The sequence below is a fragment of the Streptomyces boetiae genome (genome assembly GCF_031845405.1).
GTDB classification, from domain to species: Bacteria; Actinomycetota; Actinomycetes; order Streptomycetales; family Streptomycetaceae; genus Streptomyces; species Streptomyces boetiae.
This window is the reverse complement of sequence record NZ_JAVREN010000037.1, coordinates 1-49,252: the sequence shown is the minus strand read 5'-3', so window position 1 is coordinate 49,252 and position 49,252 is coordinate 1. Positions and strand designations below refer to the sequence as shown.

Annotated in this window: 43 protein-coding genes and 1 riboswitch; of the genes, 30 read left to right on the top strand and 13 right to left on the bottom strand. The window is 77.1% G+C overall.

Annotated features, from left to right (window positions below; all coding sequences use genetic code 11):
- Nucleotides 1-1,625 (top strand): primosome assembly protein PriA (locus RM780_RS21175; RefSeq protein WP_311632409.1); only part of this gene is annotated, 1,625 nt, incomplete at its 5' end.
- A 63-nt stretch (nucleotides 1,626-1,688) separates the two neighbouring features.
- Here the strand turns inward: RM780_RS21175 and RM780_RS21170 are convergent.
- A complete protein-coding gene (locus RM780_RS21170) occupies nucleotides 1,689-2,192 on the bottom strand; it encodes a hypothetical protein (protein WP_311632408.1) in 504 nt (167 codons plus the stop codon).
- Between the two features lie 298 nt (nucleotides 2,193-2,490).
- Between RM780_RS21170 and fmt the strand changes: the two genes are divergently transcribed.
- From fmt to RM780_RS21150, 4 genes are all read left to right on the top strand, one after another.
- Nucleotides 2,491-3,423: a methionyl-tRNA formyltransferase gene (fmt, locus tag RM780_RS21165; protein ID WP_311632407.1), complete on the top strand. Its 933-nt coding sequence runs from the start codon at nucleotides 2,491-2,493 to the stop codon at nucleotides 3,421-3,423.
- Nucleotides 3,416-4,828 carry an RsmB/NOP family class I SAM-dependent RNA methyltransferase gene (locus RM780_RS21160; RefSeq protein WP_311632406.1) on the top strand — a complete coding sequence of 471 codons (1,413 nt, stop codon included), beginning with the start codon at nucleotides 3,416-3,418 and terminating at the stop codon, nucleotides 4,826-4,828. Before fmt ends, RM780_RS21160 begins: the two co-directional genes overlap by 8 nt.
- A gap of 38 nt (nucleotides 4,829-4,866) precedes the next feature.
- A complete protein-coding gene (gene rpe / locus RM780_RS21155; protein ID WP_311632405.1) occupies nucleotides 4,867-5,565 on the top strand; it encodes a ribulose-phosphate 3-epimerase in 699 nt (232 codons plus the stop codon).
- 189 nt (nucleotides 5,566-5,754) lie between these two features.
- Complete coding sequence (locus RM780_RS21150) at nucleotides 5,755-6,738, top strand: sugar-binding transcriptional regulator (RefSeq protein WP_311632414.1); 984 nt, start codon at nucleotides 5,755-5,757, stop codon at nucleotides 6,736-6,738.
- Nucleotides 6,739-7,174: 436 nt separating this feature from the next.
- Here RM780_RS21150 and RM780_RS21145 read toward each other — a convergent pair whose 3' ends face one another.
- Nucleotides 7,175-8,155 (bottom strand): helix-turn-helix transcriptional regulator, encoded by a 981-nt coding sequence (locus RM780_RS21145; RefSeq protein WP_311632404.1) that lies wholly within the window; start codon nucleotides 8,153-8,155, stop codon nucleotides 7,175-7,177.
- 99 nt (nucleotides 8,156-8,254) lie between these two features.
- On the opposite strand from RM780_RS21145, the gene RM780_RS21140 reads away from it, so the two are divergent.
- The 3 genes from RM780_RS21140 to RM780_RS21130 all read left to right on the top strand — a co-directional run bounded on the left by RM780_RS21140 (nucleotide 8,255) and on the right by RM780_RS21130 (nucleotide 10,900).
- Nucleotides 8,255-8,656, top strand: coding sequence for a RidA family protein (locus RM780_RS21140; RefSeq protein WP_311632403.1), 402 nt, complete (start codon nucleotides 8,255-8,257; stop codon nucleotides 8,654-8,656).
- Nucleotides 8,657-8,780: 124 nt separating this feature from the next.
- Nucleotides 8,781-10,220 (top strand): GuaB1 family IMP dehydrogenase-related protein, encoded by a 1,440-nt coding sequence (locus RM780_RS21135; RefSeq protein ID WP_311632402.1) that lies wholly within the window; start codon nucleotides 8,781-8,783, stop codon nucleotides 10,218-10,220.
- 227 nt (nucleotides 10,221-10,447) lie between these two features.
- Nucleotides 10,448-10,900 carry a phospholipase gene (locus RM780_RS21130; protein ID WP_311632413.1) on the top strand — a complete coding sequence of 151 codons (453 nt, stop codon included), beginning with the start codon at nucleotides 10,448-10,450 and terminating at the stop codon, nucleotides 10,898-10,900.
- Nucleotides 10,901-10,917: 17 nt separating this feature from the next.
- On the opposite strand, the gene RM780_RS21125 is transcribed toward RM780_RS21130, so the two are convergent.
- Nucleotides 10,918-12,153 carry an MFS transporter gene (locus tag RM780_RS21125; RefSeq protein WP_311632401.1) on the bottom strand — a complete coding sequence of 412 codons (1,236 nt, stop codon included), beginning with the start codon at nucleotides 12,151-12,153 and terminating at the stop codon, nucleotides 10,918-10,920.
- A gap of 62 nt (nucleotides 12,154-12,215) precedes the next feature.
- Between RM780_RS21125 and RM780_RS21120 the strand changes: the two genes are divergently transcribed.
- From RM780_RS21120 to RM780_RS21080, 9 genes are all read left to right on the top strand, one after another.
- Nucleotides 12,216-13,526, top strand: a complete 1,311-nt coding sequence (locus RM780_RS21120; RefSeq protein WP_311632400.1) for an ROK family transcriptional regulator — start codon at nucleotides 12,216-12,218, stop codon at nucleotides 13,524-13,526.
- A gap of 17 nt (nucleotides 13,527-13,543) precedes the next feature.
- Nucleotides 13,544-13,674, top strand: a riboswitch (FMN riboswitch).
- Between the two features lie 201 nt (nucleotides 13,675-13,875).
- Entirely contained in the window at nucleotides 13,876-14,982 is a 1,107-nt protein-coding gene (gene ribD, locus RM780_RS21115; RefSeq protein WP_311632412.1) for a bifunctional diaminohydroxyphosphoribosylaminopyrimidine deaminase/5-amino-6-(5-phosphoribosylamino)uracil reductase RibD, read from the top strand.
- A complete protein-coding gene (locus RM780_RS21110; protein WP_311632399.1) occupies nucleotides 14,983-15,597 on the top strand; it encodes a riboflavin synthase in 615 nt (204 codons plus the stop codon).
- On the top strand, nucleotides 15,594-16,253 hold the full coding sequence (locus RM780_RS21105) for a nicotinamide mononucleotide transporter family protein (RefSeq protein ID WP_311632398.1): 660 nt from the start codon (nucleotides 15,594-15,596) through the stop codon (nucleotides 16,251-16,253). The genes RM780_RS21110 and RM780_RS21105 overlap by 4 nt, the downstream gene beginning before the upstream one ends.
- Nucleotides 16,250-17,569: a bifunctional 3,4-dihydroxy-2-butanone-4-phosphate synthase/GTP cyclohydrolase II gene (locus RM780_RS21100; protein ID WP_311632397.1), complete on the top strand. Its 1,320-nt coding sequence runs from the start codon at nucleotides 16,250-16,252 to the stop codon at nucleotides 17,567-17,569. Before RM780_RS21105 ends, RM780_RS21100 begins: the two co-directional genes overlap by 4 nt.
- Nucleotides 17,570-17,721: 152 nt before the next feature.
- The gene (ribH, locus tag RM780_RS21095; RefSeq protein WP_311632396.1) at nucleotides 17,722-18,195 is read left to right on the top strand and encodes a 6,7-dimethyl-8-ribityllumazine synthase; all 474 of its coding nucleotides are present in this window, start codon (nucleotides 17,722-17,724) and stop codon (nucleotides 18,193-18,195) included.
- A 91-nt stretch (nucleotides 18,196-18,286) separates the two neighbouring features.
- Entirely contained in the window at nucleotides 18,287-18,559 is a 273-nt protein-coding gene (locus RM780_RS21090; protein WP_311632395.1) for a phosphoribosyl-ATP diphosphatase, read from the top strand.
- Between the two features lie 81 nt (nucleotides 18,560-18,640).
- Nucleotides 18,641-19,489: an ATP phosphoribosyltransferase gene (hisG, locus tag RM780_RS21085; RefSeq protein WP_311632394.1), complete on the top strand. Its 849-nt coding sequence runs from the start codon at nucleotides 18,641-18,643 to the stop codon at nucleotides 19,487-19,489.
- Nucleotides 19,486-19,977: a PH domain-containing protein gene (locus tag RM780_RS21080; protein WP_311632393.1), complete on the top strand. Its 492-nt coding sequence runs from the start codon at nucleotides 19,486-19,488 to the stop codon at nucleotides 19,975-19,977. The genes hisG and RM780_RS21080 overlap by 4 nt, the downstream gene beginning before the upstream one ends.
- A gap of 58 nt (nucleotides 19,978-20,035) precedes the next feature.
- Here RM780_RS21080 and RM780_RS21075 read toward each other — a convergent pair whose 3' ends face one another.
- Together RM780_RS21075 and RM780_RS21070 are read right to left on the bottom strand one after the other, a co-directional pair.
- Nucleotides 20,036-21,970, bottom strand: coding sequence for an AAA family ATPase (locus RM780_RS21075; protein ID WP_311632392.1), 1,935 nt, complete (start codon nucleotides 21,968-21,970; stop codon nucleotides 20,036-20,038).
- Between the two features lie 53 nt (nucleotides 21,971-22,023).
- Nucleotides 22,024-22,623 carry a uridine kinase family protein gene (locus RM780_RS21070; RefSeq protein WP_311632391.1) on the bottom strand — a complete coding sequence of 200 codons (600 nt, stop codon included), beginning with the start codon at nucleotides 22,621-22,623 and terminating at the stop codon, nucleotides 22,024-22,026.
- A gap of 353 nt (nucleotides 22,624-22,976) precedes the next feature.
- Between RM780_RS21070 and RM780_RS21065 the strand changes: the two genes are divergently transcribed.
- Together RM780_RS21065 and RM780_RS21060 are read left to right on the top strand one after the other, a co-directional pair.
- The gene (locus tag RM780_RS21065) at nucleotides 22,977-24,338 is read left to right on the top strand and encodes a peptidase C39 family protein (RefSeq protein WP_311632390.1); all 1,362 of its coding nucleotides are present in this window, start codon (nucleotides 22,977-22,979) and stop codon (nucleotides 24,336-24,338) included.
- 148 nt (nucleotides 24,339-24,486) lie between these two features.
- Nucleotides 24,487-25,698, top strand: coding sequence for an acyl-CoA dehydrogenase family protein (locus RM780_RS21060; protein WP_311632389.1), 1,212 nt, complete (start codon nucleotides 24,487-24,489; stop codon nucleotides 25,696-25,698).
- A 66-nt stretch (nucleotides 25,699-25,764) separates the two neighbouring features.
- Here RM780_RS21060 and RM780_RS21055 read toward each other — a convergent pair whose 3' ends face one another.
- On the bottom strand, nucleotides 25,765-26,127 hold the full coding sequence (locus tag RM780_RS21055) for a hypothetical protein (protein WP_311632388.1): 363 nt from the start codon (nucleotides 26,125-26,127) through the stop codon (nucleotides 25,765-25,767).
- A gap of 204 nt (nucleotides 26,128-26,331) precedes the next feature.
- On the opposite strand from RM780_RS21055, the gene RM780_RS21050 reads away from it, so the two are divergent.
- From RM780_RS21050 to fxsA, 5 genes are all read left to right on the top strand, one after another.
- Nucleotides 26,332-26,772, top strand: coding sequence for an Lrp/AsnC family transcriptional regulator (locus RM780_RS21050; protein ID WP_311632387.1), 441 nt, complete (start codon nucleotides 26,332-26,334; stop codon nucleotides 26,770-26,772).
- A gap of 31 nt (nucleotides 26,773-26,803) precedes the next feature.
- Entirely contained in the window at nucleotides 26,804-28,432 is a 1,629-nt protein-coding gene (locus tag RM780_RS21045; RefSeq protein ID WP_311632386.1) for an amidohydrolase, read from the top strand.
- Nucleotides 28,433-28,921: 489 nt separating this feature from the next.
- Nucleotides 28,922-30,649, top strand: coding sequence for an apolipoprotein N-acyltransferase (gene lnt, locus RM780_RS21040; protein WP_311632385.1), 1,728 nt, complete (start codon nucleotides 28,922-28,924; stop codon nucleotides 30,647-30,649).
- Complete coding sequence (locus RM780_RS21035; RefSeq protein WP_311632383.1) at nucleotides 30,646-31,413, top strand: polyprenol monophosphomannose synthase; 768 nt, start codon at nucleotides 30,646-30,648, stop codon at nucleotides 31,411-31,413. The genes lnt and RM780_RS21035 overlap by 4 nt, the downstream gene beginning before the upstream one ends.
- 3 nt (nucleotides 31,414-31,416) lie before the next feature.
- The gene (gene fxsA, locus RM780_RS21030; protein WP_311632382.1) at nucleotides 31,417-31,956 is read left to right on the top strand and encodes an FxsA family membrane protein; all 540 of its coding nucleotides are present in this window, start codon (nucleotides 31,417-31,419) and stop codon (nucleotides 31,954-31,956) included.
- A 142-nt stretch (nucleotides 31,957-32,098) separates the two neighbouring features.
- Here the strand turns inward: fxsA and RM780_RS21025 are convergent, their stop codons facing one another.
- Nucleotides 32,099-32,473, bottom strand: coding sequence for an RNA polymerase-binding protein RbpA (locus RM780_RS21025; RefSeq protein ID WP_311632381.1), 375 nt, complete (start codon nucleotides 32,471-32,473; stop codon nucleotides 32,099-32,101).
- A gap of 168 nt (nucleotides 32,474-32,641) precedes the next feature.
- On the bottom strand, nucleotides 32,642-33,334 hold the full coding sequence (yczE, locus tag RM780_RS21020) for a membrane protein YczE (protein ID WP_394813040.1): 693 nt from the start codon (nucleotides 33,332-33,334) through the stop codon (nucleotides 32,642-32,644).
- A gap of 136 nt (nucleotides 33,335-33,470) precedes the next feature.
- Between yczE and yczR the strand changes: the two genes are divergently transcribed.
- The gene (gene yczR / locus RM780_RS21015; protein ID WP_311632379.1) at nucleotides 33,471-34,973 is read left to right on the top strand and encodes a MocR-like transcription factor YczR; all 1,503 of its coding nucleotides are present in this window, start codon (nucleotides 33,471-33,473) and stop codon (nucleotides 34,971-34,973) included.
- A 259-nt stretch (nucleotides 34,974-35,232) separates the two neighbouring features.
- Here yczR and RM780_RS21010 read toward each other — a convergent pair whose 3' ends face one another.
- Nucleotides 35,233-36,885 carry a bifunctional 3'-5' exonuclease/DNA polymerase gene (locus tag RM780_RS21010; protein ID WP_311632378.1) on the bottom strand — a complete coding sequence of 551 codons (1,653 nt, stop codon included), beginning with the start codon at nucleotides 36,883-36,885 and terminating at the stop codon, nucleotides 35,233-35,235.
- Nucleotides 36,886-37,035: 150 nt separating this feature from the next.
- Here RM780_RS21010 and RM780_RS21005 point away from each other — a divergent pair, with 150 nt between their 5' ends.
- Complete coding sequence (locus RM780_RS21005; RefSeq protein WP_311632377.1) at nucleotides 37,036-37,299, top strand: SHOCT domain-containing protein; 264 nt, start codon at nucleotides 37,036-37,038, stop codon at nucleotides 37,297-37,299.
- Nucleotides 37,300-37,503: 204 nt separating this feature from the next.
- On the opposite strand, the gene RM780_RS21000 is transcribed toward RM780_RS21005, so the two are convergent.
- Nucleotides 37,504-37,941 (bottom strand): ATP-binding protein, encoded by a 438-nt coding sequence (locus RM780_RS21000; RefSeq protein ID WP_311632376.1) that lies wholly within the window; start codon nucleotides 37,939-37,941, stop codon nucleotides 37,504-37,506.
- A gap of 87 nt (nucleotides 37,942-38,028) precedes the next feature.
- The gene (locus tag RM780_RS20995) at nucleotides 38,029-38,901 is read right to left on the bottom strand and encodes a DeoR/GlpR family DNA-binding transcription regulator (RefSeq protein ID WP_311632375.1); all 873 of its coding nucleotides are present in this window, start codon (nucleotides 38,899-38,901) and stop codon (nucleotides 38,029-38,031) included.
- A gap of 146 nt (nucleotides 38,902-39,047) precedes the next feature.
- Between RM780_RS20995 and RM780_RS20990 the strand changes: the two genes are divergently transcribed.
- Nucleotides 39,048-41,561, top strand: coding sequence for a hypothetical protein (locus RM780_RS20990; RefSeq protein WP_394813039.1), 2,514 nt, complete (start codon nucleotides 39,048-39,050; stop codon nucleotides 41,559-41,561).
- A 348-nt stretch (nucleotides 41,562-41,909) separates the two neighbouring features.
- On the opposite strand, the gene RM780_RS20985 is transcribed toward RM780_RS20990, so the two are convergent.
- Entirely contained in the window at nucleotides 41,910-44,285 is a 2,376-nt protein-coding gene (locus tag RM780_RS20985; RefSeq protein ID WP_311632374.1) for a right-handed parallel beta-helix repeat-containing protein, read from the bottom strand.
- Between the two features lie 396 nt (nucleotides 44,286-44,681).
- On the opposite strand from RM780_RS20985, the gene RM780_RS20980 reads away from it, so the two are divergent.
- Nucleotides 44,682-46,094, top strand: coding sequence for a family 2B encapsulin nanocompartment shell protein (locus tag RM780_RS20980; protein WP_311632373.1), 1,413 nt, complete (start codon nucleotides 44,682-44,684; stop codon nucleotides 46,092-46,094).
- 412 nt (nucleotides 46,095-46,506) lie between these two features.
- Nucleotides 46,507-47,919 (top strand): family 2B encapsulin nanocompartment shell protein, encoded by a 1,413-nt coding sequence (locus RM780_RS20975; RefSeq protein WP_311632372.1) that lies wholly within the window; start codon nucleotides 46,507-46,509, stop codon nucleotides 47,917-47,919.
- Between the two features lie 85 nt (nucleotides 47,920-48,004).
- On the opposite strand, the gene RM780_RS20970 is transcribed toward RM780_RS20975, so the two are convergent.
- Nucleotides 48,005-48,589, bottom strand: a complete 585-nt coding sequence (locus RM780_RS20970; protein ID WP_311632371.1) for a DUF6643 family protein — start codon at nucleotides 48,587-48,589, stop codon at nucleotides 48,005-48,007.
- Between the two features lie 283 nt (nucleotides 48,590-48,872).
- On the opposite strand from RM780_RS20970, the gene RM780_RS20965 reads away from it, so the two are divergent.
- On the top strand, nucleotides 48,873-49,252 hold a 380-nt coding region (locus RM780_RS20965), incomplete at its 3' end, for a TerD family protein (protein ID WP_311632410.1).

Below are 49,252 nucleotides of genomic sequence, written 5' to 3'. Positions count from 1 at the left end.
CGCCCGCCCCGCCCGCGCCCCCGGCCCCCCCGCCCCGCGGGTGGGCGCGTTACCCCCACGGCCCCGGCTTCCTCGCCGCGCTCGCCCGCGGCGACGCGCCCCGCGCGGTGTGGACCGCGCTGCCAGGACCCGGCTGGCCCGACGAACTGGCCCGCGCCCTGGCCGCCGCCCTCGCCGCCGGGCGCGGCGCGCTGGCCGTCCTCCCCGACGGGCGGGCCGCCGCCCGCGCCGACGCCGCGCTCACCGCCCTGGTGGGCCCCGGGCACCACGTGCTGCTGACCGCCGACTCCGGCCCGGAGGAACGCTACGCCCGCTGGCTCGCGGTCAGCCGCGGCGCCGTCCGCTGCGTGGTCGGCACCCGGGCGGCGGCCTTCGCGCCCGTGCGCGACCTGGGCCTGGCGGCCGTCTGGGACGACGGGGACGACGCCCACCGCGACGATCGCGCGCCCCAGCCCCACGCCCGCGAGGTGCTGCTGCTGCGCGCCGCCCAGGAGCGGGCCGCGCTGCTGCTGGGCGCCCACGCCCGCACCGCCGAGGCCGCGCAGCTGGTGGAGACGGGCTGGGCCCGCCCGCTCGCGCCGGACCGCGAGACGGTCCGCGTCCTCGCGCCCCGCATCCGCACGGTGGGGGAGGACGACGAGGCCCGGGACGGGGCCGCCCGTTCGGCCCGCCTGCCCACCCTCGCCTGGCAGGCGCTGCGCGACGGCCTCGCCCGCGGGCCCGTGCTCGTGCAGGTGCCCCGACGGGGGTACGCGCCCCGGCTGGCCTGCGACCGCTGCCGCGCCCCCGCCCGCTGCGGGCGCTGCCACGGGCCCCTCGCCGCCGTCGCCGCGGGCGAGGAGCTGTCCTGCGGCTGGTGCGGCACCCGGACGGGCGGCTGGCACTGCCCGGAGTGCGGGGGCGCCCGGCTGCGGGCGGTCGTCGTGGGCGCCCGCCGCACCGCCGAGGAGCTGGGGCGCGCCTTCCCCGCCGTCCCCGTGCGCACCTCGGGCCGCGACCACGTGCTGGAGGGCGTCCCCGACCGGCCCGCCCTGGTGGTGAGCACGCCGGGCGCCGAGCCGGTCGCCGAGGGGCCGGGGTACGCGGCGGCGCTGCTGCTCGACGGCTGGGCCCTGCTGGGCCGCGCCGACCTGCGATCCGGGGAGGAGGCGCTGCGCCGCTGGCTGCACGCCGCCGCGCTGGTCCGCCCGCAGACCGAGGGGGGAACGGTGGTGGTGCTGGCCGAGGCGACCCTGCGGCCCGTGCAGTCCCTCGTGCGCTGGGACCCCGACGGGCACGCCGCGCGGGAGCTGGCCGACCGGGCGGCCCTGGGCTTCCCGCCCGTCTCCCGGATGGCCGCCGTCGCCGGCCCGCCGGAGGCCGTCGAGGGACTGCTGGGGGCGGCGGCGCTTCCCGAGGCCGCGCAGGTGCTCGGGCCGGTGCCGCTGCCGCGCGCCGAGCCGGGGCGGCCACGCCGCCCCGGCGACCCGCCCCCCGGCGAGGACTGGGTCCGGGCGCTGGTCCGGGTGCCGCCGGGCAGCGGCGGGGCGCTGGCCGCCGCGCTGAAGTCGGCCCAGGCCGCCCGCCTCGCCCGCCGCGAGGGACCCCGCGCCCGCGTCACCGTCGACCCCCCGGACATCGGCTAACGGCACCCCGCGGCCGGCCCGTGCCTCCACGCGCCCCGGGTGCGCCCCCCAGGGCGCGGCGGCTCAGCCGCTGCGCTGGCCCGGGAACGCGCCGGGGCGCGGGGCGTCGGCCGGGCGTTCGGCGGCGGCCGGCGGGCGCGGCGGGAGGGCGCGCGCGGGGGGGACCGCCGGCGGCGCCGGCGCCGGGGGTCGCTCGGCGCCGCCGGGGGGCTGGGCCGTGGGGCGGCGCGCGCCGTAACGCCGGTGCACCGCCTGCTTGGTGACGCCCAGGGCCGAGCCCACCGCGTCCCAGGAGAACCCCAGCGAGCGGTCGAAGTCGACGGCGGCCGTCACGAGCGCCTCCACGCTGTCCCGCAACTCCTGGGCCAGCCGGACGGTCGGGGCGGGGGCACGCCCGTACACCACGAACCCCGCCGAGGGGCCGGGGCGGCGCGGGCGGTAGACGTTGCCCAGCTGTGCGGTCAGGGTGCGCAGCGCGTCCACCTGGCGGCGGACCCGCTCGATGTCCCGCACCAGCAAATGCAGGCTGGCCCGTGCCTGCGTGTCAGGGGTGGCGTGGTCGGCCATGAAGCAAGCCTCTCGAACCGGCGTCAGGGAAGGGCCCGGCAAGCGGCCCGTGGGGGCCTCCCGGACCCGGAGGGGCCGGGAGGGTCAATCTGTCTTGACCAACGCGCCAGCGGCGCCCGGGGTCACGGTGCCGGAGCGCATCGTCAACTCGACGGGGCGCACGGGGGGCTGCACGCCCCTGAGGGCGCCGCGCGGCCGGTGACCGTAGACTGGCCAGCCGCTCCCGCGGCGCGGACCCGCCTCCGCCCCGGGCCAGGACCACGCGCAAGCCCGACACGGATCAGGTGACACACGCACGATGAGGCTCGTCTTCGCCGGCACTCCCGAGGTCGCCCTGCCCGCCCTGGACGCCCTGCTGGCCTCGGACCGGCACGAGGTCGTCGCCGTCGTCACCCGGCCCGACGCGCCCGCCGGGCGCGGGCGGCGCACGCACCCCAGCCCCGTGGCCGAGCGCGCCGCCGAGGCGGGCCTGGAGATCCTGCGCCCGGCCCGGCCCCGCGAGCCCGCCTTCCTGGACCGGCTGCGCGAGATCGCCCCCGACTGCTGCCCCGTCGTCGCCTACGGCGCGCTGCTGCCCAAGTCCGCGCTGGAGATCCCCCGGCACGGCTGGGTCAACCTGCACTTCTCGCTGCTCCCCGCCTGGCGCGGCGCCGCCCCCGTGCAGCACGCGGTGCTCGCGGGCGACGAGATCACCGGCGCGAGCACGTTCCTCATCGAGGAGGGCCTGGACTCCGGGCCCGTCTACGGCATGCTCACCGAGCGGATCCGTCCCCAGGACACCAGCGGCGACCTCCTCACCCGCCTCGCCCTGGCCGGTTCCGGCCTGCTGGCCGCCACCATGGACGGCATCGAGGACGGCACCCTGCGCGCCACGCCCCAGCCGGCCGACGGCGTCAGCACCGCCCCGAAGATGACGGCCGAGGACGCCGCCGTCGTCTGGCAGGCCCCGGCGCTGCGCGTGGACCGCCAGGTGCGGGCCTGCACCCCCGCGCCCGGCGCGTGGACCGTCTTCCGCGGCGAGCGCCTGAAGCTGCGTCAGGTCGTGCCCGTGCCCGGCCGGGAGGGCCTGGCCCCGGGCGAACTCGCCGCGGAGAAGCACACGGTGCACGTGGGCACCGGCTCGCACGCCGTGGAGCTGGCCTGGGTCCAGCCCCAGGGCAGGAAGCCGATGCGCGCCGCCGACTGGGCCCGCGGCGTCCGCGTCGCCCCGGGGGAGCGGCTCGGTGAGTGACCAACGGCAGCGGCCCGCCCGCCCCGCGCGCCGGCCCCGGCGGGACCCGGTGCGGCTCCTGGCGTTCGACGCGCTGCGCGCCGTGGACGAGCGCGGCGCCTACGCCAACCTCGTGCTCCCCCCGATGCTCGGCAAGGCCCGGGCCGCCGGCACCCTGGACGCCCGGGACGCCGCGCTGGCCACCGAGCTGGTCTACGGCACCCTCCGCCGCCAGGGCACTTACGACGCCGTCCTGGCCGCCTGCGTGGACCGCCCGCTGCGCGAGGTGGACCCGCCCGTGCTGGACGTGCTCTCGCTGGGCGCCCACCAGCTCCTGGGCACCCGCATCCCCAGCCACGCCGCCGTCAGCTCCGCCGTGGACCTGGCCCGCTGCGTGCTGGGGGACGGCCGGGCGAAGTTCGTCAACGCCGTGCTGCGGCGCGTCGCCGCCCGGGACCTCGACGCCTGGCTGGCCGAACTCGCCCCTCCTTACGAGGAGGACCCCGAGGAGTACCTGGCCCTGCGCCACGCGCACCCGCGCTGGGTGGTCGCCGCGCTGCGCCAGGCCCTGGGCGGCGACCGCGAGGAGACCGAGCGCCTGCTGGCGGCGGACAACGAACGCCCGCGGGTGACCCTCGTCGCCCGCCCCGGCCGTTCCGCCCGCGAGGAGCTGCTGGCCGGCGGGCGGGCCGAGCCCGGCCGCTGGTCCCCCTACGCCGCGCACCTGGCCGAGGGCGGGGAGCCCGGCGCCGTGCCCGCCGTCCGCGAGGGCCGGGCGGGCGTGCAGGACGAGGGCAGCCAGCTGGTCGCCCTGGCCCTGGCCGCCGCCCCGCTGAGCGGCCCGGACGACCGGTGGCTGGACGGCTGCGCGGGCCCCGGCGGCAAGGCCGCGCTGCTGGCCGCCCTTGCCGCCGAGCGCGGCGCCGCCCTGGTCGCCGCCGAGAAGCAGCCCCACCGGGCCCGCCTCGTGGCGCGCGCCCTGGCGGGCACCCCCGGCCCCTACCAGGTGGTGACCGCCGACGGCACGCGCCCCGCCTGGCGCCCCGGCGCGTTCGACCGGGTGCTGGTGGACGTTCCCTGCACGGGCCTGGGCGCGCTCCGCCGCCGCCCCGAGGCCCGCTGGCGCCGCCGCCCCGAGGACCTGGCCGGACTGGCCGGGCTCCAGCGCGCCCTGCTGCGCGGGGCCCTCGACGCCGCCCGCCCCGGCGGCGTGGTCGGCTACGCCACGTGTTCGCCCCACCCCGCCGAGACCCGCCGCGTCGTGGAGGACGTGCTCGCGGGCCCGGAGGGCGCCCGCGCCGAGTGGATCGACGCCCGCCCGCTGCTGCCCGGCGTTCCGCAGCTCGGCGAGGGTCCGGACGTTCAGCTGTGGCCGCACCGCCACGGCACCGACGCGATGTACCTCGCGCTGCTGCGCCGCACCTGAGCGACACGCCGCGTTAACACATGCTGAATACTTGGGTCATGGCTCAGATCAACCCCAGCATGCTGTCCGCCGACTTCTCCCGGCTCGCCGAAGAGGCCAAGGCCGTCGAGGGCGCCGACTGGCTGCACATCGACGTCATGGACAACCACTTCGTCCCGAACCTCACCCTCGGCCTGCCCGTGGTGGAATCGCTCAGGAAGGCCACGGACACCCCGCTGGACTGCCACCTGATGATCGAGAACCCCGACCGCTGGGCCCCCGCCTACGCGGAGGCCGGCGCCGGCTCGGTCACCTTCCACGCCGAGGCCGCCGCCGCGCCGGTCCGGCTGGCGCGCGAGATCCGCGCCCAGGGCGCCCGCGCCTCGCTCGCCCTGCGGCCCGCGACCCCGATCGAGCCCTACGAGGACCTGCTGCCCGAGCTCGACATGATCCTGGTCATGACGGTGGAGCCCGGCTTCGGCGGGCAGGCGTTCCTCGACGTCATGCTGCCCAAGATCCGCCGCACCCGGCGGCTGATCGACCGCCACGGCCTGCCGCTGTGGCTCCAGGTCGACGGCGGCGTCTCGGCCGCCACCATCGAGCGCTGCGCCGAGGCCGGGGCCGACGTCTTCGTGGCCGGCTCCGCGGTCTACGGCGCCGACGACCCGGCCGCGGCCGTCCGGGGGCTGCGGGAGCAGGCGGAGCGCGCCGGGCGGGCGGCGAGGCCCGCGACGGAGAGCGGCGGCTCCGGCGCGTGAGCGGGCGGCCCCGCGCGCCACGCCACGGTGAACACCGGCTGTCGATACGGTTCCGCGGGGCCCGCACCGCGCATGACAACAGTCAAGGGCCCCTCGGATCTGCGAGGATGAACACCCAGACGTGAGCGGGGACACGAGCCGGAGGACAGTGAGGTGAGCGCGGTGCAGACCGGCAGGTCGGCTCCAAGGATGGGGCCCGCCGAGCTGATGCAGGCGGCGGCGATGGCGCGCCGCTTCTACTTGGAGGGCAAGTCCAAGATCCAGATCGCGGACGAGTTCGGGGTGAGCCGCTTCAAGGTCGCTCGGGTGCTGGAGTCCGCCGTGGAGCACGATCTGGTCCGCATCGAGATCCGCGTCCCCGCCGAGCTGGACGCCGAGCGCTCCGACGCGCTGCGCGCCCGCTTCGGCCTGCGGCACGTGGTGGTGGCCGAGTCGCCCTCCGAGGCCGCCGAGGACACGCCCGACCCGGAGCACCTGGGGGAGGTCGGCGCCGAGCTGCTGGGCGAGCTGGTCGCCGAGGGCGACGTGCTGGGCCTGGCCTGGGGGCGTTCCACGATCCACATGGCGGCGGCCCTGCGGGAGCTGCCGCCGTGCACGGTGGTCCAGCTCACGGGCGTATACGACGCGGGCGGCGCGGAGCGGGGGTCCGTGGAGGCCGTCCGGCGGGCCGCCGCGGTCTCCGGCGGCGCCGCGCACCCGATCTACGCGCCGATGCTGCTGCCCGACACGGGCACGGCCGCGGCCCTGCGCAGACAGCCGGGCATCGCCGCCGCCTTCGAGTACTTCGACAAGGTCACGATCGCCGCCGTCTCCATCGGTTCCTGGGAGGCGGGCATCTCCACCGTCCACGACATGCTCAACAAGGACGAGCTGGAGCACTACGACTCGCTCGGGGTGGCCGCCGAGATGTCGGCGCACCTCTTCGACGCGGAGGGACGCCGCGTCGGGCGCGACCTGGGGGAGCGGTGCATCACCGTCGAGGCGGAGCGGCTGCGCCGCGTGCCCGAGGTGGTCGCCATCGCGGGGGGACGGCGCAAGGCGGACGCGATCGGCGCCGTTCTGCGCTCGGGCCTGGTCACCAGCCTGGTCACCGACACGGCGGCGGCCGACCTGCTGCTGACCCAGCCCGCGGGCCGCCGCCCGGCCCTGGACCGTGCCGACCCCGACGCGTAGGCGGCCCTCCCGCCGGTCGGGCCGCCCCCTGCCACGCCCGCCCCGCACGGCGCGGCCAACGCTTCCGCGCGGCGCCGCTTCCCGTCTCCGCACGCCTGCGGCGTGGCGTTGAGGCGTTACGGAGCCTGCGGAGGAGTACGTCTCGGGCCGGGCCGGGCCCGGACCGCGGCGAGTCGGGTCGGCGTTCACCGGGTCCGGCGCGGCCGATGCTTCCGCGAGGCCCGCTGCGCAGCTCGCGGGGGAGCACGCATCGGGCCGGGATCGGGCTGCGGCGAGACCGGCTGACGGGCACCCGCTTCGGCGGCGGCCCGCGCTCGGCGCGGCCGACGCTCCCGGGCGGTCCGCTCCGCAGCCTGCGGGGGAGTACGTCCCCGGGCCGGCACCGGATCGCGTCGAGTCCGCGCGCTTCCGCGCGGCCCATTCCGAGCCCTCGCGCTCAGGGCGGAGACTCGTAGCGGGTGGCGATCGCCGCTGCGCGGGTGTGCAGGGAGGCGCGCAGCCACTGGGGGGAGAGCGCCTCGGCGTGGGGGGCGAGTTGCCATAGGGCCCATTCGGCGTGGCGTGGGTCCTGGAAGGTCGCCTCCAGGCGCAGGCGGCCGTCCGGCTCCGTCTCCTCGGGGCCGAGGACCAGCGCCGTGCGGGCCAGTTCCTCGCGGCGGTCCGGGGTCAGCCGCAGCAGAACGGCCACCTGCTCGCCGCCCGTCCGGAAGCGAGTACTGCGCTCCCGCCAGGTCCGGTCCAGGTCGACGCGGTCGGGCCGCCGCGCCGGTTCGGGCAGCTCCTCGGCGGCCAGGATCCGGGAGAGCCGGTAGGTGCGGTCCTCGCCGTCCCGGGTGGCCAGCAGGTAGCCCTGCTCCCGCACGGTCACCAGCCCGAGCGGGTCCACCGTGCGCCACTGCGGGGAACGGCCCACCGCCTCGTAGTGGATGCGCAGCCGGTGCCCGGCGAACACCGCGCGCCGCACCTGGGCCACCACGGCCTCGGGCACCTCCTCGTCCTCGGCCGCGACCCGGCGCGCCAGGAGGTCGGTCTCCGGGTCGATCAGCAGGCGCTGTGCCGCCCCGGCCGCGGTGGCCCGCTGGCTCTCGGGCAGCGCGTCGAGCACCTTCAGCAGCGCCGAGGCCAGCGCCGAGCCGAGCCCGAAGGACCGCGCCCCGCGCCGCGCCCCGGCGATCAGCAGGGCCAGGGCCTCGTCGTGGTTGAGCCCGGTCAGCTCGGTCCGGAAGCCGGGCAGCAGCGCGAAGCCCCCGTGCCGCCCGCGCTCGGCGTACACCGGGACGCCGGCCGCGGACAGCGCCTCGACGTCGCGCAGCACCGTGCGCCGGGACACCTCCAGGCGGTCGGCCAGCGCCGACGCTGACAGCCGGCCGTGCTGCCGCAGCAGCAGCACCAGCGAAACCAGGCGGTCGGCGCGCACGCGCCCAACCCTACGGGAATAGGTGACAGGCGATGTCACCCAATCAACGGCAGGCTGACCGGCGTGACCCCGACCCCTACCGCACGAGAGGTGAGCCGCATGGCACACGCCCTGGTCAACCCGGACGGCCTGCACGACCCCGTCCCCTTCGGCTACAGCCACACCGCCGCCGTCCCCGCGGGGACCGAGCTGGTGCTGATCGCCGGACAGTACGGCTCGGGCCCGGACGGCGCGGTCGTCTCCGGGGACTTCGCCGGGCAGGTGCGGCAGGCGTTCCGCAACCTCGGCCTCGCCCTGGCCGCCCACGGCCTCGGCCTCGGCCACGTCGTCCAGCTCAGGACGTACGTGGTGGACCACGACGTGAGCAGGCTCGGGCCCATCGCCGAGGCCGTGCGGGAGGGCTGGGGCACGCAGCCGCCCGTGAACACCCTGCTCGGCGTCACGAGCCTGGCCGTTCCCGGGGTGCTGTTCGAGGTGGAGGCCCTGGCCGCCCGGACCTGACGCCTCCCCGCGGGCCGGCCCCCGGCGGGAGGGGCGCCGGCCCGCGCGGCGGGGGATAATGACACAGGAGCCACAGCTCCCCACCGGCCGGATACGCAGCAGCAGGTGAGAGAGCGAGCACCGCATGAGGTTCCTGAACGACGCGACGCCGTCGTACGACCTGACCTACGACGACGTCTTCATGGTCCCCAACCGCTCGGCGGTCGGCTCCCGCCAGGGCGTCGACCTCGCCACCCCCGACGGCACGGGAACGACCATCCCGCTGGTGGTCTCCAACATGACGGCCGTCTCCGGCCGCCGGATGGCCGAGACGGTGGCCCGGCGGGGCGCGCTGGCCGTCATCCCGCAGGACATCCCGCTGGACGTGGTCACCGAGGTCATCGCTTGGGTCAAGCGCCGCCATCTGGTGCTGGACACCCCCATCGTGCTGGCCCCCACCCAGACCGTGGCCGACGCGCTGGCGCTGCTGCCCAAGCGCGCGCACGGCGCGGGCGTGGTGGTCTCCGCCGAGCGGCCGGTCGGCATCGTCACCGAGGCGGACCTGACGGGCGTGGACCGCTTCACGCAGGTCGGCGAGGTGATGTCCAAGGATCTGGTGCTGCTGCGCGCGGAGATGGACCCGCAGGAGGCGTTCGCCGCGCTGGACGCCGCGCACCGCAAGATCGCGCCCGCGGTCGGCGCGGACGGGCGGCTGGCGGGCATCCTCAGCCGCAAGGGCGCCCTGCGCGCCACTCTCTACACCCCGGCGACGGACGCGGCAGGACGCCTGCGCGTCGCCGCCGCCGTCGGCATCAACGGCGACGTGGCGGGCCGGGCCAAGGCGCTGCTGGAGGCGGGCGTGGACGCCCTGGTCGTGGACACCGCCCACGGCCACCAGGAGTCGATGATCGCCACGCTGGCCGCCGTGCGCGGCCTGGATCCGGGCGTTCCGGTGGTGGCGGGCAACGTCGTCTCCGCGGCCGGGACGCGCGACCTGATCGCGGCGGGCGCCGACATCGTCAAGGTGGGCGTCGGCCCAGGCGCGATGTGCACCACGCGGATGATGACCGGCGTCGGCCGGCCGCAGTTCTCGGCGGTGCTGGAATGCGCGCGGGAGGCCGCCCGGCACGGCAAGCACGTGTGGGCGGACGGCGGCGTGCGCCACCCCCGGGACGTGGCCATGGCGCTGGCGGCCGGGGCGTCGAACGTCATGATCGGATCGTGGTTCGCCGGGACGCACGAGTCGCCGGGCGACCTCCAGCAGGCGGCGGACGGCCGGCTGTACAAGGAGAGCTTCGGCATGGCCTCGGCCCGCGCGGTGCGCAGCCGCACCAGCGAGGAATCGCCCTACGAGCGCGCCCGCAAGGGCCTGTTCGAGGAGGGGATCTCCACCTCGCGGATGTACCTGGACCCCGAGCGGCCCGGCGTGGAGGACCTGATCGACTCGATCGTGGCGGGGGTGCGCTCGGCCTGCACCTACGCGGGCGCGGGCACGCTGGAGGAGTTCGCGCGCAACGCCGTGGTCGGCGTCCAGAGCGCGGCCGGCTACGCCGAGGGGAAGCCGCTGCACGCCAGCTGGTCCTGAGAACGGGCGCGGAGGGCGCCGCCGGCACGCGCCGGCGGCGCCCTCCGCGCGTGCCGTGGCGCCGCGCTCCCGCCAGGTCCGGACCAATCGTTCGTTGGCTTGTCAACTCGCGTAAACGCCCGCAGGGTTGAGGCGTCGGGTGCCCGTCCGTAGCGTCGGCACCCGGTTCCCCCCACGCGGCCGGGCCGGCTCCCGGCCGCCCGATTCCCCGAAGGACGCGCATGCGTATTCGCCAGCGGCTCGCCACGGTCCTGACCGCCACCCTGCTCGCTTTCGGCGGCGTCGCCGTCGCGGCGGCCCCGGCCCAGGCCGTTCCCGCCAATAAGCCCCAGGTGCTCTCCAGCTGGACCCAGACCAGCGCCAGCAGCTACAACGCCTGGCTCAGCGCGCGGAACAACCAGGGCGCCTGGTCCGCCTACCGGTTCGACTGGAGCACCGACTACTGCTCCAGCTCCCCGGACAACCCCTTCGGCTTCCCTTTTAGCCTGTCATGCGCACGTCATGACTTCGGGTACCGGAACTACCGCGCCGCCGGCACCTTCAGCGCCAACAAGGCCCGCCTGGACAGCGCCTTCTACGCCGACCTGCAGCGGGTGTGCGACCGCTACTCGGGGGCCACCGGCTCCGCCTGCGACGCCACCGCCTGGACCTACTACCAGGCCGTGCGCGCCTTCGGCTGAACGCGCGGGCGGGCCGTTCACGCGGGCGGCCCGCCCGTTCCCCTGGCCCGCCGTCCGGCGGCCGGCCGCCCCGCGGCCACGGGGGTGTCGCGGGGCGGCGGGGCCAGCACCCGCGCGCCCAGCACCAGCACCGTGGCGGCGGCCGTGACCACCGCGAAGGACGCTTCGAGCGAGGCCACCTCGCCGATGGTCCCGATCAGCGTCGGCGCGATCAGCCCGGTCGTGTACGTGACGGTGGCGACGCCCGCGATGGCCTGGGCCGGGTTCGGCCCCCGGTGCCCGGCGGCGGCGAACGTCAGCGGCACCACGACCGCGATCCCCGTGCCCAGCAGCGCGAACCCCGCGATGGCCTGGGCCGGGACCCGCGCCGTGACCACCAGCAGCCCGCCGCAGACGGCCAGCACCCCGCTCAGCCGCACCGTCCGCACCGGCCCCGCCCGGCGCACCACCGCGTCCCCCGCCAGCCGCGCCAGGGCCATCGTGCACGCGAAGGCCGTGTAGCTGGCCGCGGCCACCGTCTGCGAGGCGCCCGTGACGTCCTCCAGGTAGACCCCCGACCAGTCCGCACTGCCGCCCTCCGCGAGCACCGCGCACATCCCCACCGCGCCGATCAGCAGCGCCGAGCGCGGCGGCAGCGCGAACCGCGGCGGCGGCTCGGCCATCGGGTCCGCCGGCACCTGGAGCAGCCCGCGGCAGGCCGGGACCGCGACCGCGGCCAGCGCCGCCGCCGCGATCCCCAGGTGCGCCCGCGCGTCAAGGCCGGCGTGCACCGCGCCCACGCCCGCCGCGGCGCCCGCCAGCGTCCCCAGGCTCCACAGCCCGTGCAGCCCGGACATGATCGAACGGCCGAACTCCCGCTCCACGTCCACGCCCTGGGCGTTCATCGCCACGTCCGCCATGCCCGCGGTCGCGCCGAAGACGAACAGGGCCACGCACAGCGCGGGCAGCGAGGGCGCCGGCGCCGGCAGGGCGAGCGCCGCGCACCACAGCATCAGCAGGCCGCGCACCGCCGCCCGCGCGCCGTACCGGTGCATGATGCGGCCGGCCAGCGGCATCGCCACCGAGGCGCCGATCGCGGGGAACGCCAGCGCCAGGCCCAGCACCGCGGTGCTCAGGCCCAGGTGGTCCTGGATCCAGGGGATGCGGGTGGCGAAGCTGCCCTGGCTGGCGCCGTGCACGGCGAAGACGGCGCCGACCGCGATCCGGGCGCGGCGGACCGCCGCCGTTCCGGCGGGGGAGGGGGACTGCGGCATGCCGAGAAATTATCAGGAAGCCTTCCTGATAAAAAGGCCGCACGGTCTGCGAGGATGCCGCCATGACCACCGCGCGTATCGCCTCGCCCCGCACGGCCCGCGCCATCAACGACCGGATCGCCCTGGAGCTGCTGGCCGAACGCGGGCCCCTGACGGCCGCGGCGCTCAAGGACCTCACCGGCCTCTCCCGCCCCAGCGTCGCCGACCTGCTGGAGCGGCTGGCGCGCGACGGCCTGGTCGCGGTCGTCGGCGAGGACCGCGGGGAGCGGCGCGGCCCCCGGGCCCGGGTCTACGGCCTGGTCGCGGGCCGGGCGCACGTCGCGGCGCTCGACGTCCGCGCCGAGGGCGTTACCTTCGCGGTGGCGAACCTCGCGGGCGAGACGGTGGGTCGCGCCGCCCTGCCCGTGCCGGGCGGCGGGCCGGGCGACGAACGCCCGGAGGCCGTCGTCGCCCGCGTGGCGGACGCCCTGGGCGACACGCTGCGCGCCGCCGGCGTGAGCACCCTGCACACCACGGTGATGGGCGCCCCCGGCCTGGCCGACCCCGCCACCGGCGCCCTGCGCGCCTCCGGCTCGCTGCCCCGCTGGCACCGCCTCCTCCCGGGCGCCCTGCGGACACGGCAGGCCGGCCGCGTCCTGGTGGAGAACGAGGTGAACCTCGCCGGCATCGCCGAGCACCGGCTCGGGGCCGTTCGCGACCGCGACACCTTTGTCCTCCTGTGGCTCGGGGCTGGCGTCGGCGCCGCCGTCGTGCTGGACGGCGCCCTGCGCCGCGGCGCCTCCGGGGGTGCCGGCGAGATCGGCTTCCTGCCCGTGCCCGGCACCGGCGGCCTGCCCGGCGCCGCCGACTGCGAGGGCGGCTTCCACGCCCTGGCCGGCGGAGCGGCCGTCCTCGCCCTCGCCCGCCGCCACGGGCTCGACGCGACCGACGCCGAGGCGGCCGTGGCCCGGGCCGCCGCCGCGGACTCCGGCCCGGGAGCGGCGTTCCTGGACGAGCTGGCCGGCCGGGTCGCCCTGGGCCTGGCCGGGGTGGCGGCCGTCCTCGACCCGGGCTGCGCGGTGCTCGGCGGCGAGACCGGGCGCGCGGGCGGCGAGGCCCTGGCCGGGCGCGTGGAGCGCAGGCTGCGCGAGCTGTCACCGCTGGAGACCCAGGTCAGGGCGGCCGTTGTCGGCGGGAGCCCCGTGCTGGGCGGCGGCCTGCTCACCGCGCTGGACACCGCCCGCCGCGACCTCTTCGGCGGCCCGGGGCCGGAGACGGCCTCCGCCTCACCGGCCGGGGCAACGTCCGCGGGCGGGGCGCCCGCGACCCCGCCCCGCCGCCTTGTGATGCCGCCCACAGCCCGGCGCCGGGGCGCGGCGGCCGTGGCAGACTGAGAGGCGTACCAGTGACGTAGCGCACTCCGGGGTCGGTGAAACTCCGAACCGGCGGTTATAGTCCGCGACCCGTCCGCTGCCAGCGGCCGGTTGACCAGGTGGAATTCCTGGACCGACGGTTAAAGTCCGGATGGGAGGCAGTGCGCGGCGGAGCGGGACCGGCCAGGCCGGCGACCCTCCGCCCCCGGCGACGGGGGTGGTCCGGGGTTCCGGCGGGGCCCGGATCCGGCCTTCCGTCCTGTCCCTCGAAGCCCCGGAGCCGTGCCTGTTCAGGCAGGAGGACCCGGTGGCAGCACCGGCGCCGGAGGCCCGCGACGAGGGGCCCGCACCCGCGGCCGAGCGCGCGGCGATGCGCCGCGCCATCGAGCTGGCCGCCCGCGGCCTCGGCGCCACCAGCCCCAACCCCGTCGTCGGCTGCGTCGTCCTCGATGCCGCCGGACGCCCCGTGGGCGAGGGCTGGCACCGGCGGGCCGGCGGCCCCCACGCCGAGGTCCACGCGCTGGCCGAGGCCGGCGAGGCCGCGCGCGGCGGCACCGCCGTCGTCACCCTGGAGCCCTGCAACCACACCGGCCGCACCGGGCCCTGCGCCGACGCCCTGATCGCGGCCGGCCTCGCCCGAGTCGTCTACGCCGTCGCCGACCCCACCCCGCGGGCCGCCGGGGGCGCCGCCGCCCTGGCCGCCGCCGGGCTCGACGTCGCCGGCGGCCTGCTCGCCGCCGAGGCCGAGGCCGTCAACGCCCCCTGGCTGACCGCCGTCCGCCTCGGCCGCCCGCACGTGCGCTGGAAGTACGCCGCCACCCTCGACGGCCGGGTGGCCGCCGCCGACGGCACCAGCCGCTGGATCACCTCGGCGGAGTCCCGCGCCGACGTGCACCGGCTGCGCGCCGGCTCCGACGCCGTCCTCGTCGGCTCCGGCACCGCCCGCGCCGACGACCCGCACCTCGCCGTCCGCGGCGTCCCCGGCGCCGAGGACCGCCGCCCGCTGCGCGTGGTCGCCGACACCGAGGCCGCCGCCGTCCGCCCCGGCGCCCGGGTGCTCGACGGCGCCGCCCCCACTCTCCTGGCCGTCGCCCACGACGCCCCCGCCGAGCGGGTCGAGCGCCTGGCCGCGCACGCCGAGGTGATCCGGCTGCCCCGCGCCCCCGGCGGCGCCCCCGGCCTGGACGTGGCGGCCCTGCTGGCCGCCCTCCACGAGCGGGGCGTGCGCTCGGTGCTGCTGGAGGGCGGCCCCACCCTGGCCGGCTCCTTCGCCGCCGCCGGGGCGATCGACGAGGTCACCGGCTACCTCGCCCCCGCCCTGCTCGGCGCCGGCCCGCAGGCCCTGGCCGGCGGCGGAATCACCACCGTCGCGCGGGCGTTGCGCCTTCGCGTCACCGACGTGGCCCGGATCGGACCGGACCTGCGGATCACCGCCGTGATCCCCGCCCTGATCCCCACAGCCCCCGAGGAGAGTTGAGTGTTCACCGGCATCATCGAAGAACTCGGCGAGGTCGTCGCGATCGAGCGCGGCGGCGACTCCGCCCGCCTGCGGCTGCGCGGCCCCCTGGTCACCGAGGGGGCGGGCCACGGCGACTCCATCGCCGTCAACGGCGTCTGTCTCACGGTCGTGGAGCACGGCGAGGGCGAGTTCACCGCCGACGTGATGGCCGAGACCCTCCACCGCTCCAGCCTCGGCGCCCTGGTCCCCGGCTCCCGCGTCAACCTCGAACGTCCGATGGCCCTCGGCGGACGGCTCGGCGGCCACCTGGTGCAGGGCCACGTCGACGGCACCGGCACCATCCTGGAGCGCGTCCCGGGCGACCAGTGGGAGAGCGTCACCGTCTCCCTGCCCGAACACCTGGCCCGCTACGTCGTGGACAAGGGCTCCATCACCGTGGACGGCGTCAGCCTCACCGTCGTGACGGCCGGCCCCGACCGCTTCACCCTCGGCCTCATCCCGACCACCCTCGCGCTCACCACCCTGGGCATCAAGGGCCCCGGCGACCCGGTGAACCTGGAGGTGGACGTCCTGGCCAAGTACGTCGAGCGGCTGCTCGCCCACGGCGCGCAGGCGGGTGGGCCGGCCTCATGAGCCTCCTCGACCCGCTGAACTCGGCGGCCTTCACCGCCTTCGGGCAGGAGGTCATCTGGTCCGACATGCTCGGCAACCTCGCCGGGCTCGCCGCCCTCGCCCTGGGCTGGCGCCGTTCCCTGTGGACCTGGCCGGTCCAGCTGCTCTCCGGCCTCGTCCTCGTCGCCGCCTACGCCTCGGCCCAGCTCAGCGGCGGCGTCGGCAAGCAGGTGCTCGTCATCGCCGTCGCCCTGTGGGGCTGGCGGCAGTGGCAGCGCGGCAGCGGCGCCGGCGGCCACGTCGCCGTCCGCTTCGCCACCTGGGGCGAGCGCGGGGCCCTGGCCGCGGGCGCCGCGGCGGGCACCCTGGCCGTCGGCGGCCTGTTCACCGCCTTCCCCGACCTGTCCTGGAACCCCTGGCCCGACGCCTACATCTTCGTCGGAACGCTGGTGGCCATGGTCGCCCAGGCCCGCGGGCTCGTGGAGTTCTGGTTCGCCTGGCTGCTGGTCGACCTCGTCGGCGTGCCGCTCGCCTTCGACAGCGGCCTGCCGTTCTCCGGCCTCGTCTACGTCGTCTACCTGGTCCTCGTCCTGTGGGGCATGCGCGCCTGGTGGCTGCGCTCCCGCGACGGGGCCGCCCGGCCGGAGCCGGCCGCACTGGAAGGAGCCCCCGCATGACCCTCACCCAGCACGCCACCGCCCCCGCGGCGGCGGGCGAGGCCGGGCACCCGGCCGCCGTCGCCGTGCCCGCCCTCGACCCCGTCGCCCGCGCCGTCGCGGACATCGCCGCCGGCCGCCCGGTCGTCGTCGTGGACGACGCGGACCGCGAGAACGAGGGCGACCTCGTCGCCGCCGCGGAGCTGATCACGCCCGAGCTGGTGGCGTTCATGATGAGCGAGTGCCGCGGTCTGATCTGCGTGCCGATGACGCCCGAGGAGACCGAACGGCTCGACCTGCCGCAGATGGTGGAGAAGAACACCGAGTCGATGGCCACCGCCTTCACCGTCTCGGTCGACGCCACCGCCGCGCACGGCGTCACCACCGGCATCTCCGCCGCCGACCGGGCCGCCACCATCCGGCTGCTGGCCGACCCCGCCGCCGGCCCGGCCGACTTCGCCCGTCCCGGGCACGTCTTCCCGCTGCGCGCCCGCACCGGCGGCGTCCTGGTCCGCCCCGGCCACACCGAGGCCGCCGTGGACCTCGCGCGGCTCGCCGGCCTGCGCCCCGCCGGCGTCGTCGTGGAGATCGCCGCCGAGGACGGCACCATGCTGCGCCTGCCCGGCCTGCGCGCCTTCGCCCGCCGCCACGGCCTGACGCTGATCTCCATCCAGGACCTGATCGCCTACCTCAAGGAGGCCGAGGCCGAGGAGGAGGCCGCCCCCGCCGTGCGCCGCGAGGCCGCGACCTCCCTGCCCACCGTCCACGGCGACTTCCGCGCCTACGGCTACAGCTCCGCCTCCGACGGCGGCGAGCACATCGCCCTGGTGGCCGGCGACCTCGGCGACGGCGAGGACGTCCTGGTGCGGCTGCACTCCGAGTGCCTGACCGGCGACGTGCTCGGCTCCCAGCGCTGCGACTGCGGCCCGCAGCTGCGCGAGGGCCTGGACCGCATCCGCCGCGAGGGCCGAGGCGTGGTCCTCTACCTGCGCGGGCACGAGGGCCGCGGCATCGGGCTGCTCTCCAAGCTGCGGGCCTACGAGCTCCAGGAGCGCGGCCGTGACACCCTCGACGCCAACCTCGAACTCGGCCTGCCGGCCGACGCGCGCGACTACGCCGCGGGCGCGCGGATCCTGGCCGACCTCGGCGTACGCTCGGTGCGCCTGATGACCAACAACCCGGACAAAACGGCCGCCCTGGTCCGCCACGGCCTGCGCGTCACCGGCCGCGAGCCGGTGCCCGTCCCGCCGGGCGAGCACAACCTCCGCTACCTGCTGACCAAGCGGGACCGGCTGGGCCACGACCTGCCGTGGCTGGAGCCCTGCCCCAACCAGTAGGCGGCCGGGCGGGGGAGTCACCCCACTCGGACACCCGCGACACCCTCACACACCCACCCGACAGCGCCGGCGGCGCGGACGACGCCGCCGGCCGACGACCAGGACCACCGGGAGCCCCCGGCGAGCGCCGGGACCGGAGAAGGAGAACGCACGTGAGCGGCAAGGGCGCCCCCCAGCTGGCCACCATCGACGGCACGAACCTCAACGTGGCCGTCGTCGCCGCCCAGTGGCACGAGACGGTGATGGACGGCCTCGTGAACGGGGCGCGCCGCGCCCTGGAGGAGCTGGGCGTGACCCGGCACACCCTGGTGCGCGTCCCCGGCAGCTTCGAGCTGCCGGTCGCCGCCCGGGCCCTGGCCTCCCGCGGCTACGACGCCGTCATCGCGCTCGGCGTCGTCATCCGCGGCGGCACCCCGCACTTCGACTACGTCTGCCAGGGCGTCACGCAGGGGCTGACCCAGGTCAGCGTGGACACCGGCGTCCCCGTCGGCTTCGGCGTGCTGACCTGCGACACCGAGGAGCAGGCCCTGGACCGCGCCGGGCTGCCCGGCTCCGCCGAGGACAAGGGCCACGAGGCGGTCTCGGCCGCCGTCGCCACCGCGGCCGTTCTGCGCGCCCTCCCCTGAACGTCCCCGCCGGACGCCCGTGCCGGACGCCCGCCCCCGCCCCCGCCCGGGGGCGGGCCCTGTCCGTGCGGGCCGTTAGGGTGGGACCACCATGGCCAACAAGACTTTCGACCAGCTCTTCGCCGAGCTGGCCCAGAAGGCCGCCACAGGCGACCCCCGCACCTCCCGGACCGCCGAGCTGGTGGACCTCGGCGTCCACGCCATCGGCAAGAAGATCGTCGAGGAGGCGGCCGAGGTGTGGATGGCGGCGGAGCACGAGGGCGCCGACCGCACGGCCGAGGAGATCTCCCAACTGCTGTACCACCTCCAGGTGATGATGGTCGCCCGCGGCATCTCCCTGGACGACGTATACGCTCACCTCTGACCGGCGCCCCCGCTCGCGGATCCCCCCGCGGACCGACGCCGCAGACCGCCGCAGACCGAGACCGAGAAGGAAGCACGCCCCATGCTGCGCATCGCCGTCCCCAACAAGGGAGCACTCTCCGAGCCCGCGGCGGCGATGCTCCATGAGGCGGGCTACCGGCAGCGCAAGGAGCGCCGCGAGCTGGTCATGCTCGACTCCGACAACCAGGTCGAGTTCTTCTACCTCCGCCCCCGCGACATCGCCGTCTACGTCGGCTCCGGCCGCCTGGACCTCGGCATCACCGGCCGCGACCTGCTGCTGGACTCGGGCGTGAAGGCCGAGGAGATCATGCAGCTGGGCTTCGCCGCCTCCACGCTGCGCTACGCCACCCGCCCCGGCACCGTGCGCGACGTGCGCGAGTTCGGCGGCCTGACCGTGGCCACCTCCTTCGACGGCGTCGTCGCCCGGCACCTGGCCGAGCACGGCGTGGACGCCTCGGTGGTCCACCTCGACGGCGCCGTGGAGACGGCCATCCAGCTCGGCGTGGCCGAGGTGATCGCGGACGTCGTGGAGACCGGCACGACGCTGCGCAACGCGGGCCTGGAGATCATCGGCGAGCCGATCCTGCGCTCCGAGGCCGTGGTCATCCGCCGCACCGGGGACACCGCCGAGGAGACCAAGGTCCAGCAGTTCCTGCGCCGTCTCCAGGGCGTGCTGGTGGCCCGCCGCTACGTGATGATGGACTACGACATCCGCGCCGAGCTGGTCGAGAAGGCCGTCGCTCTCACCCCGGGCCTGGAGTCGCCCACCGTCTCGCCGCTGCACGACCAGGGCTGGGTCGCCGTCCGCTCGATGGTGCCCGTCCAGGACGCCCAGCGGGTGATGGACGAGCTGTACGACCTGGGCGCCCGCGCCATCCTCACCACCGGCATCCACGCCGCCCGGCTGTGAGCGCCCCCACCCCCGGGGCGGCTGCCGCGCCGCCCGCGCTGCCCGTCACCTTCCGGCCGGTGCTCACCCGGGTCGTTCTCCACGTCATCGGCGCCACCGTCTGCGCGGTCCTCGTGCTGATCTCCTTCCTGCTGCCCTCCGGCGGCGCGGTCGGCTGGGGCGCGGGCGACCGCGCCGCGGTGGCGGGCGCCGGGGTGCTGGTCTGGGGCGTGCTGGCCGTGCTCACCCGCCCCCGGGTGGTCGCCGACGCCGAGGGCGTGACGGTGGTCAACCTCACCACCACCCGCCGCCTGGCCTGGCCCGAGGTGCTGCGCGTGACCCTGCGGCCGGGCGACCCGTGGGTCACGCTCGACCTCGCGGACGGCACGGTGCTGGCGGTGATGGCGATCCAGCCGGGCGTGGGCCGCGCGGCGGCGCTCGCCGCCGCCCGCACGCTGCGCTCGCTGGCCGAGGCCCACGGGGAACGCCCGGAGCCGCCGCCGTCCTGAGGCCGCGCGCCCCGGCCGTTGCGCCGCCCCCGTGGCCCCGCCGGGGGGGCGGTGCCGTTCAGGACAGCGAGGGCAGCCCGTCCTCCCCGCCGCCCGGCCGGTCCCGCCCGTGCAGCACCTCGCCGTACGCCTGCATCAGGTCCGGCAGCCGCAGCGTGGAAAGCTCGGCCCGGTTCGGTGCCACGGCCGCCTCCGCCAGCCGCATGTCCCGGAAGGCGCAGGAGGACTCGTACAGGGTGCGCAGGAAACGGCCGTTGCCCAGCTCGTCGATCCAGCCCTCGCTCACCACGTGCTCGCCGATGCTGCGCAGCTCCTCCAGTGCCTCGGCGTCCCAGCTGTCCCCGTGCTCGGCCGCCAGCAGCTCGCCGATCGCCGTCAGCTCGCGCGGGCTGTAGCTGGGGAACTCCACGCGCGCCGAGAAGCGGGAGCCCAGGCCAGGGTTGGCGGCCAGCAGCCGGTCCATGCCCTCGGGGTACCCGGCCAGGATCACCACCAGGTGCTCGCGGCTGTCCTCGGCCCGCTTCAGCAGCACTTGGAGCGCCTCGTCGCCGTAGGCGTCGCCCTTGCTGTAGCCGGAGTGGACCAGGCTGTACGCCTCGTCGATGAACAGCACCCCGCCCAGGGCCGAGTCGATCAGCCGGTTGGCCTTCACCGCCGTCTGCCCCAGGAACTCGCCGACCAGGTCCGCCCGCTGGGCCTCCACCAGCCGGTCGTGGGCCAGCACCCCCAGCGCGTGGAAGACCCGGCCCAGCAGCCGCGCCACCGTCGTCTTGCCCGTGCCCGAGGGACCGGAGAAGACGAAGTGCCGCTTCGGCGGCTGCACCGGCAGGCCCTGCCCCGAGCGCAGGCGGGCCATCCGCAGCTGGGCGGACATCGCCCGCACCTGCTCCTTGACCGGGCCCAGGCCCACCATCCGGTCCAGCTCCGCCAGGGCCCGCGCCAGCAGCGCCGGGTCGGCGGCCGGCGGCAGCCCGCCCAGGCCCGGCGGGGGAGCGGCGTGCCCGGCGGGGCCCCCGGCCTGGTCCTCCGCCCCGGCGCCTCCGGCCCCGCCCCCGGCGACGGCCCCGGGAACCGTCCCGGGAACGGCCGCCGCGGAGGCCGCCCGGCCCGCGCCGGGGTAGCCGGGCGGCAGCCACAGCCCGGCCGCCTCGTCCTCGAGTCCGGGCCCGGCGGCCTTCCGCGCGCCCGGCGCCGTCATGTGCGCCGACTCCGGGTCCTCCGCGGTCAGCGCCATCAGCCGCACGGCCGTGTCCATGAACTCGGCGTCCACCTGGTGCACCGCCCGGTACAGCGGAATGGCCGAGGCGCTGCGCCCGCTGCCCTCCCGGGCCCGCGCCAGCCAGTACCGCAGCTCCTTGCGCTGGGGCTGCTCGGCCCGGCAGCGCATCAGCGCGGCGGCCAGCAGCGGCTCCGCCTGGTCGTACATCTCCAGCCTCACCCGCGCCATCCCCGCGAACAGGCCCGCCTCCACGCCCAGTTGGGGGTCGTCGGTGAGGGAGGCGGTGAACCGGTACAGCCCCTCCCAGTCCTTGGAGAGGTAGCAGCGGCAGGCGTGCAGGAAGCGGGCGAAGGGGTCGGACTCCGGCGGCGGGCACTCGGCCAGCGCCCGGTCCAGCTCGGCCATCCGCCGCCCGTCCAGCAGGTGGGAGGCGTGCGCGAGCAGCAGGTCGCGCTCGGTCTCCAGCACCGGCTGCACCCACCAGCCCAGCCAGTACCAGGAGCTCAACGACCGGCCGTGCCGCGTGCGTTGCTCCCCGAAGCGGGCGCGGTTGCGGTGCATCTGGCGCAGCGCCACGGGAACGTCCACGCGCAGCGCGTGCAGCCCCAGCCAGGCGTCGGCCATCCCCGGGTCCTCCCGGGCGGCCGTCCGGAACTCCTCCTCCGCCTCGGGGTAGGCCGCCGCCGTGTAGGCGTCCACACCCCGCAGCCAGGCGAGGTCGGCGCCGGTGTGCGGGCCAGGCGGCCCGTGCGCGCGGTCCGCGCCAGAACTCATGACGACCCCCACAACGGGCTCCCGCCTCGCGCGCGGGCCGTCCCTGCGGGACCTCACGCGCGGGCCTGGTAGCTGCCACCACTCGGTATCATCAGGATATCCGCAAAGGGCTTTGACGGATCATCAGCGAAGTGCCGGCGCTCGGCGCGCACCCATTCCCGCCAGAATCCGGCCAGGCCCGGCCCGTCCCGTTCACGGCCCCGCGCCCACGCCTCCTCCGGCTCCACCGCCATCCACACCAGCAGCGCCAGGTGCGCGCGCAGCGCCCGCCGTCCCGCGCCGACCCCCTCCAGCAGCACCACGGGCGCGGGCGGCACCCGGGCCTCGCCGCGGAACGCCCGGCGTTCCCAGTCGTACACGGCGAAGCGGCCCTCGCGCCCGGCCGCCAGCGGCTCCAGCACCCCCGCGCGCAGCGTCTCCACCCAGCCGAAGAACGCCCCGTGCGCGGCCAGGTCGTCCAGGTGCGCCACGGGCGCCCCGCCCAGGGCGGCGGACAGGCGGGCGGCGAGCGTCGACTTGCCCGAGCCGGCGTGCCCGTCCACGGCCACCAGCCGCACCGGGCCCAGGGACGGCGGCAGGGCCCGCACCCGGGCGGCCAGCCCGGCGAGGGCGTCCTCCCCCTCGCCCTCCCCGGCGTCGTCGGCGCGCGTCATGGCCCGGAAGCGTAGCCCGCCCCCCGCCCCGGCCGTTGCCCATGCCCGCCGCGCGGCACCCCTCGCTCGCTTCTCCGCCCGCGCGGCGTGGCGCGGCCATCGTCCTCATCCGCCGCCCGGCAGCCGCGCTGGGGGTAGCTCCCACCCCAGGCCTCGCCCGGGGGGACCCCCGCGCGGGGGAGCGTCGCTCACCGCGCGCGGATCGCCACCGGTCGAGACCACCGGCGGCGCCGCGCGTTCCCGTTCGCTTACTGGCCGTCAGCGCCCCCGCGGGCGATAGTGATTCAGGCACCACGTTCCGGCCCCTGACCCTCCGGCCCCCGCGCCGGGTACCCCCGGGAGAGAAGACCGCCGTGACCCCCACCCCCCGCCGCGCCGTGCTCGCCGCGGCCGTCGCCGCCGCGGCCGGCGGCACCGCCGCCGTCACCGTCGGCCTGGCCCACGCCGGCGGGTCCCGCCGCGCCGCCGGCCCGGCCCCCGCCTCCACCATCGGCAACCGCGCCTGGGCCACCGCCGCCCAGTGGCGCGAGGGCACCGGCGAGGGCACCGCCGTGCTCACCGGCCCGCGCCCCGGCCTCACCCTGGCCCGCCCGGCCGGCACGCTGGAGTACGCCGACCCGCACACCGGCACCACCCGTCGCTGGGAGTACGCCACCTGGACCTCCCCCGAGGCCCGGCCCGCCGCCCCCGCCACCGAGCTGATCCCCTCCTGGAACGCCGAGACCCCGGCCGGGACCTGGCTGCGCGCCGAGGTGCGCGCCACCTACACCGACGGCGCCGAGAGCCCCTGGTACACCCTCGGCGTCTGGGCCTCCGGGGACGGCGACATCCGCCGCACCTCCGTGGACGGCCAGGGCGACGGGCGCAGCACCGTGTGGACGGACACCCTCGCCGTCGACGACCCGGCCGGGCCCCTGCTGGCCGCCTACCGGCTGCGCCTGACTCTGTGCCGCGCGCCGGGCGGCTCCGCGGCCCCCACCGTCCGGCGCGCCGGGGCGATGACCTCCGCCCTGCCCGACCGCTTCGAGGTTCCCGCCACGGCCCCCGGCCCGGCCGCCGGCACCGAGCTGGTCGTTCCCCGGTACTCCCAGAACGTCCACCTCGGCCGTTACCCCGAGTACGACAACGGCGGCGAGGCCTGGTGCAGCCCCACCTCCTCCCAGATGATCGTCGAGTCCTGGGGCCACCGCCCCTCGCCCGAGGACCTGGCCTGGGTGGACCCCTCCTACAGCGACCCGCAGGTCTGCCACGCCGCGCGCCGGACGTTCGACTGGGGCTACCAGGGCTGCGGCAACTGGCCCTTCAACGCCGCCTACGCCGCCACCCACCACGGCCTGCGTTCCGTCGTCACCCGGCTGGCCGCGCTCACCGACGCGGAGCGGCTGGTGGCCGCCGGCATCCCGCTGATCACCTCCCAGTCCTTCCACGAGGCCGAGCTGGAGGGCGCCGGGTACGGCACCTCGGGGCACCTGATGACGGTCGTCGGCTTCACCGCCGAGGGTGACGTGATCGCCAACGACCCGGCGGCCGAGGACAACGCCGGGGTGCGCCGCGTCTACCCGCGCCGGGCCTTCGAGAACGTCTGGCTGCGCACCCGGCGCCTGGACGAGCAGGGCCGCGAGCGGAGCGGCACCGGCGGCGTCTGCTACCTCTACTTCCCCGGGACCCCGACCGCCGCCCAGCGCCGCGCCCTGGCCTCCGTGGGTGTGCGCTGAGCCCCCCGCGCCCTCGCGCGCCCGCCCCTCCTCCCTCGCGCGCCCCCGGGCGCCCGCCTCCTGACCCGGTCGCTCCGTAAGCTGGATCCGGGGACCGCCGCGACCCGGCGGCCCCGCGTGTTGCCTGCCGCACCCAGGGAGGGACGCGATGACCGCGACGACATCCACGACCGGCACCCACGGCCCCGCACCCCACGGCCCCGGCCCCGAGGAGGGCGAGCGGCTGCTCCGCCTCGTCCGCGACCTGGCCCGGCGCGAGATCGCGCCCCGGGCCGCCCGCGATGAGGCCGCGGGCACCTTCCCCCGCGCCCTCTTCGCCCGGCTCTCCACGGCCGGACTGCTCGCCCTGCCCCAGCCCGCCGAGCACGGCGGCGGAGGGCAGCCCTACGCGACCTACCTCCGCGTCCTGGAGGAGCTGGCCGCCGCCCGCCTCACCGTGGGCCTGGGCGTCAGCGTCCACACCCTCGCCTGCCACGCCCTGGCCACCCGCGGAACGCCCGCCCAGCGCGCCGCGCACCTGCCGGGGATGCTGCGGGGCGGGCTCCTGGGCGGGTACTGCCTCTCCGAGCCGGGCTCCGGCTCGGACGCCGCCGCGCTGCGCACCCGCGCCGTCCGGGACGGCGGGGACGGCGGGGACTGGGTCCTCACCGGCACCAAGGCGTGGATCACCCACGGGGGCCTGGCCGACTTCTACACCGTGCTCGCCCGCACCGGCGGCCCCGGCCCCGGCGGCATCACCGCCTTCCTCGTGCCGGGCGACGCCCCCGGCCTCCACCCCGCCCCGCCCGAGCGGAAGATGGGCCTGAACGGCTCGCCCACCGCCGTGCTGCACCTCGACGGCGTGCGGGTGCCCGACGCGCGCCGGATCGGCGCCGAGGGAGAGGGCTTCCGGATCGCGCTGGACGCCCTGGACTCCGGGCGGCTGGGCATCGCCGCCTGCGCCGTGGGCCTGGCGCGGGCGGCGCTGGAGGAGGCGCTGGCGTTCACCCGGGAGCGGGCCGCGGCCGGCGGGGAGGACGCGGACTCCCAGGGGGCGCGGTTCCTGCTCGCGGACCTGGCCACGCGCGTGGAGGCGGGGCGGGCCCTGTGCCTGGCCGCCGCCCGGCTGCGGGACGCGGGCGAGCCCTTCGCCGCGCAGGCGTCCATGGCCAAGCTGTTCTGCACGGACGCGGCGATGCGGGTCACCACGGACGCCGTGCAGCTGATGGGCGAGGCCGGGTGGGGCGCGGACCGCCCCGCGGAGCGCTATCTGCGGGAGGCGAAGGTCCTGCAGATCGTGGAGGGGACCAACCAGATCCAGCGTGCCGTGATAGCCCGCCACCTCCTGGGGCCGGCTCCCGGCCGGGCCGCCGCTGCCTGAGCGGTCACGGCCCGGGCGGTCACGGCCCGGCGGGTCGCGGGCCCCCGGGCGCCGGGCGTTCTCGGGTCAGGCCGCCTGCCGCAGCCAGGCGGCGTGCGAGAACGGCTGGAGGCGCCAGTCCAGGCTCTCGGGCAGGACCGCGAGCGCGGCGCCCGCCTCCGCCCCGTCCACCGAGGAGGACGGGGCCGCCCCCGCCTCGCGGACCGCCCGCCCGGAGCCGGCGCACACGGTCAGGCCGAACGGGTCCCACGGGGTGGGGCACACGGCGTGCTGGGGCATCGGCCGCCCCGGGCCGGCGAGCGCGATCGGCCGGTCGCACTCGGGGCAGGTGACCCGCAGCGGCGCGGGGGCCGCCGGGTCGGGCTCCTCCTCGGCGAAGTCGCCGCCGTCGGCGTCGAATGCGGCGAGTTCCGGCTTCACGGTGCGCATGGGCATCCCCCTCGGAGGCACGGTGCGTTGGCCACAGCAAGCACTTCCCGCCGCGCTCGGCGGATAATCGCCCGGCCGATCCGGCGCGGAGGAGCCCGTTGTGTCGTTCGTCACACAACCGTTGCGAAAACGTGCCCCCCACGCGAGCCTCCGGGGCGGAATCCGTGCCTCGCCACCCCGGTGCGCCAGGTAGGTTACGGAGCCGTGGAGGAACTGGACCGGCGCATCGTGGAGCTGCTCGTCACGGACGGGCGGATGAGCTATACCGACCTGGGCAGGGCGACGGGCCTGTCCACCTCGGCGGTCCACCAGCGCGTACGCCGCCTGGAGCAGCGCGGCGTCATCCGCGGCTACGCCGCCATCGTCGCCCCCGAGGCCGTCGGCCTGCCGCTCACGGCGTTCATCTCCGTGAAGCCCTTCGACCCCTCTGCGCCCGACGACATCGCCGACCGCCTCGCCGGCGTCCCCGAGATCGAGGCCTGCCACAGCGTCGCCGGGGACGAGAACTATCTGCTGAAGGTCCGCGTGGCCGCCCCCGCCGACCTGGAGAACCTCCTGGCCCGCATCCGCACCCTGGCCGGCGTCTCCACCCGCACCACCGTCGTTCTCTCCACCCCCTACGAGGCCAGGCCCCCCCGGGTCTAGCCGTCCCCGCCCCACCCGGAAGACTGCCCGCATGACGGAACGCACGACCGGCCGCACGGTGCTCCTGCGCGGCGGCGTCGTCCACAGCCCCGCCGACCCCTTCGCCACGGCCCTGGCCGTGACCGGCGACCGCGTTGCCTGGGTCGGCTCCGAGGCCGCGGCCGACGCCCTGGCCCCCACCGCCGACGAGACGGTCGACCTCGCCGGTGCGCTCGTCACCCCCGCGTTCACGGACGCACACGTGCACACGACCGCCGCGGGCCTGGCCCTCACCGGCCTCGACCTCGGCGGCGCCCCCGCCCTGGCCGCCGCCCTGGAGCGCGTCCGCGCCCACGCCGCCGCCTCCGCGCCCGGCGCCGTCCTCACCGGCCACGGCTGGGACAGCACCGCCTGGCCCGGGCAACGCCCGCCCACCCGCGCCGAACTGGACGCCGCGGCGGAGGGCCGGCCCCTCTACCTCAGCCGCGTGGACGCCCACTCCGCGCTGGTCACCACCGCCCTGCTCGACCTGGTCCCCGGCGCCCGCCACCTGCCCGGCTACGACCCCGAGGGGCCGCTCACCGGCGACGCCCACCACGCCGTGCGCCGCGCCGCCGACGCCGCCCTCGCCCCCGCCCAGCGCGCCGACGCCCAGCGCGCCGCCCGCGCCCGGGCCGCGGCCCTGGGCATCGGCACCCTCCACGAGTGCGCCGGCCCCGACATCTCCAGCGAGGAGGACCTGGCCTCCCTCCTCGCCCTCGCCGCCGACGAGCCCGGCCCCCGCGTCGTCGGCTACTGGGCCGGACTCGTCACCTCCGCGAAGGAGGCCGAGGCCGTCCGCGACCTCGGCGCCGTCGGCGCGGCCGGCGACCTGTTCGCGGACGGCTCCCTCGGCTCCCACACCGCGCACCTGCGCGAGCCCTACGCGGACGCCCCCCACACCGGCACCGCCCACCTGGGCCCCGAGGAGATCGCCGCCCACGTCACCGCCTGCACCGAGGCCGGCCTCCAGGCCGGGTTCCACGCCATCGGCGACGCCGCCGTGACGGCCGTCACCGACGGCTTCCTCGCCGCCGCCGAACGCCTGGGCACCGCCCGGGTCCGCGCCCTGCGCCACCGCGTCGAGCACGCCGAATTTCTCACCGACGCCGCCCTGGCCGTCTTCGCCGACCTCGCCCTGACCGCCTCGGTGCAGCCCGCCTTCGACGCCGCCTGGGGCGGCCCCGACGGCATGTACGCCCGCCGCCTGGGCCCCGGCCGCGCCGCTCGGCTCAACCCCTTCGCCGCCCTGCTGCGCGCCGGGGTGCCCCTGGCGTTCGGCTCCGACGCGCCCGTCACGCCGCTCGACCCCTGGGGCGCCCTGCGGGCCGCCGCCCACCACCGCACCCCCGCCCACCGCATCGCCGTGCGCGCCGCGTTCACCGCCCACACCCGCGGCGGCTGGCGCGCCGCCGGCCGGGACGACGGCGGCGTGCTGGTCCCCGGCGCCCCGGCCGACTACGCGGTCTGGCGCACCGGCGACCTGGTCGTCCAGGCTCCCGACGACCGCGTCGCCCGCTGGTCCACCGACCCCCGCTCGGGCACGCCCGGCCTGCCCGCCCTCGACCCCGGCTCGCCGCTCCCCGTCTGCCTGCGCACGGTCGTCGCGGGTCGCACGGTGTACGAGCGGCCGAACGAGTGATCACCGGCGTACGGATACGGCCGAACGACGTGCCTCGTGATCGCCGGCCCGCCGCCACCGCGTGGCACTGACCTGCCGCTTTGACGCAAAACCCCTGGTCGGACGGCTGTTGACAGCCGACCGCCACGGACCGGTAGGTTCGGCCGGGTCCACCACAGGACGTCCGGCCGGCGCTTCCTCCGCGCAGTCGTCGAACGCTGCTGGGCCAGAGGGCGGGGCGCCAGGAACCGGCACGCCGCCAGCGGGAGCCAGGTCCAGTGCCTGCGGCACGGGGGCGGAAGGCCTCGTCCGGTCGGTTGGTGCGACCCCGGGCGGGGCCCGGACGCTCAGTAGACAACGGCCTTCGGTCGGCCCGCAGCCAGCGGGCCCCGGGTCGGACCGAAGGGCGCCGGGTCCCGATCCGCAGCCCGCACGTGTCCTCCCGGGCCGCCGACGAGGTACGGTCGTTCGGTCATCGAACGCTCCGCGATCCGAGGAGAGGCCACGACCGTGCCATCGGGCCCCGAGACGACCTTCTCAGGTGCCGCCGCGGACGCACCGGCCGACGGCCCGGACCCCGTCCCGCCGCCCGGTCCGGACACCGCCCCGCCGCGGCGGCCCCGCAGGCCCGGCCGCACGCGCCGCCTCGCCGCCGCCGGGCGCCGCCACTGGCGCGTCTCGCTGACCGCCGCCGGGGCCGGACTCGCCCTGGCCGCCGCGTTCCCGCCCTACGACCTGTGGCCGCTGTCGCTGGTCGCGGTGGCCGCCCTCTCGCTCCTGACCCGCGGCCGGACCGCGAAGCAGGGCGCCTGGCTCGGCTTCGCCCTCGGCCTCCCCTTCTTCGTCGGCCTGCTGAAGTGGCTGAACGTCATCGGCTGGGACACCGTCGTCGGCCTCTCGCTCGTCGAGGCGCTGTTCTTCGTCCCGATGGGCGCCGGCCTGGCCCTCACCTCCCGGCTGCCCGGCTGGCCGCTGTGGGCCGCCTGCCTGTGGGTGGCCCAGGAGTGGGCCCGCGACCGGGTGCCCTTCGGCGGCTTCCCCTGGGGCCGCCTGGCCTTCGCCAACACCGCCACGCCCTACACGCCGCTGGCCGCGCTCGGCGGCGCCCCGCTGGTGACGTTCGCCGTGGCCCTCTCCGGCGCCCTGCTCGCCTGGGCGGCCCTGCGCCTGTGGCCCCCGGCCGCCGCCCGCCTCACCCGCCGCGGCGCCCCGGCGACGGGGGCCCGCCCGGCGCTGGTGCCGGCCGGGGGCGCCCTGGCGCTGGCCGTGTCCCTCGCCGCCGCCGGGTACGCCGTCCCGGTGCCCACCGCAGCCGCCGACACCGCCTCGGTCGCCGTGGTCCAGGGCAACGTCCAGCAGCCCGGCATGGACTTCCTCGGCCGCCCGATGATGATCCTCAACAACCACGTCGAGGCCACCCTCGACCTCGCCGCCGACGTCGACGCGGGCCGCGTGGAGCGTCCCGACCTCGTGCTGTGGCCCGAGAACTCCTCCGACCTCGACCCTTTCCGCGACGCCGAGGCGCGCGCGGCCATCGAGCGGGCGGTGGAGGCGATCGGCGTGCCGGTCCTGGTCGGCACCCTGGTCCACCACCCCACCGAGGAGGGCTACGTCGAGAACCAGGGCATCGTCTGGCACCCCGAGACCGGGCCCGGCGAGCACTACACCAAGCAGCACCCGGTGCCCTTCGGCGAGTACGTGCCCTTCCGGGAGCAGCTCAGCGCCGTGATCAGCCGCCTGGAGCGCGTCCCGCGCGACTTCTGGCCGGGCGACGAGCCGGGCGTCCTCGACATCGGCCCCGCCCGTCTCGGGGACGTCATCTGCTTCGAGGTCGCCTACGACGGGATCGTCCGCGACACCGTCAACGCCGGGGCGCGCGCCCTGGTCGTCCAGACCAACAACGCCACCTACGGCCGCACCGGCCAGCCCGAGCAGCAGCTTGCCATGTCCCGGCTGCGCGCCGTGGAGCACGGCCGCGCCGTCGTCACCGCGGCGACCAGCGGCATCAGCGCCGTCGTCGCGCCGGACGGGACGATCGAGCAGCGCACGGAGGAGTTCGTGCAGGACGTGCTGCTGGCCGAGCTGCCGCTGCGGGACGGGCGGACCCTCGCCGACCGGGTGGGAGCCGCCCCCGAGTGGGTCCTGGCCGTCCTCGGCCTGCTGGCCTGCGCGTGGGTGGCGGGCAAGGAACGCGCCGCGCGGGCCGCGCGGCCCGAGCACGAGGAGCAAGCCGGGTGACGGAACGCGAGCGGAGCGCCGGCCGTGGCCCCGGCCGGGTGCTGGTGATCGTGCCGACCTTCAACGAGGCCGACAACATCCAGCCCCTGATCGGCCGCGTCCGGGCCGCCGTGCCGTCCTGCGACATCCTGGTCGCCGACGACAACAGCCCGGACGGCACCGGCAAGATCGCCGACGAGATCGCCGACGAGGACGGCCAGGTCCACGTCCTGCACCGGGCCGGCAAGGAGGGCCTGGGCGCCGCGTACGTGGCCGGCTTCCGCTGGGGCCTGGAGCGCGGCTACGACGTGCTGGTGGAGATGGACGGGGACGGCTCGCACCGCCCCGAGGAGCTGCCGCGGCTGCTGACCGCGCTGTCCGACGCCGACCTGGCGCTGGGCTCGCGCTGGGTCCCGGGCGGCCGGATCGTCAACTGGCCCCGGCGCCGCGAGCTGATCTCCCGTGGCGGCAGCGCCTACTCCCGCCTGCTGCTCGGGTTGCCGATCCGGGACGTGACGGGCGGCTACCGGGCGTTCCGCCGGCACGTGCTGGACAGCGACCTGCTGGAGGACGTCGAGTCGCAGGGGTACTGCTTCCAGGTGGACGTGCTGCACCGGGTGGTGCGGGCCGGGCACCGCGTGGTGGAGGTGCCGATCACCTTCGTGGAGCGCGAGCACGGCGACAGCAAGATGAGCCGGGAGATCGTGGCCGAGGCGCTGTGGCGGGTCACGGCCTGGGGCCTGTCCGCCCGATTCGGGAAACGCGGCGGCACCAGGCACACTTGATCCATGACGACCGGCGGTGCGCACCCGTACCGGGCCCGGCGCCCCCGGCGCGGCCCGTGGGCCCTCTTCCCCCTGGCGATCGCCGCCTGGGCCGTGGCGGAAATCTGGCTGCTGCTCGCCCTCGGCGAGGCGGCCGGCGGGCTGACCGTCTTCCTGCTGCTGGCGGCGGGCGTGGTGCTCGGCGCGGTGGTGATCAAGCGGGCGGGGCAACGCGCGTGGCAGCGCCTCGCCGAGAGCGTGCGCTCCGGGGCGGGGCCGCGGCCCGGCGGGGGCCAGGCGCTGACGATGCTGGGCGGCCTGCTGCTGATGGTGCCGGGGCTGCTGTCCGACGTGCTGGGGCTGCTGTGCCTCTTCCCGCCCACGGCGGCCCTGCTGCGCCGGGGCGCGGCCCGCTACGTCGAGCGCCGCGCCGGCCCGCTGACCGCCGCCTTCGACGAAGCCGCCCGCCGCCGCGGCCCGACCCCCCCGAACGGCCGCGTGGTCCCCGGCGAGGTCGTCCACGACGACCCCGGGGAGGACGACCCCGGGCGGCACCCGCGCTGAACGGTCCCACCGGCGGCCGTGCGGAGGCGCCGGGCCCCCGGGCCGGGATGTGCGCCTGGCCGGAAGGCCCAAGCAAAAAGGGCAAAAAAAGGGGGGCCGGGTCACGTGAGTGACCCGGCCCTCGTCGTCCCTCGCGCCGCCGTCAGGCGGTCTTGCGGCTGTCCCGCGGATGGATCGCGATGTTCATCGCTCCGGAGCGCAGGACCGCCAGCCTCTCGGCCAGGACCTCCTCCAGCTCCTCCCGGGTGCGCCGCTCCATCAGCATGTCCCAATGCGTACGCGCGGGCTTGCCCTTCTTCTCCTCGGGCCCCTCCCCGTCCACCAGGAGGGCCTGGGCACCGCATACCTTGCACTCCCACTCCGGCGGGATCTCGGCCTCCACCGAGAACGGCATCTCGAACCGATGGCCGTTACGGCATGCGTACTCCACCGCCTGACGCGGCGCGAGGTCGATGCCGCGGTCCGTCTCGTAGCTGGTCACCACGAGCCGCGTGCCGCGCAGAGCTCGCTCACTCATGAATCGTGCCTCCCGGGCTGGTCGCCCACAGGACAGGTGTCGCTGTCGTCATCAATCAGGTCAACGTCCGGTCGGCGGTGAAGATTCCCGTTGCAGGTCATGCGTCGCCCGTCGTACCGCCCCTTTAGTACCCACCGGCGTCCGGTTTGTCACATCTGGCTGGAGATGTCACCCGGCGTCCGCACAGGATGGCTCGGGGTAACGGTCCATCCGGCGGGACCGAAGGCGTAGAATACCCCGCCGCCGCCGGTGGTTGAAATCCATTCCGGAATCATTCTCCCGGATGGCGAACAGCCGCAGGAAGAACTGGGCCAGCGGCCCGATCGCCAGCGCGTACACGACGGTGCCCACCCCGGCCGTTCCGCCCAGCAGGATGCCCGCCGCCAGCACCGCCACCTCGATGCCCGTGCGCACCAGCCTGAGGGAACGCCCGGTGCGGCGGTGCAGGGCGGTCATCAGGCCGTCCCGGGGCCCGGGGCCGAAGCGGGCCGCGATGTAGAGGCCCGTGGCCACCCCGTTGAGCGCCACCGCGCCCAGCATCAGCGGCACCTGCGCGGCCGGGGCGCGCACGTCCGGCACCACCGCCAGCGTGGCGTCCATCGCCGTGCCGATCAGCAGGACGTTCGAGACGGTGCCCAGCCCCGGCCGTTCGCGCAGGGGTATCCACAGCAGCAGCACCGCCGCGCCCGTCAGGTTCAGCACCCAGCCGATGGACAGGCCGGTGTGCCCGGCCACGCCCTGGTGGAAGACGTCCCAGGGATCCAGACCCAGGCCCGCCCTGACCATCAGCGCGCCGCTCGCGCCGTACAGCAGCAGGCCGACGTAGAGCTGGGCGAGGCGGCGCGGCAGCCGGCGCTTCATCCCGGGTCCCTCCTCGTGGCGTGGTGTCCGCATGTCTCGGCAGGGCGCGGGTGGCGCGGGTGGCCCGCCTCGTGCCACCCTGTGGCCCGGTCGGTGGGCGGATCCAGATCCAATCGGCGGAAGGTGGATTCCTTTCATGGCGCAGTGGACCTCGACGGTCGGGGCCGGGCAGCTCGCCCGGCTGCTCGGCCCCCGGGCGGGGACGGGCGGCGGGCCGGGCGCGCCCCGGGTCCCCGCCTACCGGGCGCTGGCGGACGGCGTGCGGCTGCTGGTGCTGGAGGGCCGCCTGCCCGTCGCGGCGCGGCTGCCCGCCGAGCGGGAGCTGGCCGGGGCGCTCGCCGTCAGCCGGACCACCGTCGCCGCCGCGTTCGAGGCGCTGCGCGCCGACGGCTTCCTGGAGTCCCGCCGCGGATCGGGCAGCTGGACGGCCGTGCCCGCCGGGCGCCCGATGCCCTCCCGGGGGCTGGAGCCGCTGCCGCCCGAGGCGGCGGGCTCGGTCATCGACCTGGGCTGCGCCGCGCTGCCCGCCCCCGAGCCGTGGCTGACCCGCGCCTGCCGGGCCGCGCTGGAGGCGCTGCCCCCGGCTGCCCGCACGCACGGCGATTTCCCCTACGGGCTGCCCGCGCTGCGCCAGGCCCTGGCCGACCGGTTCACCGCGCGGGGCGTGCCCACCATGCCCGAGCAGATCATGGTCACCACCGGCGCGATGGGGGCCATCGCCGCGATCTGCCGCCTGTTCGCACCGCGCGGGGAGCGCGTCGCCGTGGAGCACCCCTCCTACGCCAACGCCCTCCAGCTGATGCGGGAGGCCGGGGCCCGGCTCGTGCCGGTGCCGATGGGGGAGGGGCTGGCCGGCTGGGACCTGCCCGCCTGGCGGCGGGTGCTCAAGGAGGCGGCGCCGCGCATCGCGTACGTCGTCGCCGACTTCCACAACCCCACCGGCGCGCTGGCCGGCGAGGAGGCCCGCCGGGAGCTGGTGGCCGCCGCGCGGGCCTCGGGCACGGTCCTGCTGGTCGACGAGTCCATGACCGATCTCGCCCTGGACCTCCCGCCGGGCGCACAGCCGCGGCCCGTGAGCGCGTTCGACCACGGCGGGGCGGGGGTGGTGACGGTCGGCTCGGCCAGCAAGGGCTTCTGGGCCGGGATGCGGATCGGCTGGGTGCGGGCCGCGCCCGAGGTCATCCGCAGCCTCGTCGCCGCCCGCGCCTACGCGGACCTGGGCAGCCCGGTGCTGGAGCAGCTGGCCCTGAGCTGGCTGATGACCTCGGGCGGGTGGGAGCAGGCCACGGAGCAGCGCCGCGCCGAGATCCGGGAGAGCCGGGCCGCGGTCGTGGCGGCGCTCCGCGAGCACGTCCCCTCCTGGGAGTTCGAGGTGCCGGGGGGCGGGCTCACCCTGTGGGTGCGCACCGGCGGCCTCTCCGGCTCCCGCATCGCCGAGGCGGGCGAACGCCTGGGCGTGCGCGTGCCCTCGGGCCCGCGCTTCGGCCTGGACGGCGCGTTCGAGGGCTACGTCCGCATCCCCTTCACCGTCGCCGGCCCCCTCGCCGCGGCAGCCGCCGAACGCCTCGCGGCCGCCGCCCACGCGGTCGCCACCGGCACGGCCACGACGGGCGCGACCCCACAGGGCTACATCGCGTAGCGCGCCCGTCCGGGGCGGGCGTCGCCGCGTGCGCGGGCCCGGCCGGCGCCGACCGACCGGCCCGCCGCGGAACCTGCCCCGAGCCGAGTGCGGCCCGGTGCTGACCGACTGCCGCAGCGACGAGGCGGAGGGGCCGGGTGTGCGGCTGAAGTCGGGAGAGCCCGCGACGCAGCCGACGGGTGCCGCGCCGCCCCCGCCCGCGCCGGGCCCCGGGGGGCGTGCCCGCCCGCCGGGGCGGGCACGCCCCCCGCACGGGGTCTCACTTCGCCTCCGCGTACGAGTCGACCACGGAGGTGGCGCAGGGGAAGCGGACGGGGGTGGGGCCGAAGGTGAGGCGGCCGGCGGCGTCGGCCGCCGTGCGGGCCGCTTCCGCGACGGAGTCGGCCTCGGCGCGGGGGCAGTGGACGATCACCTCGTCGTGCTGGAAGAAGACCAGCTCGGCCCGGAAGCCGGTGAGCATCGCCCGCAGCGAGGCCAGCATCAGCAGCGCCCACTCGGCCGCGCTGCCCTGGACCACGAAGTTCCGCGCGAAGCGCCCCCGGGCGCGGGCCGCCGCGCCCGGCGCCGCGTCGGGCTCGGCCGGGGAGGTGCGTCCGAGCCACGTGCGCACGGAGCGCCCCTCCTCGCCCGCCCGCGCCGCCTCGTCCACGCAGGCCACGGCCACCGGGAAGCGGCGCCGCAGATCCGCCAGGTGCCGCAGGCCGTCGCCCGAGGTCTGCCCGTAGACCGCGCCGAGCAGCGCCAGCTTGGCCGCCGCCCGGTCGCCGGGGAAGCCCCGGCGGGCCAGGGCCGTGTACAGGTCCCCGGCGCCGCCGGCCGCGGCCATCAGGCCCGGGTCGCGGGAGATCGCGGCCAGCACCCGCGGCTCCAGCTGCCCCGCGTCGGCCACGACCAGCCGCCAGCCCGGGTCGGCCACCACCGCCCGCCGCACCACCCGCGGGATCTGCAGCGCGCCGCCGCCGTTCGTCGTCCAGCGGCCCGTCAGCGTCCCGCCCGGGACGTACTCCGTGCGGAACCGGCCCTCTCGGACCCAGGAGCGCAGCCACGCCCACCCGTGCGCGGTCCAGATGCGGTACAGCCGCTTGTACTCCAGCAGCGGGGCCACGGCCGGGTGGTCGACCTCCCGCAGCTCCCAGGCCCGCGTGGAGGACAGCCGTATCCCTGCCCGGGAGAACGCCCGGATGACGTCCGCCGGGAGGTCCGGGCGCACCCGCACGCCCTCGCCGAAGGCCCGGGAGACCTCGTCCGCCAGCTCCGCCAGCCGCCGCGGCGGCTGGCCCCCGGGATAGCGCTCGCCCAGCAGCTCCTCCAGCAGCCGCCGGTGGATGTCCTCCCGCCACGGCACCCCCGCGCGGCCCATCTCCGCGGCCACCAGCGTGCCCGCTGACTCGGCGGCCAGCAGCAGCCGCATCCGCGCCGGGTGCGCGGCCAGCTCCGTGCGGGCCACCTGCCCCGCGTACACCTCGGTCAGGGCCGCCAGCGCGTCGGCCCCGGCGGGCAGCGGCACGGGCGCCGCGTCGAACAGCGAGGGCTGCGCCGCGTCCGGCACGGCCGCCGGGACGTCCGGGGGCACGGGCAGCCGCCGGCGCCGGGCGAAGGCCGCGCTCAGGGACCGCGGCAGGCCGTGGCCCCCCTCGTGCCCGAGGAGCAGCGCCTCGGCGGCCTCCACGTCGTAGCACCGTGCCACGCGCAGGCCGGCCGCCAGCAGCCGCGGGTAGACCGCCGCGGTGGAACGCCAGACCCACCGGCCGACCCCCGGCCTGGCCCGCACCGCGGCCACCGCGTCCGGCGCGGCCTCCACCGGCCCGGCGGGCTCGCCCCGCGCGTCCAGCGGGCAGACCCGGGCCGAGCCGTCGGCGTACTCCGCCAGCGCCCACCGCCCTCCCGTGTCCGCCGGCCCCTTATCGTTCATGTGTGCGAGTGTGGCAGGCGCCACTGACAACGCCCGTACTCCCCGCGGAGCAGCCGCGGAGCCGCTGCCGGGACGACGACGCGGAGCCCTCCCGGGAGGGAGGCTCGGTGCCTCGGGGGCGCACCCGCCCCCGAGGAGAGGAGAGACGAGATGGAGTTCCTGGCACACGGCTTCGACGGGCCCGGCCCCGGCCCCTGGGTGCTGCTGTTCCCGCTGATGTGGGCCGCGCTGGTGGCCGGGGCGGTGCTCGCCGCCCGCCGCCTCGCCCGGCGCGGCGGCGCGGAGAGCCCCGTGCGGCTGCTCGGCCGCCGCTTCGCCGCCGGCGAGATCGAGGCGGAGGAGTACCGCGCGCGCCTGGCGGTCCTCACCGCCCGCCGCCCCCGCAACGCCCCGGGCGGGGCCACTCCCGCCTGACGGCCCGCCGGAAGTGCGGACCGGACGCCCCCGGGGGCCGTGTCCGGGCGGCCCCCGGGCGAGGCGGCGGCAGGAGCTTCGCCCGGGACGTTCCGCCTGGTCCCGGGAATGGGTCCCGGGAACGGCCGACGGCGAGCGGGCCCGCACGGCGCACCGGCCGCGCGGCGGGCTTACCTGAGGCCGCGTCAGCCGGGTGACGCGGCCTCAGGCGTGCGTCGCCCAGGGCTGGGGGAGGGCGCGGGCCTCCGGCGGGGTCGGGGGGAAGGGGACCGGGAGGGTGAACCAGACGGTCCGTCCGCGCTCGTCCTGGTGAGCGCGCACGCCCCCGGAGTCGCGGACCGCGGCCACCGCGGGCACGGGGTGGCCGCCGCGCCGGTGGTCCCGGACGGCGACCGCGACGCGGTCCCACAGCAGCCGCACCTCCACCGTGCAGGACCGCTCCGAGCCCCCGTGCCGCCGGACGTCGGCCAGCAGGCGGCCCACCCCGGCGCCCGCCGAGTCCACCAGCTGGGGCAGCCGCCAGTACCGCAGCTGAGCGGTGACGATGCGGCAGACCTGGCCGGCCCGCGCGGGGACGGCGCGGAACTCCACGTGGAAGTCGGCACGCTGACGGTCGGGGGCTTCGGCACAACGGATCACCATGGCGGCTCACTGCTCCTGCGATGGATGCGGCCGGCGGGCGCTGCCCGCCCTCGTTCCGCACTCTTGCACGGCCGCGCGCGGCTCACCTCACGAGATGCGCCGCACTGGCGTGTCGTCCCCCGCCGCCGCCATCTCCGCCGGGTCCGCGATGACCAGCTCCGCGAGGTGCCCGGCCACCTCCTCGCGCTCCGCCCCGCGCAGCCCCGCGTCGGTGACGAGGGTGTCCACCTCGTCCAGGGAGGCGAACGAACTCAGCCCGGTCGTGCCCCACTTGGTATGGTCGGCGACCACCACCACCCGCCGCGCGGAGCGGATCAGGCGCCGGTTGGTCTCCGCCTCGGCCAGGTTGGGGGTGGACAGGCCGGCCTCGACCGAGATCCCGTGCACCCCCAGGAAGAGCACGTCGAAGTGGAGAGAGCCGATCGCCGCGTCCGCCACCGGCCCCACCAGCGCGTCGGAGGGCGTCCGCACGCCTCCCGTCAGCACGACCGTGGCCGGCCGCGCGGAGCCCCCGCCCCCGCCCTCGCCGGACTCCTGCGCGGCGTCGTGGAAGACGTCCGCCACGCGCACCGAGTTGGTCACCACGGTCAGGCCCGGGACCGTCAGCAGCTCCCGCGCGAGGGCGAACGTCGTCGTCCCGCCCGAGAGGGCCACCGCGCTGCCGGGGCTCACCAGTCCCGCCGCCGCGCGGGCAATGGCGCTCTTGGCGGAGGGCTCCAGGGAGGACTTCGCCTCGAAGCCCGGCTCGTGGGTGCGCCGTTCGGACAGCGGCACCGCCCCGCCGTGCACCTTCTCCAGCGAGCCCTGCCGGGCCAGCAGGTCGAGGTCGCGGCGCACCGTCATGTCGGACACGCCCAGCATCCGCGTCAGCTCGCTGACCCGCACCCCGCCCCGGCGCCGCACCTCCTCCAGAATCAGTGCGCGCCGCTGCCCGGCCAGCAGGTTCTGGTTGTCGCTCACGCCTCTCCCTCTCTCGGCGTGAGACATCCTGTCATGCTCCGACTGCGCCGCGTGCGGCACGGTTCGGCCGGCTCCCCAGCGGAGATGACCAGGGCAGCGGGCGCCGGGCGCAGCGGCCCGGCCGGAGGGAACCGGGGCGGTCGAGGATGACGAGGCAGGGCACCGCGGGGCCGGCGGGAGCGGCACCCGAGGCGGACGGGGCGGCGCGGGCGGGCGGGGGAGCGGGGGCGCGAGCGCCGGAGCGCCCGCCCGTGGTGGAGCTGCTGGTGCACGGCGTGGGCGGGGCCACGCACCAGGACATGCTCCAGGACGTCCGCACCACCCGCGTGACGGGCGACGCCACCGCCGGCATCCACCGCCGCACCGACGACCTGGAGGACCGGGCCTGGCCCGAGGCCGGGGACCCCGACGGCGCGGGCCCCGCCGGGCGCGAGCCGCTGCGCGAGGCGTACTGCTGGTCCCAGCTCACCTCCGGCAACGGCACGCGCGCCCTGTGGCTGCTGCTCCTGCCGTTCATGCTGGCCAACCTCGCCCACTGGATGCGCCCGGCCGCGGCCGCCCCGGCGCGCGCCCACCGCCGCTACGACCTGCTGGTGCGCCTGACCGCGCTCTCCCTGACCGTCCTGCTGGCGGCCGGGGCCTGTGCCGTCAGCCTCGACCTGGTCGCCTGGCAGTGCGCCGGCTCCTCCGCCTGCGCCTCCGGCACCGGGTGGCTGGACCCCTTCGCCCCCGGCGGCGGCTGGTGGGCGCAGCCCGGGCGCCGCCTCGCGCTGGCGGCCCTGGTCCCGGCGGGGCTGCTGCTCCTGCTGTGGTGGCTCTCCCGCCGCACCTGGAGCGCCTACGAGTCCGCCTCGCCGCCCCCACGCCCCCGGGCGGACGCGGGCGAGGACGCCCTGCTGAGCCTGCCCGGCTTCTGGTACGGCCGCGGCATCGTCGCCCGCCTGCGCTCCGCCCACACCGCCGCCGGCCTGCTGACCGTGGCCGCGGCCCTGCTCGCCGCCGGATGGGACCGGGACCGTGGCCCGGACGGCTCCGGGCCGCTGGCCGCCGCCGGCCTGCTGCTGGCCGTTCTCACCGGGGCCGGCCTCGCCGTCCTGCTGGCCCAGCAGTCCCAGCACGGCCGCACCGAGGAGGTCATGGACGAACGCCCGGAGCCGGCGCTCTCGCGCGCCCTGCCCCGGTACGCCGCCGCCGTGCTCGTGGCCGCCGCGGTCCACGCGGCCTGGAGCCGCCCGGAGTGGGAGACCGTCGGCCGCTACCCGGGGGCGCAGGCGTTCTTCGCCGTCCTCCTCCTCGTGCAGGGCGCCCTCGCCGTGGCCGTGGGCCTGGCCGCGCTCGGCCTGCACCGGCGCACGCCCCGGGGCGAGCGCGGCGCGCTGGCCGGACTCGGCGGCGCCTGCGTGGCGTTGATGGCCTGCGGCCTGGGCGGGGTGCTGACCGGCGGCGTCGCCCAGCGCGTCGCCGACTGGCTGGACCCCACCTCCGCGCCGGGCGAGCCCGGCGCCCTCATCGCCGGGCCGCCGCTGGTCCTGAGCTGGGTGGCCTCCGGCATACCGCTGCTGCTGGCCGTCCTGCTGGGCCTGGCCGCCGCCGGGCTGGTCACCGCCCGCCGCCGGGGCCGCCGCCTGGAGTCGGGCGTGCGCGCCGCCTACCCCGGCGAGGACTGCCCGGCCGAGCCGGAGCGCAGCCGGCGCATCGCGGGGGCCGTCGCCCTGGCCGGGCTCACCGACGAGGCGCCGGCGCTGATCGGCTGGATCAGCGGGGCCTGCCTGGCGCTCGGCCTGGGGGCCGTGGCCGGGGCCGCCACCGGGGACTCCCCCTCCCGCGCCGCGGAGGGGGCGCCCGCGCCGCTGGCGGCCGTGGCCGACGCCTGCCAGGGCCTGGGCTCCTGGCTGATGGGCGCGGCCGTCCTCCTGCTGATGGCCACCGGCCGCCGCGCCTACCGCGACGCCTCCGCCCGGCGCACCACCGGCATCCTGTGGGACGTCGGCACGTTCTGGCCGCGCGCGGCGCACCCCTTCGCGCCCCCCTGCTACGCCGAGCGCGCGGTGCCGGACCTGTCCTGGCGGATGGCCACCTGGACGCGGGTCACCGGCGGCCGGCTGGTCGTCTCGGCGCACTCCCAGGGCAGCGTGCTGGCCGCCGCGGCGGTCTGGCAACTGGACGCGGAGGCCCGGGAGCGGATCGCGCTGCTGACCCACGGATCGCCGCTGGCCCGGCTCTACGGCCGGTGGTTCCCCGCGTTCTTCGGCCCGGCCGCGCTGCGGGCGCTGCACCGGGACGTGCCCTGCTGGCGGAACCTGTGGCGGGCGACCGACCCCATCGGCGGCCCGGCCTCCGGGCCCGGGGACGAGGGCCCGTGCGTGGACCGCGGCCCGCTGGCCGACCCGGTCGCCTACGGCCGCACCGACCGCCACCCCCTGCCCGAGCCGATCTGCGGCCACTCCGACTACGCGGCCGACCCGGCGTTCGCCGAGGAACGCACGGCCCTGCTGCGCGCCCTCGTCCCGGACTGGCCCCTCGCGGTGCCACGCCAGGGCCTGCCCGAGGGGCGGCCCCGGCCCGGAGAGAACCCGCCGCCCGGGGACCCGGCCGCGCCCGGCGAGTTCCCCCCGCCCGGCGACCCGGCCGCCCCGGGCCCGGCCGTCCCGGCCGGCTGAGGACGGCGCGCCCGCGACGGCCGCCGCCGCGGCCCGGCCGCCGGCCGGGGCGCCCCTCACGGGTGACGGGCAGGCCGAAGGGCCGGTGAGCTGCCGGGCGCATCCGGCGGGGTGTCCGCCGCCCGCTCCGGCGGGGACGGTCCCCGCGCGGTCCGCGCGGCGGAGGCGTCCGGCCGCGGGGCGCCCCTCGCCGGGGCGGGCGCCCACGGCTGCGGCGTGACCGGCAGCGGGAGGTGCTCGCGCCCGCGTGCGGGAGGGGCGTGTCGGCCCGCCCGTCCCCGCGGTGGGCACCGTCTGCTCGCGCCCGCGCGCGGGAGGGGCGTTCGGCCGGGCGGGCAACGCCAGCGCTCAGGGAACGTCCGGGAGGTCCTGGGGGAGGAGGAGGGTGAGGTCGCGGGTGGTCGGGTCGGGGAGGCGGGCGACGCGGCCGGCGTGGCGCTCGACCATGGCCTCGAACGCCTGGCGCGCGGCCCGGCCGTTGCCGAAGGACGGGCCCCGGTCCAGCGCCGTGAAGTACTTCAGCAGCGCCTCCCGCGCGCCCTCGCCCAGCTCGTACTCCTGCTCGCGCGCCTGCTGCTCCACGATGCTCAGCAGCTCCTCCGGCGCGTAGTCCCCGAAGGTGATCGTGCGCGAGAATCGCGAGGCAACGCCCGGGTTCACCGCGAGGAAACGGTCCATCTCGGCCGTGTAGCCCGCCACGATGACCACCACCGCGTCCCGGTGGTCCTCCATCAGCTTCACCAGCGTGTCGATGGCCTCGCGCCCGAAGTCGCGCCCGGCGTCCTCGGGGGAGAGGGCGTACGCCTCGTCGATGAACAGCACGCCCCCGCGGGCGCGTTCGAACGCCTCCTGGGTGCGGATCGCGGTGGAGCCGATGTGCTCGCCGACCAGGTCGACCCGGGAGACCTCCACCAGGTGCCCGCGCTCCAGCACCCCCAGGGAGGCCAGGATCTGTCCGTACAGCCGCGCCACCGTCGTCTTGCCCGTGCCCGGGGAGCCGGTGAACACCAGGTGGCGGCGCGCCGAGGCGGCCTTCAGTCCCGCCTGCCGCCGCCGCCGCCCCACCTCGATCATGTCCACCAGGGCCCGCACCTCCCGCTTGACGCCGGCCAGGCCGACCAGCTCCTCCAGCTCGCCCAGCACCTCCTCCGCGGGCCGCCCGTCCGGCTCCGGCTCCGCGGGCGCGGGCGGGGGCGGCGCGGCACCCGTCGGCTGCGTCGCGGGCTCTCCCGACTTCAGCCGCACGCCCGGCCCCTCCGCCTCGTCGCTGCGGCAGTCGGTCAGCACCGGGCTGCGCTCGGCGAAGACGTAGCCGCCGCGCGTGCAGCGCTCGGTGCGGCAGCCGGACAGCTCGCTGCGGCAGCCGTCGATGATGTGGAAGCCGTACCCCTGCGAGCCGGTGATCCGGCAGCGGGTGAAACGGCCGCGGCCGCCCGCCGAGACGTACGCCCCGGCCTCCGAGGGACCGGTCACCGTGCAGTCCGTCACCTCCGGGTCGGCGCCCTTGGTGACGATGAAGCCGGTCCTGGCCTCCGCCACCGTGCACCCGGTGACCGTGCCGCCGCTGCCCGGGTCGCGGAACCACGCACCGGTGCCCACCCGTTCGACGCGGCAGGCGTCCAGCCGGGCGGCGGCCCCGTCGCTGACCGAGACCGCCGAGCCGCGCACGTCCCCGATCCGGCTGTCCACCACGTCCACGCGCGAGCCGGTGTCCAGCACGAACAGCGCGTCCGGCACGTGGTGCACCCGGCAGGACTCCAGCACCGCCGTCGCCCCGTCGCTGACCCACACCGCCGGGTAGTCGCCCGTGGAGCCGTGGATCTCGCAGTCGTGCGCGTCCGCGTGGCTGCCCGGGTCCCACACGGAGACCCCGTTGCGGCCGAAGCCGGAGACGGTGGTGCGCACCAGCGTCAGCACCGAACGCGAGCGCAGGTCCAGGGCGTTCTCCGGAACGTCCGCCACCTCGCTGTCGGCCAGCGTCAGCACCGCCTCGGAGTCCAGCGTCACCCCGTCGCCCGTCGTGGCGGACACCCGGCACTCGGACAGGTGCGCCGCGGCCCGCTCGGCCAGCAGCACGCCCGTGCCGCGGATCTCCTCGAAGCGGCAGCCCACCGCGTCCACCGCGCTGCCCTCGCCGGTGACCGACAGGCCCGCGCCCGTGGCCTGCCGCACCCGGCAGCGCTCCAGGCGCGGGCGGGCCGGGCCGCGCACCGCTATGCCCGGCCGGCCGGACTCGGTGACCTCGCACTCCTCGAACAGCCCGCCGGCGTCCTCCGAGACGCTGATGCCGGTGCCCGTGGCGTTGCCCACCGCGCAGCGCCGCACCGTGGGCCGGGCCCCGCCGCGCACCTCGATGCCCGCGGCCGAGGCGGTGCGCACCACCAGGCCCAGCAGCTCGGGGCTGCCCGCGTCCACCAGCACGGCCGGGGCCGTGGCGTCCTGGCCCTCGATCCGCAGCCGGTCGACGGTCGCCGAGCCGCGCACGGTCAGCGGGACGCCGTCCACGGGCGCGATCCGGGCCGGGCCGTCCTTCTCCCCGCCGGGGCCGCGGACCGTGACGGCCTGCTCGATGACCAGGTTCTCGCGGTAGGTGCCCGGCGCAAGGACCAGCACGTCGCCGTCGTCGGCGGCGGCCAGGGCCTCGGTGACCGTGGCGTAGACGGCGGTGCGCCGCCGCCAGCGGCCTGTACCCGAGTGCGTCACCTGGACCGAGCCCTTTGCCATGGAACCGATGTGCCCCAACCTCGTGCGACGACGTGAGCGCCCTCTTCGCGCGTCGTTCCGCGCGTAGTTGGCCGCTCCACCGTAGCGCGCCGGGCTGCGGCGGAAAGACCGTAGTGAAACGCCACTCCGCGCGCCGTGCATGCAGGTTCGCGCATCCCGAGTGCGCTCGAGCGCTCCCTGGAGGGGAGATGACGGTGCGTGCCGCATCCGACACGCTGCGTGCGAGCCCTGTCGGGGCGGTGCAGGAACGTCCCGCCGCAATACCCAGGATTTACCGGCGGAATCCCCGGCCCGGCGCCACTTTCGAGTGATTGCCCCGCGTCCTGGCACCCTCTAGCTTCTGTCGCGGGATCCCCCGAATGGCCCTTGTACGACCGCAGATTGGCGGTGTTCCGCATGACGACTTCCACCGAGCCGACGCCTGCGAACGAAACCTCGCACCCCCGTCTGAGCCTTGACACGGCTGCCGCGAAAAACCTCGCCACGACCACCAAGACGCCCCCGCAAATGCAGGGCATCACCTCCCGGTGGCTGTTGCGCGTACTTCCCTGGGTGCAGGTGAACGGCGGCACATTCCGGGTCAACCGGCGCCTGACGCACACCGTCGGGAACGGCCGCGTGGAATTCATCTCGACCGGCGCCGAGGTGCGCGTGATTCCCGCGGAGCTGGGCGAGCTGCCCGCGCTGGCAGGATTCACGGACGAGGCGGTGCTGCTGGAGCTGGCCGGGGCCTGCGTCCAGCGGGACTTCACCCCGGGGGAGGTGATCGTCGAGGCCGGCGCCCCCGCCGACGCCGTGGTGCTGATCGCGCACGGCAAGCTCGCGCGCCGCGGGCCCGGCGCGTACGACACCGAGACCGACCACGGCGTCCTGGCCGACGGGGACTTCCACGGCGAGGCGGCCCTCACCGACCCCGACCCGGGGACCTGGTCCCACACTCTGCGCGCCCTCACCAGCGGCACCGTGCTCACCCTGCCGCGCGAGGCGTTCCAGGCCGTGGCCGACCGCTCGCCCGCGCTGGCCGAGCACCTGGCCGCCTATGCCGCCGCCGTCCCCGCGCAGCGCAACGCCCTGGGCGAGGCGGATATCAGTGTGGCGTCGGGGCATGTGGGGGAGCCGGTGCTGCCGGGGACGTTCGTGGATTACGAGGCGTCTCCGCGGGAGTACGAGCTGAGTGTGGCGCAGACGGTGTTGCGGGTGCATTCGCGGGTGGCGGATCTGTACAACGAGCCGATGAATCAGGTGGAGGAGCAGCTCCGTCTGACGGTGGAGGCGCTGCGGGAGCGCCAGGAGCACGAGCTGGTGAACAACCGGGAGTTCGGGCTGCTGCACAACGCCGACCTGCGCCAGCGCATCCACACCCGCTCCGGGCCCCCGACGCCCGACGACCTCGACGAGCTGCTGGCCACGGTCTGGAAGGACCCCAGCGTCATCCTCGCCCACCCGCGCGCCATCGCCGCCTTCGGCCGCGAGTGCAGCGCCCGCGGGCTCTACCCCGGCAGCACGGACCTGGAGGGCCACGCCGTGCCGGCCTGGCGCGGCATCCCGGTCCTGCCCTGCGACAAGCTGCCCGTTACCGCCGCGGGCACGACCTCCATTCTCGCGCTGCGCACCGGGGAAAAGGCCCAGGGCGTGGTCGGGCTGCACCGCACGGGAATCCCTGACGAATACCAGCCGAGCCTCTCCGTGCGTTTCATGGGCATCAACGACCAGGCCGTCATCTCCTACCTGGTCAGCGCCTACTACTCCGCGGCCGTCCTCGTCCCCGACGCGCTCGGAATTCTGGAGGACGTCGAGATCGGCCACTGAACGCCCCGGGCGCGGGCGGGCGGCCCCCGGGTCACCCCCCGCGCGCCCCGGCGATTCCCCGCGCACGCCGGAATGCGCCGGCGTCCGAGGGGAGTTGCCGCGACGTGCCGGAACAACGCGAAGTGCCGGAACAGGCAGCATCACCGGAATCTGCGGCATCGCCGGAATGGGCGGAATCGGCCGCCGGTCCCCCCGGCTCCCTTTCCGGGATCCGCCGCCGCCCCGCGTCCCCTTGACGACCCAGGCGCCCTCCCTACGCGGCTCCGGACGCCGTGCCGCGGGCCGCGCGCCCCTGCCCGCGGCGCGCGGGCCCCCGGCGCCCGCCCCCTCCGCGCGCCCGCGTTCCGGCTTCCCCCTGTCACCGCACCGTGTCACCGCACCGCCAGGCCACCGCGACGGAAGGCGCCGCCCCGTGAACCCCCCTGTCTCCCCCTCCTCCGGCACCCCCGAACCCGCCGGGCCCCCGCCCGCCGCCTCCAGCCTCGACACCGCCGCGGCCCGGAACCTGGCGACGACCGCCAAGACGCCCCCGCAGAACCAGGCCGTCTCCCCCCGGTGGCTGCTGCGGGTCCTGCCCTGGGTACAGGTGCGCGGCGGCACCTTCCGGGTCAACCGCCGCCTGACGCACACCCTGGGCAACGGCCGGGTCGAGTTCGTCAGCACCGGGGCCGCCGTCTCCGTGATCCCCGCCGAGCTGACGGAACTGCCCGCCCTGCGCGGCCTGTCCGACCCCGCCGCCCTGGAGGAACTGGCCGCGGCCTGCGTCCAGCACGAGTACCCCGCGGACGCCGTCGTCGCCGAGGCCGGGCGCCCGGTGGACCAGGTGCTGCTGATCGCGCACGGCAAGGTCCGCCGGACCGGCCCCGGGCCCTACGGCGCCGAGCGCCACCTCGACGTGCTCGCCGGCGGGGACTTCGCCGGCGACGGCGCCCTGGCCGGGCCGCCCGGGGACTGGGCGTTCACCCTGCGCACCCTCACCCGCGCCACCGTCCTGGCCCTGCCCCTGTCCTCCGTCCGCGCCGCCGCCGCGCGCCGGCCCGCCCTCGCCGCCCACCTCGCCGCCCACGCCGCCCGCCCCCTGCGGCCCCGGAACAGGCGCGGGGAGGCGGATATCAGTGTGGCGTCGGGGCATGTGGGGGAGCCGGTGCTGCCGGGGACGTTCGTGGATTACGAGGCGTCTCCGCGGGAGTACGAGCTGAGTGTGGCGCAGACGGTGTTGCGGGTGCATTCGCGGGTGGCGGATCTGTACAACGAGCCGATGAATCAGGTGGAGGAGCAGCTCCGTCTGACGGTGGAGGCGCTGCGGGAGCGCCAGGAGCACGAGCTGGTGAACAACCGGGAGTTCGGGCTGCTGCACAACGCCGACCTGCGCCAGCGCATCCACACCCGCTCCGGGCCCCCGACGCCCGAGGACCTGGACGAGCTGATCTCCCGCCGCCGCAAGACCCGCTACCTCCTGGCGCATCCCCGCGCCATCGCCGCCATCGGGCGCGCCTGCACGGCGCGCGGCCTCTACCCCGAGCCCGTGGAGGTCGACGGCGCCCGCGTGCACGCCTGGCGCGGCATCCCCCTGCTGCCCTGCGACAAGATCCCCGTGTCCCCCGAGGGCACCAGCTCGGTGCTCGCGCTGCGCACCGGAGAGAAGGACCAGGGCGTGGTCGGCCTCCACCAGACGGGCATCCCCGAGGAGTACGAGCCCAGCCTGAACGTGCGCTTCATGGGCATCAACGACCAGGCCGTCCTCTCCTACCTGGTCAGCGCCTACTACTCCGCGGCCGTCCTCGTCCCCGACGCCCTGGGCATCCTGGAGGACGTCGACGTCTGAGGACGCCGGCGTCCGAGGTGAGCGATCCGTCCGGCCGCCGCGTCCCCCGGGGCCCCCGCCCCGCCGCCGCGCCCGGACCCGGTCGTTACCGCCCGCCCTCGCGCTCCGGCCAGTAGCCGGGGGAGGGGGCGGGATAGGGCTGCGCGCCGGGCGCCGGGTGCCCCTGCGCCGCGGGCGCGTGGGCCTGCGCCTGGCCGGGGTAGGAGGTCGGCGAGGGCCCCGCGTAGCCGCCGGGCGAGGCCGGCATCGGGCGGGGCGGGAACGGCCGCGGCGCCGCGGGGCGCATCGGCTGCGGAGCCGCGGCCTGCGGGACCGGCTGGCCCGGGTAGGGCCGGGGCCCGGCGGCCTGCTGCGGGATGTAGGGCGAGGCGGCCTGCGGGGCCGGCGCCTGGAACTGCTGCCGCAGCGGGGCGGCGGCCTGGTACGCCGGGTACCCGGTGGCCTGCTGCGGGTGCGGCTGGGGGGCGGACGGCGCGGAGGGGCCCGAGGGCAGCGCCGGGAGGGCGGGCAGGGCCGGGGCCTGCCCGTATCCGAGCGGCTCGTAGGCGGCCGGGACCCTGATGGGCGCGATCTGCGGGGTTCCCCGCTCGGCCACCAGCCTGTCGTAGATGGGGGTGTCGGGGAACGACGGCGAGCCGTAGCCACCGGCGTAGGGGCGCGGGGAGGTCATGCCCCATAAGTTAAGCCCACCATGTGGTCGTTGGGGAGACCGATTAGCGGGTCATTTCGCGTGGTTCGGCGCGCCTCGGGTGACCTCGGGTGATCAATTCGAAGGAATTACGGAAAATACGGAAGTAACGCCGAGCGGGTCCCCGATGATGTTGTATCAGGGGGCCCCGGGGTCGCGCCGCCCGGGATGGCATAGTGGGCCTTGCCCGCGCCACGGGCGCCGTCAGGCGGAGTACGGGTGGAACGAGGACGGCCACCCCACGGAGGAACCCACGATGCCCACGATGCTCAAAGGCTCGAATGTCCCGGTGCAGGCCCGCGCGGTCCGGGTCGAGATCGGCTGGAACGCCGGCCCGGGAGTGCCCGACGTGGACGCCTCGGCCCTGCTGCTCTCCGGCGGCCGGGTCAGGTCCGACGAGGACTTCATCTTCTACAACCAGCCGCGGCACCCCTCGGGAGCCGTCCGCCACGAGGGCAAGCAGCCCGGGGGCGGCGCGGTGACCGACCGCCTCGCCGTGGACCTGGCCGGCGTGGAGCCCGGCATCGAGACCGTCACCCTGGCCGCCTCCGCGGACGGCGGGACGTTCGGGCAGGTGCCCGCCCTGCACATCCGGCTGCTGGACGCCGACAGCGGCGCCGAGGTCGCGCGTTTCGACAGCGAGAC

Excerpts from the sequence above, each read along its gene's own strand:
- RM780_RS21170 (WP_311632408.1), bottom strand. The coding sequence starts at position 2,192 with ATGGCCGACCACGCCACCCCTGACACGCAGGCACGGGCCAGCCTGCAT.
- fmt (WP_311632407.1), top strand. The coding sequence starts at position 2,491 with ATGAGGCTCGTCTTCGCCGGCACTCCCGAGGTCGCCCTGCCCGCCCTG.
- rpe (WP_311632405.1), top strand. The coding sequence starts at position 4,867 with ATGGCTCAGATCAACCCCAGCATGCTGTCCGCCGACTTCTCCCGGCTC.
- RM780_RS21150 (WP_311632414.1), top strand. The coding sequence starts at position 5,755 with ATGGGGCCCGCCGAGCTGATGCAGGCGGCGGCGATGGCGCGCCGCTTC.
- RM780_RS21140 (WP_311632403.1), top strand. The coding sequence starts at position 8,255 with ATGGCACACGCCCTGGTCAACCCGGACGGCCTGCACGACCCCGTCCCC.
- RM780_RS21135 (WP_311632402.1), top strand. The coding sequence starts at position 8,781 with ATGAGGTTCCTGAACGACGCGACGCCGTCGTACGACCTGACCTACGAC.
- RM780_RS21125 (WP_311632401.1), bottom strand. The coding sequence starts at position 12,153 with ATGCCGCAGTCCCCCTCCCCCGCCGGAACGGCGGCGGTCCGCCGCGCC.
- RM780_RS21120 (WP_311632400.1), top strand. The coding sequence starts at position 12,216 with ATGACCACCGCGCGTATCGCCTCGCCCCGCACGGCCCGCGCCATCAAC.
- ribD (WP_311632412.1), top strand. The coding sequence starts at position 13,876 with ATGCGCCGCGCCATCGAGCTGGCCGCCCGCGGCCTCGGCGCCACCAGC.
- RM780_RS21105 (WP_311632398.1), top strand. The coding sequence starts at position 15,594 with ATGAGCCTCCTCGACCCGCTGAACTCGGCGGCCTTCACCGCCTTCGGG.
- RM780_RS21100 (WP_311632397.1), top strand. The coding sequence starts at position 16,250 with ATGACCCTCACCCAGCACGCCACCGCCCCCGCGGCGGCGGGCGAGGCC.
- RM780_RS21090 (WP_311632395.1), top strand. The coding sequence starts at position 18,287 with ATGGCCAACAAGACTTTCGACCAGCTCTTCGCCGAGCTGGCCCAGAAG.
- hisG (WP_311632394.1), top strand. The coding sequence starts at position 18,641 with ATGCTGCGCATCGCCGTCCCCAACAAGGGAGCACTCTCCGAGCCCGCG.
- RM780_RS21075 (WP_311632392.1), bottom strand. The coding sequence starts at position 21,970 with ATGAGTTCTGGCGCGGACCGCGCGCACGGGCCGCCTGGCCCGCACACC.
- RM780_RS21070 (WP_311632391.1), bottom strand. The coding sequence starts at position 22,623 with ATGACGCGCGCCGACGACGCCGGGGAGGGCGAGGGGGAGGACGCCCTC.
- RM780_RS21060 (WP_311632389.1), top strand. The coding sequence starts at position 24,487 with ATGACCGCGACGACATCCACGACCGGCACCCACGGCCCCGCACCCCAC.
- RM780_RS21055 (WP_311632388.1), bottom strand. The coding sequence starts at position 26,127 with ATGCGCACCGTGAAGCCGGAACTCGCCGCATTCGACGCCGACGGCGGC.
- RM780_RS21045 (WP_311632386.1), top strand. The coding sequence starts at position 26,804 with ATGACGGAACGCACGACCGGCCGCACGGTGCTCCTGCGCGGCGGCGTC.
- fxsA (WP_311632382.1), top strand. The coding sequence starts at position 31,417 with ATGACGACCGGCGGTGCGCACCCGTACCGGGCCCGGCGCCCCCGGCGC.
- RM780_RS21025 (WP_311632381.1), bottom strand. The coding sequence starts at position 32,473 with ATGAGTGAGCGAGCTCTGCGCGGCACGCGGCTCGTGGTGACCAGCTAC.
- yczE (WP_394813040.1), bottom strand. The coding sequence starts at position 33,334 with ATGAAGCGCCGGCTGCCGCGCCGCCTCGCCCAGCTCTACGTCGGCCTG.
- yczR (WP_311632379.1), top strand. The coding sequence starts at position 33,471 with ATGGCGCAGTGGACCTCGACGGTCGGGGCCGGGCAGCTCGCCCGGCTG.
- RM780_RS21010 (WP_311632378.1), bottom strand. The coding sequence starts at position 36,885 with ATGAACGATAAGGGGCCGGCGGACACGGGAGGGCGGTGGGCGCTGGCG.
- RM780_RS21005 (WP_311632377.1), top strand. The coding sequence starts at position 37,036 with ATGGAGTTCCTGGCACACGGCTTCGACGGGCCCGGCCCCGGCCCCTGG.
- RM780_RS21000 (WP_311632376.1), bottom strand. The coding sequence starts at position 37,941 with ATGGTGATCCGTTGTGCCGAAGCCCCCGACCGTCAGCGTGCCGACTTC.
- RM780_RS20990 (WP_394813039.1), top strand. The coding sequence starts at position 39,048 with ATGACGAGGCAGGGCACCGCGGGGCCGGCGGGAGCGGCACCCGAGGCG.
- RM780_RS20985 (WP_311632374.1), bottom strand. The coding sequence starts at position 44,285 with ATGGCAAAGGGCTCGGTCCAGGTGACGCACTCGGGTACAGGCCGCTGG.
- RM780_RS20980 (WP_311632373.1), top strand. The coding sequence starts at position 44,682 with ATGACGACTTCCACCGAGCCGACGCCTGCGAACGAAACCTCGCACCCC.
- RM780_RS20970 (WP_311632371.1), bottom strand. The coding sequence starts at position 48,589 with ATGACCTCCCCGCGCCCCTACGCCGGTGGCTACGGCTCGCCGTCGTTC.